Origin of the sequence: Leclercia sp. LSNIH1 (genome assembly GCF_002902985.1) — a bacterium.
In the GTDB taxonomy this organism is placed as follows: Bacteria; Pseudomonadota; Gammaproteobacteria; order Enterobacterales; family Enterobacteriaceae; genus Enterobacter.
The window spans coordinates 283,156-339,498 of record NZ_CP026167.1; the positions used below are offsets into that span (position 1 = coordinate 283,156).

Sequence of the window (56,343 nt, forward strand, 5' to 3'; positions counted from 1 at the left end):
CTGCTTGGTTGCTGCGTGACATTGTGTTGCTCAAGCCGACATCGGCTTCGTGCCATACACGTCCTGGTGCAGAAGGAAGTAAATTGGTCGAGTTCTCAAATACATCCCCTCCTATCTGTCCATTTGGAGTTGTATTATTTAATGCTTTCCCTGGTTTCCACCCATTAGCCATGGCCTCTGCTTTATTTACATAGTTCTGAGGCAACTGCCCTGTGTTACGTAAACTATCCACAAGTTCGTTTGCTGCTTCAGTTGTTTTCAGATCCATCTTCAACCCAGCATAGTTTGCCGCGTTGTGGGCTGCATTAGCCGCCACAGATTCAGCTTTCGCCGCAATGGCTTCTGCAGTCGTTTTCCCTATCCCTATCGCACCGGCAGCACCCACGCCACCCGGTACAATAGCTTCCGATAATTAGATACCGGCATTATTCAGACACAGCACCACATTTCCGGTATAGGCCTGGATAGCGGCCTGTGCTGCCGCGACTATCTCAGGTGTCGCAGCCGCCAGTACTCCACCACCCAGACCGGCTGGCAACGCCACCATCAGCGCATTCTGCATCGCCAGGCCCTTTTTGCAACTTTCGGAACCTGGATCCGTTGTGCAGGACATGACATTTTTAGCGCGTTCCTGCACGAATACAGTATGACCGTCTTCCGTTCCGCTCAGCAGGTTATTCTCAGCAGCATTCTTCCCTGCTCCCGCCCCCGCTGCCGCAGACGCCGTGCTGTCCCCGGCAAGCCCTCCGGCCATTCCCGCTGAAATCGTCGCCAGGGCGCTGACCGTCTGCTTCTGCTCCTCGCTCAGCTTCGACAGGTCGGTCACGTCAGGATAAAACCCTCCACCCCGCTACCGCTTTCGCCGCAAGCTCCCCGCAGCCGCGTCCGTGGTAGCGGGAGCCGCGTTTGCGCATCTTAGGAGATTATTAACTTATGACATCAGTCGTTGCAAAAATTGCTTCTTCATACTTCTCAAGGTTATTACTTAACCAAGTCTCACCTTGCCGTATTACATGAAATTTAACCACCGCACCAAATTCATCCATCGACACTATCATATTCAGTTTTTTATCGTTTCATTCAAGGGACCATTTATTCAAAATGGTATTACAAAACAAACAAGCATAGTCTAAGTATCGTTCAGAAACATAATCATCTATATGAAAAGAGTTAACAAAACACTCAACACCAGTCTTATCAAAAATAGTTATCATTTGGATAGACTGTAAAAAGAGCTGCAAGAAAAAAACAGTCTGCTTGCTTTACAAAACCTTTCTCAACCCATAAACAGAGTTCTTTTGGCAATACTAAGTCACTCCAACAAGCATTACGCAATGCCTCTAACATCAGCGAATTATATATCATTTTTTCTCTCCCAAATATTGAATCATTCCTTTATCTATAGCCTTTTCAAAAGATGTGTCTTTCAATAAATTATTCACTGATTTTGGCGCGTCCGGGAAAGAATAAGTTTTAGGATCATAGATATATTTATTACCCTTATTATCTTGATAGTGCAATTTTCCTGGCCTTTGGCCTGGATTAGGATTTTCGACATCGATACGTTCTTTGCCCGTTCCTTTCCATATAGTCTTGCTGGCCGTTTGAACACCATACTGACCCAGCATAGTGCTACTGTTGCTTTTTGCTACACCACCACCACCTTTCAGCGGATCGCCATCTGCACCTTCAATTCCAATTTTCAACATCGGATTTATATCGAAGATACCGGGCTTATCCTTACTCAGCTAGTTATTCTCAACCGCATTCTTCCCGGCCCCCGCCCCGGCTGCCGCTGAGGACGTGCTGTCCCCCGCCAGCCCGCCGGCCATTCCCGCCGAAATCGTCGCCAGGGCGCTGACCGTCTGCTTCTGCTCCTCACTCAGCTTCGACGGGTCTTTTACGTCAGGATAGAGCACACCCGCGATGGCTTTCGCCGCCAGCTCGCCCGTGGCCGCACCCGCGGCACCTGCCGCTGCACTGTTACCCTGGATTGCCGCCACGGCACCGCCCAGAATGGCATGGGCCACCACCTTCGCTTCATCGCTCAGGTCGGAACCGTGACCGATACGGTAAGATTAACGCATTCCCCCGTCGCGCCATTCATCAGACATGTGTATTATTCCCTGTTGTTTTCCTGACAACTATCCTTAACTCAAATACTTAAGCGCAAAAGCGAAAAGCATCATGAGCACACCGATCAAACGGCTGGAAATCATTAAAAATGCTATCGAACTGGAAGATGACGACATCATCGAGAGTCAGCTGGCACGGTTAAAAAGCGAAGCTTTTGACGAGGAGCTGCGGGCGATCGTCGTGGCGCTTGAGCAGAAAAACTACACCGGGGCGATGGCGGCCATTACCGCATGGCTCCAGAGCCAGCGTGCCGTTACCCCATGGCGGGATCCGCAGCTGGCCGCCAGCAAGCTGGAGCTGAAAGCGCTGGAAGAGCGCCTGCGCGATCTTATCGATCGCCGTAACGCCCGCGTCCAGCAGCTGGACGAATTTAACGACCTCTACCTCACCCGTCTCGGCCCACTGATGAGCCAGATCCTCGCCCTGCGCAAAACCCTGGCGGAGCTGAATCTGCGTCGCCAGCAGGCAGAGGCGCGCCGCCGGGAAGCGGATTACCGCCGCTGCCAGCAGTATGTCGCCCAGGCGGTGGAGGTGCTGACGACCCTGACCCGGCACTGGCGGGATCAGCCCGCCGACTCGGTGCAGGCCGCCGCGGCGCGCAAGCAACTGCATCAGCAAAGCAACCTGATCGCCAACCTGCTGGCCGAAGCCCAGGAGCTGGAAACCGGGTTGACCCGGGAAGAGGAGCCCGCTCGCCAGGCGCGGGACGAGGCCAACGATGAGTACGAAAAATACCGCGAGCAGCAGCATGAGGCGGAGATCCGGCTGCGCAAAGGCAAAGACCTCTCCGAAGAGGATCAGAACGAGTTAAAACGGCTCTGGCGCCAGGCGAGCAAGCTCTGTCACCCGGATCTGGTGGCGGACGAGCTGAAAGAAGAGGCGAACGCCATGATGGTGCAGCTGAACCAGGCGAAGCAGCGCGGCGACGTGAAGGCGATCCGCTCCCTGGTGGCCCGCCTGCATCAGGGGCTGGAGCCGCTGATGGCCAGCGACCGGCTGAACGATCTGACGCGTATCCGCAAAAAAATGGCCCAGGTTCGCGAACAGATCGACACCCTGGTGAGCGAGCTGGCGGAGCTGGAAAAAGAGGAGTCCTGGCTGCTGGTCTCCTCGCTGAGCAATATGGAAGCCTACTTCGCCCAGCAGGAGAAAGCCCTGCACGAGGTACGCGCCTCGCTGGAACATCAGGTCAGCGAAGCGCAGCTCGACGACGTGGCCTGACTATTTGGCGTGCCAGTACGCGCTGGCACGCACCAGCTTCTGATCGATGGCTTCGGTTTCAAACAGGCGGCTCAGGTTTTTCACCACCTTCCCTTCACCCGTCAGCCAGATGAAGTAATCGTCTGCCGGCACGCTGAGCGCCGCCAGACGCTCCGCCACCGCCTGCTCGTTATGCCCCACCACCCAGGTGATGTTGAACTCGCTTAAGTGCGCCAGATAGTCCTGACAGGCGGCATCGCTCACGGTCACCACGGCGTGCACTTCCGGGCGCACCGGCAGCGCGCGCAGGGTCTCCAGACGACGGCGCAGGGCGGGCATGCCCGACTCATCACAGACGTACAGCTGCCAGGCGTAATCTTCCGGCACCACCAGCGAACCGCGCGGGCCGCCGATAGAGAGGGTATCTCCCGGCGTTGCCTCTACCGCCCACTGGCTTGCCACGCCGCCGTCGTGGATAAAGAAATCGAGCACCAGCTCGTGACGGGCCGCATCATACAGCGGGGTGTAATCCCGCGCCTGCGGACGGACGCCCTCACCCCACTCCACGCCCTCGTCTGTCACGACCGGAGGAACAAAGGTCGTGCCCTGTTCCGGGAAAAAGAGTTTGCAGTGGTCGTCGAAGCCGCGGGAGCTGAAGCCCTCCAGCGCTTCGCCGCCCAGTACGATGCGCTGAAAACCGGTACTGACGCGCTTCACGCGGAGCACAGTCAGCTCGCGAAAGCGCAGGTCGTTGCGGACACGTTGAGGGTAGCGGGTAGTGGTCATAATGTGCCTTCGTGAAAGTGAAATCGATATATCGGAAATGAAAGTTAAATGATAATGATTGCTAATAAGCAGAATTGCAAGATTTTTTTGATATAGAAAGATTTCGCAATCCCAAAGCCAACCACACACATTAAAAAGCTTAAATATTAGTAACTTAAATGAATTACGTGCGACGACGTTGCTTGTTTTTAAGATTTAGATATAAATTAGATATATCAAAAATACGGAGAAAGACGATGCGACACTCTCACGACCATGACCACCGCGATCACCCTCACCGCGGACGCGGCGGCGATCATCATCACGGCGGCGGCCGCCGCCAGCGCTTCTTTGGTCACGGCGAATTACGGCTGGTGATCCTCGATATCCTGACCCGCAACGCCAGCCACGGTTACGAGCTGATTAAGGCGATCGAGACCCTGACCCAGGGCAACTACACCCCCAGCCCGGGCGTGATCTATCCAACGCTCGATTTCCTGCAGGATCAGCAGTTCATCACCCTCACCGAGGAGGAGAACGGGCGTAAAAAGATTGAGATCACCGTTGCCGGACAGCAGTGGCTGGAGGAAAACATAGACCATCTGGAGCACATTCAGGCGCGCGTCAAAGCGCGTTGCGTGGGCTTTGAGCTGCGCAAAAACCCGCAGATGAAGCGGGCGCTGGATAACTTTAAAGCGGTGCTGGATCTGAAGGTGAATCAGGGAGAGACCAGCGACGCGCAGATCAAACAGATTATCGGCGTGATCGACCGCGCGGCGCTGGAGATCTCCCAGCTCGATTAAGCGGCGGCGACGCGGAACACTTTCACCAGCGCTTTCAGGTTCATCGCCTGCTCGTTAAGGGATGATGCCGCCGCAACGGACTCCTCCACCAGGGCGGAGTTCTGTTGGGTGGTGGAGTCAATCAGGCCAATGGCGCTGTTGATCTGCGAGATGCCTTCCGTCTGCTCATGGCTTGCCTGGCGGATCTCACGCAGGATGACATCCATCTCCTCCACGTTACCCACCATGCCATTAATCAGCCCGCTGGCTTTTTCCACCAGCGCCATCCCGTCCTGGGTCTGGCTGGTTGAGCTTTCAATCAGCTGACGAATTTCGCTGGCCGAGGTGGCGCTTTTCTGCGCCAGCTGGCGAACTTCACCGGCCACCACCGCAAAGCCGCGGCCATGCTCGCCCGCGCGCGCCGCTTCTACCGCTGCGTTCAGCGCCAGGATATTGGTCTGGAAGGCGATGGAGTCGATCAGATTGATGATGTCGGACATCCGGTTGGAGGTCTCGTTAATCAGGCGCATTTTGCTGGTGACCTGCTGCATCATCTCGCCGTTGTGTTTCACCACCCGGGCAGCGTCCGCAGAGAGGTTCGTCGCCTCGCCGGTATGTGAGGCGGTATTTTTCACCGTCGCGGTGATCTGCTCCATCGACGCCGCCGTTTGTTCAACGGAGCTGGCCTGCTCTTCGGTACGCGCCGCCAGATCCTGGTTGCCCGCCACAATCTGCGCCGCGGCGCTGGAGATGCTCTCCGAACCGGTCTGCACCTGCTGCACAATCTCCAGCAGACGGGCTTTCATTTCCATCAGCGCCGTGAGCAACTGGCCGGTTTCATCTTTCCCGTGCGAGGCAATGTTGCGGGTGAGATCGCCCTCGGCAATGGACTGGGCAAAGCCCACCGCCTCGCCCAGCGGACGGGTAATGGAGCGCACGATAAACCAGCCCATCAGGCTGCCCGCCACCACGCTGAAGAGCGTGATGAGGATCAGCACCAGGCGGTTGCTTTTAAAATCGCCCTCCACCTCTTCACCTGCGCGCTGCATCTGGGTGTTCTGGATCGCAATCAGCGCCTGCACCTTCGCCTTATAAGCCTGCTGCAGGCTGAGGGTGTTGGTCATCATCTCCTGAATCGCCCCCGCCCGATCGTTGTTCTGCACCGCCTGCAAAATGCGATAGCGGGAGTCAAGATACTGCTGGCGAACGCCGCGGATATCGGCCAGCACCTGCTGGGATTGCTTATCCTGGAGGGCCTTGTCCAGCTCCCCGAGGATCAGGGTGATACGCTCGCTGATCGCCTTCAGATGCTGCTCTGACTGCGCCGTGTAAGTGCCCTGATCGTCCAGCAGCATCAGCTGTTGGGTGCTAATAAATTCCTGAAAATTTTCGATTAACTGGTTGGCTTTTACGGTCGTGGGATAATCGCTGGTGATGATGGATTGCATCCCGTTATTTGCCCGGTTCAGGCTCAACAGAGATAAACTCGCACTTATCCCCATCAGGACAATAAAGAATCCAAACGCCAGAAATAATTTCGTGCCGATTTTAACGTCGTGTAAGAACATATTTACTCCATCGATGTGATTATTTCTCAGACGATCAGCGTTATCGGTAACTCTACCGCTAACTTTATGACTTTGATCGCTTTTTTATTTCATAATCACCGCAATGGATAGGCGCAGACTATTAATTTTAACTCATCGATCGTTATACAACCACCGGAACCGTTTTTTTGACAACGCCTCAGGGAAAACAGACGCAGGCAGAGAGAATTAACCTTGGCGACTTTTTTAATTATTTAATATTTAAGTAACAATAAATGATAAAAATAATGACAATTCGCCATAAAAAAACCGCTTACGCTGTGAAGCGTAAACGGCTTTTTTAGAACATTACTGACTCAGTGAAGGACGGTGACCGCATCCTCAAGGCGTTTAGCCCGGTGTTTCACCATCGCCGACACCTGGGCGCTGGTTTCCACCAGCGCGGCGTTTTTCTGGGTAATCGAATCCAGTTCCGCTACCGCGCGGGTCAGCTCCGACAGCCCGGACGCCTGCTCGGAGGTCGAATGGCTGATCTCCGCGATAAGCCGGGTGACGTTCTGCACTTTCTCAACAATATCGTCCATCGTGCGCCCGGCGGCATTGACCTGCTCCGAGCCCGACAGCACTTTACTGGCGCTGGCGTCGATCAGCTTGCGGATGTCGTTGGCGGCGGTGGCGCTGCGGCTGGCAAGATGACGCACCTCTCCGGCTACCACCGCAAAGCCTTTGCCCTGCTCCCCTGCCCTGGCCGCTTCTACCGCCGCATTCAGCGCCAGAATATTGGTCTGGAAGGCAATGTCATTGATCAGCTTAGTGATAGAGCCGATACGCTGGGTGCTGTCGGCAATCTCGTCCATGGTTTTGACCACGGTTTGCATCGCGTGTCCGCCTTCGGTGGCGGCGTCGCTGGCGGCGATGGAGAGCTTATCGGCGTCAACGGCGGTTCTGGTGTTGTTCTGTACGGTCATTGCCAGCTGGTTCATGGTCTCCACGGTCTGCTTTACGTTCGAGACGGTCTGGTGGGTGCGATCGTTGAGGTCGTCGTTGCCCCTCGCCAGCTGCTCGCTGCCGTCACGCACGTTGACGACCTGGCTGGAGACATCATTGATCAGCCAGCGGCACATCAGCCCGAGCTGACCGACCGCACGCAGGGTCAGCCCCAGCTCGTCGCTGCGGTTGAGATGCTCAACGCTGTTGCGCTCGCCCGTCGCCACCTTCAGCGCCTGACGCGCCACGTTCTCGATCGGATGCACGATCTGCTGCTCAAACAGGAGCGTACCCAGCAGCATGACCAGCGCGCTGGCGCCCAGCGCTGCCCATCCCGCACCGGTGGCAAACAGGGTGGCCGCCAGCACGGCAAATAACGCGGTCATCACGCCGCGGACCCGCCAGCGCAGCGGCATCGACGGGAGTTTGCCGGTCCAGCCTCTGGCAACCACCAGCCCTTTATGCACGCGCTTTTTGCTGCGCCCTTCGTTCAGCGCCTTATAGAGCGGCTCGACAGCGGCGATCTCTTCCGGCGTGGCCTTCACGCGGATGGACATATACCCGGTGGTCTGGCCGTTGCGCACCATCGGCACCGCATTCGCGCGCACCCAGTAGTGATCGCCATTTTTGCGGCGGTTTTTCACAATTCCGCTCCAGGGTTCGCCCTGTTGCAGGGTGTACCACATATCGGCAAAGGCCGCTTTTGGCATATCCGGGTGGCGGACCTGGTTGTGCGGCTGTCCTGACAGTTCGGCAAGCGTATATCCGCTTACCTGCACAAACGTGTCGTTGGCCTGCGTAATGTAGCTGTGCAGATCGGTGGTGGACATCAGGGTGGTGTCATCTTGCAGCGGGTATTCACACTGCGTGACAAACGGTTGAGGCGACATAGGCATCCCTTGCAGGTTACTTGAATGTTATTTTTGTGGCGTAAATATTTTACGGCGGTAACGAACATATCTTTAGTTGTTAAACATGCCTGAGATCGCAAAACGCCACTAAACCGCATTTTTTGTACGCTTTCTTAATCTATTGATTTCTAATGATTTCGATACGAAACTACTCCTGAAGGAGGATCCGTATCTGCTCTCTCACCGCCCTAATACAGAGCAAATGCACTGCTAGCGGGCATCTCTGTTTCTGAAAATTCCCTGCCGCAGCGGCCAGGCTGCGCTTTTGCATGATTAAATATTGTGTAACATTATTTTAACCTGGTGTTTATCCCGATTTTTGTTAAGGCCCTGGATGTGGCGTAAAGCCTGCAATACTTAATCCAGTATCATGTGATACGCCATCCCCGGGAGCACATCTTGAACAGGTTACCTTCCAGCGCGTCGGCCCTTGCCTGTACCGCGCACGCCTTGAATCTCATTGAGAAGCGAACGCTTGATCATGAGGAGATGAAACAACTTAACCGCGAGGTGATTGATTACTTCAAAGAGCATGTCAATCCAGGTTTTCTCGAATACAGGAAATCGGTAACGGCAGGCGGGGATTACGGAGCCGTAGAGTGGCAGGCGGGAAGTTTGAATACGCTTGTCGACACTCAGGGACAGGAGTTTATAGATTGCCTGGGTGGATTTGGTATTTTCAACGTGGGGCACCGTAATCCAGTAGTGGTTTCCGCCGTATAAAATCAGCTTGCAAAACAACCCCTTCATAGCCAGGAACTGCTTGACCCCTTACGGGCGATGCTGGCAAAAACGCTGGCGGCACTGACGCCGGGGAAACTGAAATACAGCTTCTTCTGTAACAGCGGCACGGAATCGGTCGAAGCGGCGATCAAACTCGCCAAAGCGTACCAGTCGCCGCGCGGGAAATTCACGTTTATTGCCACCAGCGGCGCCTTCCACGGCAAGTCGCTCGGGGCACTCTCTGCCACCGCGAAATCCACCTTCCGTAAGCCGTTTATGCCGTTGCTGCCGGGCTTCCGCCATGTGCCGTTCGGCGATATCAACGCCATGCGCACCATGTTGTCGGAATGCCATAAAACCGGCGATGAGGTGGCGGCGGTGATCCTCGAGCCTATCCAGGGCGAAGGCGGCGTGATCCTGCCTCCGCAGGGCTACCTGCCCGCGGTGCGTAAGCTCTGCGATGAGTTTGGCGCGCTGCTGATCCTGGATGAAGTGCAGACCGGCATGGGGCGCACCGGCAAGATGTTCGCCTGCGAGCATGAAAACGTGCAGCCGGACATTCTGTGCCTGGCGAAAGCGCTGGGCGGCGGCGTGATGCCGATTGGCGCGACCGTCGCCACCGAAGAGGTCTTCTCGGTGCTGTTCGATAATCCTTTCCTGCACACCACCACCTTTGGCGGCAATCCGCTGGCCTGTGCCGCGGCGCTGGCGACCATCAACGTGCTGCTGGAGCAGAACCTGCCCGCCCAGGCGGAGCAGAAAGGCGACATGCTGCTGGATGGCTTCCGTCAGTTGGGGCGTGAATACCCGGGCCTGGTCCAGGAGGCGCGCGGCAAAGGGATGCTGATGGCGATTGAGTTTGTCGATAACGAAACCGGCTACAGCTTCGCCAGCGAGATGTTCCGCCAGCGGGTGCTGGTGGCAGGCACGCTCAACAACTCGAAGACCATTCGCATTGAACCGCCGCTGACGCTGACCATTGAGCAGTGTGAGCTGGTGCTGAAAGCGGCCCGCAAGGCGCTGGCGGCCATGCAGGTGAGTGTAACTGAAGCGTAAAAACCGCCGGGCCTACAACGGCTTTGGTTTTTGTAGGCCCGGTAAGCGCAGCGCCACCGGGCGTTTTTTTACCGATGAAACTCCGCCACCGTCATGGTGAACCGCAGCACGTTTGCCCCTTCGTTCCCATAGCTGTGCGCCGCTTCGGTTTTTGCCACCGCCGACGCGCCAGCGACCACCTGCATCACGCTCTCCTTCACCTTCAACGTGAGTACTCCCGCTTCCACGTGGATCAGTTCAAAGGTGCCCGCCGGATGCCCCGGTGAGGTAAAGCACTCCCCCGGCTGCATCTCCCAGCGCCAGAGTTCAATCATATCCGGGCCAGCCGTCCCCGCCAGCAGCCGGGCGCTACCGCCCTTCTCCCCCTGCCAGAGCACCGGGATCTCCGCTTCCTCGATAATATGCACCTGCGGCTCGCTGGCGACGTTAACGATCTCCGCCACCGAGACGCCCAGCGCCGCCGCCAGCTTGCAGAGGATCGCAATGCTGGGGTTGGCGGCCCCTTTTTCGATCTCCACCAGCATCCCTTTGCTGACGCTGGCGCGGCGCGACAGCTCGTCCAGCGACAGTTTTTTCTCTTTCCGCCAGTTGCGGATACGGTTCGCGACCGCCAGGCTTACCTGGGCCACGTCTGCACCGTGCTCGGTCATTATATTGACTTTATCAGTCACTGGTCATTACCATGGTATAAAACAGTCGATACAGGATTATTTATGTCCCTCCTTACGCCGTCAATAGATCCGCGTCTTGCCGGGATCGCGCCGGGGTTCCGCGCGCTGAGCATCGTGGTTGAAGCCGCGCCCATTACCGCCCCGGAAGTGGCCTCCGCCGCATTAGCTCAGGCCTGCCAGCAGGTGTTAAACGATGATTTTTCCTGGGCCGGAGCCCATCTCGCCGCCTGGGATGAGGTGTTTAAAGCCTTTGGCGCCAAACCGAAACGCACCCCCTGCTCCGCCAGCGCTCTGCGCAAACGGGTGCTGAAAGAGGGCACTCTGCCGCCGCTCGATCCGGTGGTGGATATCTACAATGCGGTCAGTATCCGCTACGCCATCCCGGTGGGCGGGGAAAATCTTGCCGCCTATACCGGGGCTCCGCGGCTGACGCTGGCCGACGGCAGCGAGCCGTTTGATACCGTTAAAGAGGGTCAGCCGGGCATGGAATATCCCGAGGTGGGCGAGGTTATCTGGCGCGACGACGTGGGAGTGACCTGCCGACGCTGGAACTGGCGACAGGGAGTGCGTACCCGGCTGGACAGCCAGGCGCAGACCATGTGGTTTATTCTCGAAAGCCTGCCCGCCATGCCGTTAGCGGCGCTGGAAGCGGCCGGGGATGAGCTGGTCAGCAACCTGCAACGGCTGATGCCGGGGGCAACAGCGCGGGTTCAGCTGCTGGAGCTGGTCTGAAAAACGCCGGGCGGCGCTACGCTTGCCCGGCCTACAAAACCCGCACCATTTGAACCATTGTAGGCCCGGTAAGCACAGCGCCACCGGGCAACAAACCGCACCATCCCCGTAGGCCCGGTAAGCAACGCGCCACCGGGCAACAGACCGCACAAGCCCATAGGCCCGGTAAGCAACGCGCCACCGGGCGATTTTTACGCCGGCATCAACCCGACAAAACAACGTTTTTTACGCGGCTCCGACATGAGATCCTCAAGCTTTTCCACACACGCCAGATAGTGCGGGGTCTGTTTATGCGCCGCTACTGCCTCCTCATCCTTGTAAGCTTCGTAGATAAAGAACCGGGTTTTCACCCGCGGATCCTGCAAAACGTCAAACCGCAGGTTGCCCGGCTCCTGGATCGCCCCTTCATGGTTGGCGCGAAATACCTCCAGGAACTCGTCCACCTTGTCCGGCTTAATGTTGATCTCCACTAAGGTCACGTTCATTGTGTTTCTCCTTGTTTTTCCTCCTGCCAGAACTGGTACGCCTCGCGGGCGCTCATCTTCTCGTGCACCACCTTCTTCACCGCCTTCAGCATCGCCAGCGGCGCGCTGGACTGGAAGATATTGCGTCCCATATCGACACCCGACGCCCCCTGATCGATGGCGCGGAAGCACATCTCCAGCGCCTCGTGCTCCGGCAGCTTTTTACCCCCGGCGATGACAATCGGCACCGGGCAACTGGCGGTCACTTTCTCGAATCCCTCTTCCACAAAATAGGTTTTAACGAACTGCGCCCCCATCTCGGCGGCAATACGGCTGGCCAGCGAGAAATAGCGCGCGTCGCGGGCCATCTCCTTACCCACACCGGTCACCGCCAGGGTCGGCATACCGTAGCGGTTGCCTGCATCCACCAGCTTGATAATGTTGTTGATCGACTGATGCTCATACTCACTGCCGATATAGACCTGCGCCGCCACCGCACAGACGTTGAGGCGCAGCGCATCCTCCATCGCCACCGCCACACACTCATTGGAGAGTTCACCCAGCATCGAGTTGCCCCCGGAGGCGCGCAGCACCACCGGCTTGTTGGTGGCGGGCGGCACGGTGCTTCTGAGAATGCCGCGGGTACACATCAGCACATCGGTTTCGCCGAACAGCGGCGCAATAGAGAGATCGATGCGCTCCAGCCCGGTGGTTGGCCCCTGGAAATAACCATGATCGAAGGCCAGCATCACCGTGCGGTTGCTGGTGGGGTTAAAAATGCGCGCCATGCGGGACTGCATCCCCCAGTCCAGCGCCCCACACCCCTTCAGGGTAAAAGGCACATTCTGCTGCGGCCGGTCGATGCCAAAGTTCTTGCCCTCTTTGATGTCGTCTAAATCAGCCATGTTCTCTCCCGTCAGAAGTCGTAGTTGTTGATGTTCTCTTTGGTAAACACCACCCGCTCCGGCAGCAGCACAATGCCGTTGCCTTTCGCTTCATACTGATAGCCCTGCACGCTGTTCGGCTCGACCTTCAGGGCGCCGATATCTTTGATCTCCACGCTGTCGCCGACGTTAAGATCGCCTTTTTTCAACAAACGATCGGCGACATTGACCGCAATTTTGCCCTGCTGCACCACATCCCACAGGCCGAAGGCTTTCACCGTGCCGCGCTCCACATACGGACGCATAACGTTCGGCGTGCTGAAGCCGACTATCGCCACCCCTTCCCGCTTCAGGTTTTCCGCCGCCTGGGCTGCCGCCGGCAGGGCGTTGGCATCCGGGGCGATGATCGCATCCAGATCCGGGTAGGCTTTTAAGATCCCCTCGGCGGTCTGCAAGGATTTGGTGGCGTCGTTATAGCCAAACTGGGTGGTGACGATCTGCCACTGAGGATGATCTTTGGCGATTTTGGCTTTCGCCGCGTTCACCCACTGGTTCTGGTCGGTGACGGTGGGACTGGAGTAGAAGAAGGCCACTTTGGCGTCCGGTTTGGTCACCTGCTTCGAGGCCATTTCCACCAGCAGGCCGCCGAGCTGTTCCGGGGTTCCCTGGTTGATGTAGATGCTGCGGCACTCCGGTTTGGTGTCGGAATCCCAGGTCAGGACTTTCACTCCGCGCTGCATGGCGCGCTTCAGCGCCGGGCAGAGGCCGTCCGGCGACACGGCGGAGACGATAATGGCGTTATAGCCCTGGTTGACGAAGTTATTGATCAGCTGCACCTGCCCCGAGACGCTCGGCTCGGTGGGGCCATCGTAGGTGACGTCCGTGCCCAGCGCTTTACCCGCCTCTTTCGCCCCGTTGCCGCCGCTGGTAAAGAAGCCGACCCCCACCAGTTTCGGGATAAACGCAATGCGGTCGGCGGCCTGCGCCGAGGCAACGCTTAATGCTACGGCCAGCACCATCAGTTTTATTTTCATCTTACGCTCCGGGTAGTTTTGTGAAGAGAGATCGCACCCACTCACGGTGCAGACTCAGTGAACGTCCCATCACCACCACAACCAACAGCGCCCCTGACAGCGCGCTCGACACCTGGTTGGGGATGCCGACCATCTGTAACCCCTGTTGCAGATACCCCACCAGCAATGCCGCCAGCGCAGTACCCAATACCGAACCTGAACCACCATAGATATTCGCCCCGCCCAGCACCGCCGCGGTGAGCGCGGGCATCAGCAGGTCGCGCCCTAAATCAGAGCGCGCCGAGCCGAAATAGGAGACCATCACCAGCGCGGCAATCGCCGAAGCCACCCCCACCAGGCCATAGAGCGCGTAGGACATGCCGTTAACCGACAGCGCCGCATAGCGCGCCGCGCGCGGATTCTGCCCAATCAGAAACAGATGGCGGCCAAAGCGCCCGCGATGGGTAATCAGCCAGAAGATAAAGGTGATGATCGCGAACAGCACCAGCGGGATCGGCAGCCCGATAACCGTGAGATTGGCAAAGGCCGTGAAGCTCTCCGGGAAACCACCAATGCCTTCGTAACCGGTCGCCCCGGCCATGCCCGAGAGCAGCAGCGCCCCGCCGCCGTAGAGGTAGAGTGTGCCAAGGGTGATCACCAGCGGGCTGATGCCGGTGTAGTGGATAAGCAAAGCGTTGAACAGACCACACAGCAGCCCGAGCAGCAGGGTGAGCGGGATCGCCGCCGCCATCGGCACGCCGGACTGCATCATCACCCCCAGCGCGATGGCGCACAGGCCAATGGTCGAGCCGAGGGAGATGTCGATCCCGCCGCTGATGATCACCAGCGTCAGCGGCAGCGCCACAATGCCGATGCAGATAAAATCGCTGGTACTGAACAGCAGCATGTTGATGTCGAGCATCCGCGGGTTAAGGGTGCCAAACAGCAGGATCTCCAGCACCAGTAACAGCAGCAGCGCCCACTCCCAGTTAAGCTTCATCTACGCCACCTCTTTTTTGCGTTTGGGAAATGGGGTGACGTGCTTCCCCCCTTTGTTGCCCGGCTGGAAACGGCTGTACTTCAGGGCCCGCTGATGACGCGCCAGCGCCTGGCGCAGCCGTCCGTCGAGTACCAGCACCCCCAGCAGCACCAGGCCAGCGATAAAGTCATTCCACCACGCCGGGAGGCGGAACAGCACCAGCACGGTGTCGATCTGGGTCAGGAAGAAGGCCCCCAGCAGGGCGCCGATTAAGGTACCGGTACCGCCGAGCAGGGAGATGCCCCCAAGCACGCAGGCAGCGATGGCTTTCATCTCCAGCCCGCTGCCGGTCTGGTTCGGCACAAAGCCGATCTGCGCGGCAAAGACGATCCCGGCGCAGGCGGCCAGCACACCGTTGAGGGTGAAGGCCACCATCCGGGTGCGGTTGACTGCCACCCCCAGCTGGCGAGCGGCGGCGAGGTTATCCCCCACGGCGTAGAAATCGCGGCCAAAGGCGGTGCGCGACAGCATCCAGGCCCCGAGAGCGGCGATGACCAGCACCACAAACCCCAGGGGCGATACCCCGAGCGCCACCGGCTCCGACAGCGCTTTCAGGCTCACCGGCAGCCCTTCAATCCACTTCCCGCCGGTCCAGAGCAGCATCGCCCCGCGCCACAGCCCCAGCGTGCCGAGGGTGGCGACAATCGCCGGAATGCGCAGCCCCACCACCAGCAGGCCGTTGAAGGCCCCCGCCAGCGCCCCGATCGCCAGCGCAAAGAGGATCGCCACCGGCAGGCCGTAGCCGTTGTTCAGCGCCACCCCCACGGCGATGGCGCACAGCCCGACAATCGAGCCGACCGACACGTCGATATTGCGGGTCAGCATCACCAGCCCGGCGCCGAGAGCCAGCAGGATCAGGATTTGCGAACTGGCGAAGATCATCCCCAGAGTCTGCAAACTGAGATAGGCCGGATTCAGGGCCACCAGCACCACAAACAGGGCGAGGATCGCCAGCAGGGCGCTGAGCTCGCGGTTTTTCAGGAGTGTTTTCATGCCTGCCCTCCGAAGGCCAGGGCCATCATGCGATCGAGGCTGACGGCGTGGCGCGGCAGTTCCCCGCTGAGCACCCCCTGGTGCATCACCAGTACCCGATCCGCCAGGCCGGGAAACTCATCCATGTCGCTGGAGATCATCAGCACCGCCACGTTTTGCGCCGCCACGCTTTTGAGAAGCCCATAGATATCGGCCCGGGCGGAGACGTCCACGCCGCGGGTCGGCTCATCAACAATCAGCAGCAGCGGATTGGCCTCCAGGCAGCGGGCCAGCAGCACCTTCTGCTGATTGCCGCCCGACAGAGTGCGCACGGTCTGATCCGGGCCGTTGAGTTTGATCCCCAGCGCCCGGTGATAGCGCTCCACCACCGCCGCCTCGCGTTTGCGCTGCTGCCAGAGCGAAGGTTCGTTCAGCGCCACGGTATTCCAGCGTACCGGCGCATCGAGAAACAGGCCGGAGACCTGCCGATCTTCCGGGAGATAGACCAGCCCTTTCTCCAGCCGGGCGCTGACCGGATCGCGGTCGATCTGCTGGTTTTCGAGCCAGATCCTCCCGCCCCGCGACGGGCGCAGGCCGTAGAGCGTTTCGGCAAACTCGGTGCGCCCGGAGCCTACTAATCCCGCCAGGCCGACGATCTCCCCGGCGTAGATCTCAAGGCTAAGATCGATAAAGCCCTCCCCGGTGAGCGTCTCCACCCGCAGCACCGGAAAATCCTGCGCCTGGGTGCGGCGATTGCCCGGCAGCGCCAGCCACAGCTTTTGCGTGTCGCTCAACTGCGGGTCGCGGCTGACCGGGGTCATGGCGGCAATGAGCGCGTTATCGTCAAACTGCGCGGTTTCGCCGCTCAACACGATCGCCCCGTCGCGCATCACCGAGACATGGCTGGCGAGCTGACGAATTTCGGGCAGCTTGTGAGAGATAAAGACAATCCCGACCCCCGTCCCCTGGAGCGCGCGGATCTGGCGGAACAGGCGCTCCGTTTCGCCCGGTGTCAGCGAGGCGGTGGGTTCATCAAGGATGAGGATCTTCGCCTCGCGCATCAGCCCGCGCAGGATCTCCACCATCTGCTGATCCGCCACCTCCAGGGTGCTGGCGGCAGCGTCTAAATTGAGCTGGCACTGGAGCTGCTCCAGCTTATCCCCAAGACGCTGGGCGGTGGCCTGCCCGCGCGGCAGGCGGAAGAGAATGTTTTCCCGCACGCTGAGGTTCGGAAACAGCATCGGCTCCTGGGGAACCAGGTAGATCCCAAGCTGGTGGGCCTGGCCCGGTTTGAGGCGAGCAAAAGGCTGGCCCTCAATAGAAAGTTCACCGCGGTCGGGCGTTTCGACCCCGGCGACAATCTTCATCAGGGTCGATTTCCCGGCGCCGTTGCCCCCCATCAGGGCATGCACCTGGCCGGCAAGCAGAGTGAAATCAATGTTTTTCAATACTGGAACGCCGGAGAACTGCTTCTGGATCCCGCGCGCCTCAATCAGTGCTCTCATTATCGCTCCGCTATTGAACAAATGATTTTTGAAATTAATAATGTTCAAAAGCGTAGACGGTGAACTATATTTACAACCGTGCAGGGATCACAGTTTTATGGATATGATCCCGATAATGCTGAAACATTCCGGAATATCCGTTTTGCCGTGTGGCTCACAGATTCAAGCTGCGGCAAAGCGAACATATGATCTAAATTTTGATAAGAGTTCAAATATGGCTGAGAAACGCGTTGCCGAAGAGGGACGATTTGCCGGACTGGCACTGACGGAAGAGGAACTGGTGGCGCGCGTGGCGTGGTGCTACTACCACGACGGCCTGACGCAGAACGATATCGGCGAACGGCTGGGTTTACCGCGGCTCAAGATTTCACGGCTGCTGGAAAAGGGCCGACAGTCCGGGGTGATCCGCGTGCAGATCAACTCCCGCTACGAAGGGTGTCTGGCGCTGGAGACCGCGCTTCAGCAGCGTTTCGGCCTGAAGCTGGTGCGCGTGCTGCCCGCCCTGAATACCCCGGCGATGAGCGTGCGCTTAGGGATTGGCGCCGCGCAGTCGTTAATGGGCGTGCTGGAGCCGGGGCAACTGCTGGCGGTGGGATTTGGTGAAACCACCATGAGCTGCATTCAGCACTTAAGCGGCTTTATCAGCTCCCAGCAGGTGCGGCTGGTGACCCTCTCCGGCGGCGTCGGGCCCTATATGACCGGCATTGGTCAGCTGGATGCCGCCTGCAGCGTCAGCATGATCCCCGCCCCGCTGCGGGTCTCCTCCGCAGAGGTGGCCGGGATCCTGAAGCGGGAAACCAGCGTGCGGGATGTGATCCTCGCCGCCACCGCCGCCGACGCCGCCGTGGTCGGCATTGGCGCCGTAAACCAGCGCCGGGATGCCACCATCTTGCGCTCCGGCTATATCAGCGAAGGGGAACAGCTGATGTTTGCCCGCAAAGGGGCGGTGGGGGACATCCTGGGCTATTTCCTCAATGCCGAGGGAGAGCGGGTATCGGATCTGGAGATCCACCGTGAGTTACTGGGCGTCACCCTCGATGAACTGGCGCAGTTGCCCACCATCGTTGGCGTCGCCGGAGGAGAAGAGAAAGCCGATGCGATTTATGCCGCACTGAAGGGTCGCCGTATCAATGGCCTGGTGACGGAAGAGACGACAGCCCGCGCGGTGCTGGCTCTGGCCGGATAAGAGTCGCCCTGCGCCTGACACGAGGCAAGCTCATGAGTTACCTTTTAGCGTTAGATGCAGGGACAGGCAGCGTTCGCGCCGTGGTGTTTGATCTCCAGGGCAACCAGATAGCCGTCGGCCAGGCCGAATGGAAACACCTGAGCGTGGAGAACGTCCCCGGCTCGATGGAGTTCGACCTCGACACCAACTGGCGGCTGGCCTGCCAGTGTATTCACCAGGCGCTTGAGCGGGCGCACCTGAGCGCGGCGGATATCCAGTCCGTCGCCTGCTGCTCAATGCGCGAGGGGATTGTCCTCTATGACCGCAACGGCTACGCCATCTGGGCCTGCGCCAACGTCGATGCCCGCGCCAGCCGCGAAGTGGCTGAACTCAAAGAGATCCACGATTACCGCTTTGAATCTGAAGTCTATGACGTTTCCGGCCAGACGCTGGCCCTGAGCGCCATGCCGCGCCTGCTCTGGCTGGCGCACCATCGCCCGGATATCTACCGCAACGCGGCGACCATCACCATGATCAGCGACTGGCTGGCGGCGAAACTCTCCGGCGAGCTGGCCGTTGACCCCTCTAACGCCGGCACCACCGGCATGTTAGATCTCTTTTCCCGCGACTGGCGGCCCGCGCTGCTGGACATGGCCGGGCTGCGGGCCGATATCCTCTCGCCGGTCAAAGAGACGGGGAGCGTGCTGGGTGCCGTCACCCGGGAGGCGGCGCAGCAGTCGGGCCTGCGGGAAGGCACGCCGGTGGTGATGGGCGGCGGCGATGTGCAGCTGGGCTGTCTGGGCCTGGGGGTGGTCCGCGCCGGGCAAACCGCGGTGCTGGGCGGCACCTTCTGGCAGCAGGTGGTCAACCTGCCGCAGGTGCGCACCGATCCGCAGATGAACATCCGCGTGAACCCGCACGTCATTCCGGGTATGGCCCAGGCGGAGTCGATCAGCTTCTTCACCGGGCTGACCATGCGCTGGTTCCGCGACGCCTTCTGCGCCGAAGAGAAGCTGATTGCCGAACGCATGGGGATGGACACCTACGCCCTGATGGAGGAGATGGCCAGCCGGGTGCCGGCGGGCTCTCACGGGGTGATGCCGATCTTCTCCGACGCCATGCACTTTAAGCAGTGGTATCACGCTGCGCCGTCGTTTATTAACCTCTCCATCGACCCGGAAAAATGCAATAAGGCTACCCTGTTCCGCGCCCTGGAGGAGAACGCGGCAATTGTCTCCGCCTGCAACCTGGCGCAGATTTCGAAGTTCTCCGGCGTCACCTTTGACAGCCTGGTGTTTGCCGGCGGCGGCGCGAAAGGGGCACTGTGGAGCCAGATCTTAAGCGACGTTACCGGCCTGCCGGTGCGGGTGCCGGAGGTGAAAGAAGCCACCGCGCTGGGCTGCGCCATCGCCGCCGGGAGCGGCGCCGGGCTGTATGATGATATGGCTGCCACGGGAGAGTCGCTGGTGAAATGGAGCCGGGAATTTACCCCCAATCCGGCACACCGGGCGTTGTACGACGGCATGATGCAGAAGTGGCAGGCGGTCTATGCCGACCAGCTCGGGCTGGTGGACAGCGGGCTGACAACGTCGATGTGGCAGGCACCGGGGCTGGTGCGCGCAACGGCGCCGTAAAAACGCCGGATGGCGCTGCGTTTATCCGGCCTACGGTTTTGTAGCCCCGGTAAGCGCAGCGCCACCGGGGAAGTTCTTTGAGATCTATCACAATCATTCGATCCCGCTTTTACCTTTCTTCTGCCGCTGGCTAAATTAGTAACTCATCCGACCACATAACAATAATTTTACACTGGAAGAGACTATGAGCCGCTACCCGTCGCTATTCGCCCCCCTCGATCTGGGATTCACCACCCTGAAAAACCGCGTGTTAATGGGCTCGATGCATACCGGGCTGGAGGAGCGGCCGGACGGTGCTGAGCGGCTGGCCGCGTTCTATGCCGAGCGCGCCCGTCACGGGGTGGCGCTCATCGTTACTGGCGGTGTGGCCCCTGCGCCATCCGGGGTGGCGATGGAGGGCGGCGCGGTGCTGAACGATGCGGCACAGCTGCCCCATCACCGGATCGTGACCGATGCCGTCCACCAGGAAGGCGGTAAAATCGCCCTGCAAATTCTGCATACCGGGCGCTACAGCTATCAGCCAAACCCGGTGGCCCCGTCGGCGATCCAGGCCCCCATCAATCGCTTTAAGCCGCAAGCGCTGACCCACGACGAGATCCTGACCCTGATCGATGACTTCGCCCGCTGTGCGGCGCTGGCGCGGGAGGCGGGCTACGACGGCGTGGAGGTGATGGGCTCCGAAGGCTATCTGATTAACGAATTCCTCGCTGCACGCACCAACCAGCGCGACGACGAATGGGGCGGCGACTATGCACGCCGGATGCGCTTTGCCGTCGAGGTGGTGCGCGCCGTGCGCGAGCGCGCCGGAAGCGACTTTATTATTATCTTCCGCCTGTCGATGCTGGATCTGGTGGAGGGCGGCGGCACCTTCGAGGAAACCGTCCAGCTGGCGCAGGCCATAGAGGCGGCGGGCGCGACCATCATCAACACCGGGATTGGCTGGCACGAAGCGCGCATTCCGACCATCGCCACCCCGGTGCCGCGCGCGGCGTTCAGCTGGGTAACCCGCAGGCTGAAAGGCAAAGTGTCGATCCCGCTGGTGACCACCAACCGCATTAACGATCCCCAGGTGGCAGACGATCTGCTGGCGAATGGCGATGCCGATATGGTGTCGATGGCGCGGCCCTTCCTCGCCGATGCGGAGATCCTCTCCAAAGCGCAAAGCGGCCGTGCGGATGAGATCAACACCTGTATCGGCTGCAACCAGGCCTGCCTGGATCAGATCTTCGTCGGCAAAGTCACCTCCTGCCTGGTGAATCCGCGCGCCTGTCATGAAACCCGCATGCCCATCGTTCCGGCCATCAGCAAAAAGCGGCTGGCGGTGGTGGGCGCAGGCCCCGCGGGGCTGGCGTTTGCGGTGAATGCCGCCGCACGCGGGCACAGCGTGACGCTGTTTGATGCCGCCGCTGAGATTGGCGGGCAGTTTAATATTGCCAAACAGATCCCCGGCAAAGAGGAGTTCTACGAGACGCTGCGCTACTACCGCCGGATGATCGAGGTTACCGGCGTGGATCTGCGGCTCAACCAATGGGTGACCGCGGACGATCTCGCCAACTTTGACGAAACGATCCTCGCCAGCGGGATCGCCCCGCGTCTGCCTGCGATCGAAGGCATCGATCATCCGAAAGTGCTGAGCTACCTCGACGTGCTGCGCGACAAAGCGCCGGTGGGCGATCGGGTGGCGATCATCGGCTGCGGCGGGATCGGCTTTGATACCGCCATGTACCTGAGCCAGACGGGCGAGGCCACCAGCCAGAATATCGCGGAATTCTGCGCAGAATGGGGCATCGACACCAGCCTGAATCAGGTGGGGGGCTTGCGTCCGGAAGGGCCCCAGCTGCCAAAAAGCCCGCGCCAGATCGTGATGCTGCAACGCAAGGCCAGCAAACCTGGCGAAGGGCTGGGGAAAACCACCGGCTGGATCCACCGCGCCACCCTCCTCGCCCGCGGCGTGAAGATGATCCCGGCGGTGAGTTATCAGAAGATCGACGACGAAGGGCTGCACCTATTGATCGGCGGTGAACCGCAGTTGCTGCCCGTCGATCATGTCATTTTGTGTGCCGGACAGGAGCCGAAGCGCGATCTGGCCGAGCCGCTGCGCGAGGCGGGCAGAACGGTGCATCTGATTGGCGGGTGTGATGTGGCGATGGAGCTGGATGCCCGGCGGGCGATTGCCCAGGGGACGGCGTTAGCATTAGCGATCTAAAGCATTGCCGGGCGGCGCTACGCTTGCACCGGCCTACGGTTTTGTAGGCCCGGTAAGCGTAGCGCCGCCGGGCAAAACAATCTTAACGGCGGCGACCCAACTTAACCGCTTTCAGCACCACGAACTTGTTGTTCGTCGCAATGGTGGTGCAGTTACCGAAGATCTTCTTCAGCTTGTGGAAGTAGTCCAGGTGGCGGTTGGCGACGATGTAGAGCTCCCCGTTGATTTTCAGGCAGCGGCGCGCGTGGTGGAACATCTCCCAGGCGACGTTATCGGTCAGGGCGTGCTTCTGATGGAACGGCGGGTTGCAGAACACGGCGTTGAAGCGGAACGGCTCCACGCCCGAGAGCGCGTTGTTGATCATAAACTCGCAGCGATCCAGCGCCTCCGGCATGTTGGTCTCCACGTTGAGACGGCTGGAGGCTACGGCCATCGGCGATTCGTCGCTGAAGACCACGCTCGCTTCCGGGTTCTTCGCCAGCAGGGTCAGGCCGATCACCCCGTTACCGCAGCCGAGATCGACGATCTCCCCTTCCAGATTTTCCGGCAGATGCTCGATAAAGAAACGCGCCCCGATATCCAGCCCGGTGCGGGAGAAGACGTTGGCGTGGTTGTGGATGGTCCAGTCGGTGCCTTCCAGCTTCCAGCTCAGGGTCTCTGGCGCGTCGGCCAGGTCTGGTGCCGTGAAAGTACAGTTGATGAGGCGCGCTTTCTTCCAGGCAAGCGTAGTGGTGGTTGGCCCCAGCACTTTCTCGAATAGTTCCAGCGTAGAGGTATGGATATCACGCGCTTTAGCACCGGCGATAATGCGCGTCTCTGGCGTCACCACCTTGCGCAGCGCACGGAGCTGCTGCTCCAGCAGCGCCATCGTTTTCGGCACTTTGATCAGCACCACGCCCGGCGCCTGCGGGTAATCCGCGGTGCTGTCGAGGAACTTTACGCTGCCTTCATCGATGTCGTTGTGACGCAGGTTTTCCCGCGTCGCCAGCTCGCTTATGTATGAATCACCGATGCTGTAAGGGGTGTGTTCGGCCAGGGCGCAAGCCAGGGCGCCGAAAGCATCATTCAGGATCAGAACCGGGCCGCTGATTTCGGTGTCATCCAACTGTTGCAGCAGATAGTCATCCGCCGCTTCCCACGCCTGCAGCGGGTTAACGTCGTCCGTTTCCGGAAAACGTTTTAAGTCGAGTGAACGGAAACCGTTGTCTAAGTGGCTCATCGGCCCTCCTGAGTGGTAAAATTTCGGCGTTATCCCTGAAAAGGGTGCGTGAGTATACCCGTTTTCACACTGATGTGGGCTTTTGATGAACCAACTTCCTTATCTCCAGGGCTACCCGGAGCATTTACTTTCTCAGGTTCGTAGCCTGATTGCCGAGCAAAAGCTGGGCGCGGTGCTGGAAAAACGCTATCCCGGCACCCACGATGTCGCTACCGATAAAGCCCTCTGGCAGTATACGCAGGATCTCAAAAGCCGTTACCTGAAGAGCGCCCCGCCGATCAATAAGGTGATGTACGACAACAAGATCCACGTGCTGAAGAACGCGCTGGGCCTGCACACCGCCATCTCCCGCGTGCAGGGCGGCAAGCTGAAGGCCAAAGCCGAGATCCGCGTGGCGACGGTGTTCCGCAACGCGCCGGAGGCGTTCCTGCGCATGATCGTGGTGCATGAGCTGGCGCACCTGAAAGAGAAGGAGCACGATAAAGCCTTCTATTCCCTCTGCTGCCACATGGAGCCGCAGTACCATCAGCTGGAGTTTGATACCCGGCTGTGGCTGACGCATCTATCGTTAAAGAGTAATGCGGATTAGCGCACGCGATTTGTCATGTTGACGTGCTACAGTGGCTAAAGGTTCCCTGCTACGGAGTACGTAAACGTTTATGATACGTTTCGCAGTCATTGGGACGAACTGGATCACCCGTCAGTTCGTCGATGCCGCCCATGAGACCGGCAAATATAAACTTACCGCAGTCTATTCCCGCAGCCTTGAACAGGCCCAGACCTTTGCGAACGACTACCTCGTCGAACATCTCTTTACCTCGCTGGAGGAGATGGCGCAAAGCGATGCGATTGACGCGGTTTATATTGCCAGCCCCAACTCTCTGCACTTCCCGCAGACGAAGCTGTTCCTCAGCCATAAAAAACATGTGATTTGCGAGAAGCCGCTGGCCTCTAATATCGATGAGGTTGAAGCCGCTATTGCCCTTGCGCGGGAAAACCAGGTGGTGCTGTTCGAGGCCTTCAAAACCGCCAGCCTGCCGAATTTCCTGCTGCTGCAGCAGTCGCTGTCGAAAGTGGGCCGCATCCGCAAAGCCTTTATCAACTATTGCCAGTATTCGTCGCGCTACCAGCGCTACCTGGACGGCGAGAATCCGAACACCTTTAATCCGCAGTTCTCCAACGGCTCGATTATGGATATCGGTTTCTACTGTCTCGCCTCGGCGGTGGCGCTGTGGGGCGAGCCGCACCGGGTGCAGGCGACCGCCAGCCTGCTGGAAAGCGGCGTGGATGCCCACGGCCTGGTAGTGCTGGATTATGGCGATTTCAGCGTGACGCTGCAGCACTCCAAGGTGAGTGACTCGGTGCTGCCAAGCGAGATCCAGGGCGAGAACGGCGCGCTGGTGATCGAGAAGATCTCTGAGTGCCAGAAGCTGAGCTACGTGCCGCGCGGCGGCAAGCCTCAGGAACTGACGCAGCCTCAGCATATCAACACTATGCTGTATGAGGCAGAGGTGTTTGCGCGTCTGGTCGAAACCCAGGAAGTTAACCATCCGGGCCTTGCGGTGAGCCGTACCACGGCGAAGCTGCAAACCGAAATCCGTCGCCAGACGGGGGTGGTTTTCCCGGCTGACGGCCTTAACGCAGAAGTTACCGCGTAAAGCTGTGTAATGAATTAGCGCAGGCCATTGACGAAACCAATGGCCTGACATATTTTGTTACCTGCAAAGGGGAGTAACTTCCTGGTCGGTGGATCGTCATTACGATGCGTGTAATACCGCATCCGGTCGCCGGGCAACGAAAAAGGAATACGTGAGCGTATTCCTTTCTTGTTGTAAGTGAGACCTTGCCGGAAGGCGAGGTCTATGCACAAAAAACGCAACGGCTATCGTCTTCTGACGTTAGCCGTTTTTTTTGTGGAAGGAAAATTGTATGAATACTGTAGGTACTCCGCTGATGTGGGGAGGATTCGCCATCGTTGTGGTCATCATGCTGGCGATCGATCTCTTTTTGCAGGGTCGGCGCGGCGCGCATGGCATGACCATGAAGCAGGCGGCCGCCTGGTCGCTGGTATGGGTCACCCTCTCCCTGCTCTTCTGTGCCGCCTTCTGGTGGTATCTCTCCGTGACGCAAGGCCGCGCGGTGGCCGATCCGCAGGCGCTGGCGTTCCTCACCGGCTATCTGATTGAAAAAGCCCTGGCGGTGGATAACGTCTTCGTCTGGCTGATGCTGTTCAGCTATTTTGCGGTGCCTGCAGCCTTGCAGCGTCGGGTGCTGGTGTATGGCGTGCTGGGCGCGATCGTGTTGCGTACCATCATGATCTTCGCCGGTAGCTGGCTGATTACCCAGTTCGAATGGCTGCTCTATGTTTTCGGCGCCTTCCTGCTCTTTACCGGCGTGAAGATGGCGCTGGCGAAGGAAGATGAAACCGGTATTGGCGAGAAGCCGCTGGTACGCTGGCTGCGTGGTCATATGCGTATGACCGACACCATCGAAAGCGAGCACTTCTTTGTGCGTAAAAACGGCCTGCTGTATGCCACGCCGCTGCTGCTGGTGCTGATCATGGTGGAGCTGAGCGATGTGATTTTCGCGGTCGACAGTATTCCGGCGATCTTCGCGGTGACCACTGACCCGTTCATCGTGCTGACCTCAAACCTCTTTGCGATCCTCGGCCTGCGTGCGATGTACTTCCTGCTGGCGGGCGTGGCGGAGCGCTTCTCAATGCTGAAGTATGGTCTGTCGGTGATCCTGGTCTTTATCGGCATTAAGATGTTGATTGTCGATTTCTATCACATCCCGATCGCCATCTCGCTGGGCGTGGTGTTTGGCATCCTGGTTGTGACCCTGCTTATCAACGCCTGGGTGAACCACCAGAACGATAAGAAGCGGCAGATCCAGTAAGGGGATTGTGCGGTCTGGTGCCCGGCGGCGCGACGCTTGCCGGGCCTACGGTTTTGTAGGCCGGGTAAGCGCAGCGCCACCCGGCATGACAACACGCAGCGGAGTAAAACGCGCTACCCGGCAAAAATGTAACCAGACAGTTAAAAAACATGACGCAGTACGTAAATTCCAGCATTTTGCTCTTCCCAGACTTCGCGCATTCAATATACTCATCCTGACAAACACACACCTCTAACCGGAATATAAGTGCCTGAGAGCATCTCCGGGACGGAACGCAATCTCACTGAAGGAATTTTTATGACCATGCAATCCCCGGGTTTGCTCGCGCGTCTGGCGCAGGGCAGCCTTGTTAAACAAATACTGGTAGGTCTGGTGCTGGGTATTTTACTGGCACTGGTTTCCAAACCGGCGGCAATTGCCACCGGCCTGCTCGGCACCCTGTTCGTTGGCGCGTTAAAAGCCGTCGCCCCAGTCCTGGTACTGATGCTGGTTATGGCCTCCATTGCCAACCACCAGAAAGGACAGAAAACCAACATTCGCCCGATTTTGTTCCTTTATCTGCTGGGCACCTTCTCTGCCGCGCTGACGGCGGTCATTTTTAGCTTCGTGTTCCCCTCCACGCTGCACCTCACCTCTGCGGTGGGCGATATCACCCCGCCATCGGGCATCGTGGAAGTGCTTCGCGGCCTGCTAATGAGCATGGTCTCTAACCCGATTGACGCGCTGCTGAATGCTAACTACATCGGCATTCTGGTATGGGCCGTCGGGCTGGGCTTCGCCCTGCGCCACGGCAACGACACCACCAAAAATCTGATCACCGATATCTCTAACGCGGTCACCTTTATAGTGAAAGTGGTGATCCGCTTTGCGCCGATCGGTATCTTTGGCCTGGTCTCTTCTACTCTGGCAACCACCGGTTTTGAAACCCTGTGGGGCTATGCGCAACTGCTGGTTGTACTGGTGGGCTGCATGCTGCTGGTGGCGCTGGTCATCAACCCGCTGCTGGTGTTCTGGCAGATCCGCCGTAACCCTTATCCGCTGGTGCTGACCTGCCTGCGTGAGAGCGGCGTCTACGCCTTCTTTACCCGCAGCTCCGCGGCAAACATTCCGGTTAACATGGCGCTGGCCGAGAAGCTGAACCTGGATCGTGACACCTACTCCGTCTCTATCCCACTGGGTGCGACGGTGAACATGGCAGGGGCGGCGATCACCGTCACCGTGCTGACCCTGGCTGCCGTGCATACCCTGGGCGTGCCGGTCGACCTGTTAACCGCGCTGCTGCTGAGCGTTGTGGCGTCGCTGTGCGCCTGTGGTGCATCGGGTGTGGCGGGTGGTTCTCTGCTGCTGATCCCGCTGGCCTGCAACATGTTCGGTATTCCGAATGAAGTGGCGATGCAGGTTGTGGCTGTGGGCTTTATCATTGGCGTGCTGCAGGACTCGTGCGAAACCGCGCTGAACTCCTCCACCGACGTGCTGTTTACCGCTGCGGCGTGTCAGGCTGAAGATGCGCGTCTGGCTAAGAACGCTTTACGTAATTAATAAAAAAGCCCGGTGGCGGCTACGCCTTACCGGGCCTGATTTTGGTTCGTAGGTCGGGTAAGCGTTAGCGCCACCCGACACCACACCTACAGCGTCACACCACTCTTGAAGATCGCCAGCTCGCGGAAGTCGTTTTTCTCGTTGCAGGCCTGTTTGCCATTGGCAATATCCACAATCACATCCACGAATTCCGTTAACAGCTGCGGCATCGCTTTGCCATGGATCAGCTGACCGGCATCGAAATCGATCCAGTGCTTTTTCTTCGCCGCCAGCTCGCTGTTGGTGGCAATTTTCACCGTTGGCACAAAACCGCCATATGGGGTGCCGCGACCGGTGCTGAACAGCACCATATGGCAACCCGCCCCCGCCAGGGCGCTGGTAGCAACGGCATCGTTACCCGGCGCACTAAGCAGGTTCAGACCCGGCGTGCTCAACCGCTCGCCGTAGCGCAGGACGTCCACCACCTGGCTGGCACCCGCTTTCTGGGTACAGCCGAGGGATTTCTCTTCCAGCGTGGTGATCCCGCCCGCCTTGTTGCCCGGGGATGGGTTCTCGTAAATCGGCTGGTTGTGGGCGATAAAGTACTGCTTGAAGTCGTTGACCATGGTGACGGTCTTTTCAAACGTCGCTTCGTCGCGGCAGTGGCTCATCAAAATGCGCTCCGCGCCGAACATCTCCGGCACTTCGGTCAGCACGGTGGTGCCGCCGTTGCTGATGACATAATCAGAGAACTTACCCAGCATCGGGTTAGCGGTAATGCCGGACAGCCCATCCGAGCCGCCGCATTCCAGACCAAACTTCAGCTCACTCAGCTTGCCTGGCTCACGCTTATCATGGCGCATCGCCTCATACAACTCATGCAGATGCTCCAGACCGGCTTCCACCTCATCTTCCTGATGCTGGCACACCATAAAGTGAACGCGGGCAGGGTCGAAATCCCCCAGCGTCTCACGGAAGGCATCCACCTGGTTGTTTTCACAACCGAGGCCAATCACCAGCACCGCCCCGGCGTTCGGATGGCGGACCATGTTTTGCAGCATGGTGCGGGTGTTGATGTGGTCGTCACCCAGCTGGGAACAGCCGTAGGTGTGGCTGAACAGGAAGACGCCGTCGGTGCCTTCCGCCTGGTTAGTCTCTTTCAGGAAGCGGCTCTGGATCTGACGGGCGATGCCGTTGACGCAGCCGACGGTGGGCAGGATCCACAGTTCATTGCGGATCCCCACCTCACCGCTGGCGCGGCGGTAGATCTGAACGTCACGATCTGCCGCCTGGCGGCTCTCAGCCAGCAACTCAGGTTGATAGCTGTACTCATCCAGATCGCTCAGATTGGTGCGCGTATTATGGGAGTGAATAAATTCACCCGCCGCGATATCCGCCAGGGCATGGCCGATAGGCAGACCGTATTTGATAACGTTCTCCCCTTTGGCAATCGGCTGCAGGGCAAACTTGTGCCCGCGTGCCAGATCCTGGCGCAGGGTGACGGTCTGGTTGTCAAACGTCACCTCCAGGCCTTCGCTCAGGTCGGCCAGCGCGACCGCAACGTTATCCAGCGAATGGATTTTGATGTATTGCATATCAACCTCAGACGGCCTTAGTTCAGTTCAATAGCGAAGTAGTCGCGCGCATTGTTAAAGCAGATGTTTCTCACCATTTCGCCCAGCAGCTGAATATCGGCCGGCGCTTCGCCTGCGATGACCCAGCGGCCAATCATCTGGCACAGAATGCGGCGGAAATATTCATGGCGAGTATAGGAAAGGAAGCTGCGGCTGTCGGTCAGCATGCCGACAAAGCGGCTCAGCAGACCAAGCTGCGCCAGCTGGGTCATCTGACGCTCCATGCCATCTTTCTGGTCGTTGAACCACCAGCCGGAACCGAACTGCATTTTGCCCGGCATCCCTTCGCCCTGGAAGTTACCGATCATGGTGCCCAGCACTTCGTTATCGCGTGGGTTCAGGCAGTACAGAATGGTTTTTGGCAGCAGGTTCTCTTCGTTCTGTTTGCTCAGCAGTCTGGAGAGCTCTTCCGCCAGCGGACGGTCGTTGATGGAGTCGAAACCGACGTCGGCGCCCAGCAGCTTGAACTGACGCAGGTTGTTGTTGCGCAGCGCGCCAATGTGGTACTGCTGCACCCAGCCGCGACGGGCATATTCTGCCGCCAGCCAGACCAGTACCGCGGTTTTGAACTGCGCCACTTCATGCTCGCTCAGGGTTTCACCCGCCAGGCGGCGCGCCAGGATACTGTCCAGCTCGGCTTCGTTCGCCTCAGCAAACAGCACCACGTCCAGCGCATGGTCAGACACTTTACAGCCGTGAGCCGCGAAGTGATCCAGACGCTTCGTCAGCGCGGTCTGCAGATCGCCGAAACGGCGGATCTCGGTATCAGAGACTTCACTCAGCTTCGCCATGTAGTCGGCAAAGGTCGCCTGCTCAATGTTGAACGCTTTATCCGGGCGCCAGCTTGGCAGCACTTTCACGTCAAACGAGCTGTCTTTCGCTACAACGGCGTGATGCTCCAGAGAGTCAATCGGATCGTCGGTGGTGCCGACCATCTTCACGTTCATCTGCTTCATGATGCCGCGGGCAGAGAATTTATCCTGGGCCAGCAGCTCATTGCATTCGTTCCAGATCTCATCCGCGGTAGTCGGAGAGAGTAGCTTGCCGGTGATCCCGAATGGACGGCGCAGCTCCAGATGGGTCCAGTGGTAGAGCGGGTTACCAATGGTGTGCGGCACGGTCGCTGCCCAGGCATCGAATTTTTCACGGTCAGACGCGTCGCCGGTACAGAGGCGTTCCGCCACCCCGTTGGTGCGCATGGCGCGCCACTTGTAATGGTCGCCTTTCAGCCAGATGTCATACAGGTTTTTAAAACGGTAATTTTCGGCGACCTGCTGCGGCGGAAGGTGGCAGTGGTAGTCGAAAATCGGCTGGTCTTTCGCGTAATCATGGTACAGGCGGCGGGCAAATTCGGTATCTAACAGAAAATCTTCAGTCATAAACGGCGTCATGTCGTCATCCTCTTAACGGGCACGTCAGAAAACAGCAATGTTCAGATGCTGCAAAGTTATCACACCAATTTCCAGAGGCCGATGATTTTTTCGTGAGTTAGATCAATAAACGTCGACAAATAATCTACATCTAAAGTGTTAAACAGCGCTTAACGCCGCGCCAGCTCTGGCCTGACACAGACTCGACATTACCCTTACAATTATTGACACATTTGTGATGTCACTCACCTTTTGAAGTTGTATGACAAGTTATCGTTCTGCCGTCGCAAATTATAAGCCGACGGAATGCATTACCGGTGCCACAGGCGTCGGACTCAGCGGTAAGGATACCGAATTATGCACGTTACTTATGGCAAGGTTCGGGCCGTACCGGGAGCATTCCCGGTTACGCCCTCCCGTTGAAAACATCTCACGCAATGCATAGAGATGCCCGTACTCCGGTGCGGCAATAACATAACGATGAGGTTTTACATGCGTAAAATTAAAGGGTTACGTTGGTACATGATCGCACTGGTGACGCTCGGCACCGTGCTGGGCTACCTGACGCGTAATACCATAGCGGCGGCTGCGCCAACGCTGATGGAAGAGTTGCACATCTCCACGCAACAATACTCCTATATTATCGCGGCCTATTCCGCGGCTTACACCATCATGCAGCCGGTAGCAGGCTACGTGCTGGATATTCTGGGTACGAAAGTTGGCTACGCCGTATTCGCCGTCACCTGGGCCATCTTCTGCGGCGCAACCGCGCTGGCAGGCAGCTGGGGTGGCCTGGCGCTGGCCCGTGGCGCGGTAGGTGCTGCGGAAGCGGCGATGATCCCTGCGGGCCTGAAAGCGGCGTCAGAGTGGTTCCCGGCGAAAGAGCGCTCCATCGCGGTGGGCTACTTCAACGTGGGTTCCTCTATCGGCGCGATGATTGCTCCGCCGCTGGTGGTATGGGCTATCGTGATGCACAGCTGGCAGCTGGCGTTTATTCTCTCCGGCGTACTGAGCTTCGCCTGGGCGATGTGCTGGCTGATCTTCTACAAACACCCGCGCGATCAGAAGAAACTCTCTGATGAAGAACGTGACTACATCATCGGCGGCCAGGAGTCCCAGCACCAGACCAATAACGGCAAGAAGATGTCTGTTCTGCAGATTCTGGGTACCCGTCAGTTCTGGGGTATCGCCCTGCCGCGTTTCCTGGCTGAGCCTGCATGGGGTACGTTCAACGCCTGGATCCCGCTGTTCATGTTTAAAGTTTACGGCTTTAACCTGAAAGAGATCGCCATGTTCGCCTGGATGCCAATGCTGTTCGCAGACCTGGGCTGTATCGTCGGGGGTTACCTGCCACCGCTGTTCCAGCGCTGGTTCGGCGTGAACCTGATCGTCTCCCGTAAAATGGTTGTCACCATGGGTGCCGTACTGATGATTGGCCCGGGGATGATTGGTCTGTTCACCAGCCCGTATGTCGCGATTGCGCTGCTGTGCGTCGGGGGCTTTGCTCACCAGTCTCTCTCCGGTGCGCTGATCACCCTCTCTTCTGATGTCTTCGGTCGTAATGAAGTGGCGACCGCTAACGGCCTGACCGGGATGGCAGCCTGGACCGCCAGCACCCTGTTCGCCCTGGTGGTCGGTGCGCTGGCTGACACCATCGGCTTTAGCCCGCTGTTCGCGGTACTGGCTATCTTCGACCTGCTGGGTGCAGTGCTTATCTGGACGGTGCTGAAAAGCAAGTCCGCAGAGGAGCTGTTGCAAGAGTCTGTTGGAAGACCCGCGACTCAGAGCTAGATTTATTGCCGGGTGGCGCTTCGCTTACCCGGCCTACTAAACCGCCAGGGCGCGCAAGCGAAGCGCAGTCTGGTATATAAAAGCCGCTCCCGAGCGGCTTTTTTGCGGGTCAAATCTGGAGACAAAGGGGTAAAAGTGGTATAACAAATCATTAGCCATACCTTGCCTGGAGCGCATATGGAAATCAACGAACCCCGTCGTCTTTATCAGCAACTTGCTGCCGAGCTGAAATCGCGCATCGAGCAAGGCGTTTATCTGGTAGGCGACAAGTTACCTGCCGAGCGTTTTATCGCTGATGAGAAGAGCGTAAGCCGCACCGTGGTTCGTGAAGCCATCATCATGCTGGAAGTGGAAGGCTATGTTGAAGTGCGTAAAGGTTCCGGCATTCATGTTATCTCCAGCCAGCCAAAACACTCCCCGGCCCCGGACGAAAATCTGGAATTTGCCAATTACGGCCCCTTTGAGCTGCTCCAGGCTCGTCAGCTTATTGAGAGTAATATCGCCGAGTTCGCGGCGACGCAGGTGACCAAGCAGGACATCATGAAGTTGATGGAGATCCAGGACAACGCGCGTAAAGAGAAATGCTTCCGCGACTCCGAATGGGACCTGCAGTTTCATGTCCAGGTGGCGCTGGCGACGCAAAACAGTGCGCTTGCGGCAATCGTCGAAAAAATGTGGACTCAGCGCGTTCATAACCCGTACTGGAAAAAACTGCACGATCATATCGATTCCCGCACCGTGGATAACTGGTGTGACGATCACGATCAAATCCTTAAGGCACTGATTCGTAAAGACCCGCATGCGGCAAAAGTGGCGATGTGGCAGCATCTCGAAAACACCAAACAGATGCTGTTCAATGAAACCAGCGACGACTTCGAATTTAACGCCGACCGCTATCTTTTTGCTGAGAATCCGGTGGTTCACCTCGATAGCGCCGTCAGTCACGCAAAATAGTTTTCTTCACGCATCGGCAGGCGCTTCGCTGCGCCTTCCGGCCACGGTGGGTAAGTAAACATATATAGTGTCAGCCTTTGTAAATAGCCTCGCGTCTCCTCCCTGGGTTAAGACAAAATCTATCTGCGGTACATGCAAATACTGTGACGGATCCCATTGGCGTTTGTTACAATTAGATGCAATTTGCCGTTTAGCTTGTTAGTTAGTGCTTGCTTACTTAGCCATTTAACAGGGAACAGTTTGGCCACACACTGTGTCCGCGAGCGACCATAATGAAATTATAAAAAATGTCGCCGTGCTGTTTGACCCGGTTGACAGGTGCGTCGTTAACCGCTTTCCAGGAACACTGAATGGAACTTTTGACCCAACTACTTAATGCCTTATGGGCCCAGGATTTCGAAACGCTGGCCAATCCGTCCATGATTGGCATGCTCTATTTTGTCCTGTTTATGATTCTGTTTCTTGAAAACGGTCTGCTTCCTGCCGCTTTCCTGCCTGGCGATAGCCTGCTGGTGCTGGTTGGCGTGCTGTGCGCAAAAGGGGCAATGCAATTTCCGCAAACCGTCCTGCTGCTGACCATTGCCGCCAGCCTCGGCTGCTGGTTGAGCTATATCCAGGGGCGATGGCTTGGCAATACGCGTATCGTGCAGAACTGGCTATCGCACCTGCCGGCACACTATCATCAACGGGCGCATCACCTGTTCCACAAGCACGGGCTTTCCGCGCTGCTGGTGGGCCGCTTTATCGCCTTTGTCCGTACACTGCTGCCAACCATTGCCGGTCTTTCCGGCCTTAGCAGCACGCGTTTTCAGTTCTTTAGCTGGATGAGCGGCCTGCTGTGGGTGCTGATCCTTACCACACTGGGCTATCTGCTTGGCAAAACGCCGGTATTCCTGAAATATGAAGATCAGCTGATGTCCTGCCTGATGCTGCTGCCGGTCGTGCTGCTGGTGTTCGGGCTGATTGGTTCGCTGGTGGTTCTCTGGAAGAAAAAACATGGAAGTCAGGGCTAACGACATGGCCAATCCTAACGCGTCAATGCGCCGTCTCTCTTACGCCATGGTCGCGCTGGTGATGTTCAGCGCCCTGCTGCTGGCCTGGGCGGCGCTGCAAAAACAGGAATCGACGCTGGCGATCCGCGCGGTCAATCAGGGCGTCAGCATGCCGGATGGTTTCTCCATCTGGCATCACCTGGATGCCAACGGTATTCAGTTCAAAAGTATTACCCCGCAGAAAGATGTGCTGCTGATCACCTTCGACTCCAGCGTACAAAGCGCTGCCGCGAAAAAGGTGCTCGATCGCAGCCTGCCGCATGGCTATATCATTGCTCAACAGGATAATGACAATCAGGCGGTGGTCTGGCTGACCCGTCTGCGTGATACATCGCGTCTGTTAGGCTAAATTTCCACTATTCTGAATCTTTTCACTTACTTTGGTGATATCCCCGTTTACTTACTATGCTTAAGTACGCGGAGCACCTCTCACACGTACTCCGCACGACTCTGGAATTCGACATTTCCGCAGGTTACGTCGAAAACAATGGAAGGTTTCAACAATGAATTACCGCATCGCCCTGGGCCTCGCCCTTTTTTCTTTGAGCACAGCTTCGTTCGCTTCGTCTCTTTGTCAGGAGAAGGAACAGGATATTCAACGCGAGATCAGTTACGCTGAAAAGCATAACAATCAGAGCAGAATCAATGGATTGAATAAAGCGCTGAGCGAAGTTAAAGCTAACTGTTCTGATAGCAAACTGCGTGCCGATCATCAGCACAAAATTGCCGAACAGAAAGAAGAAATTGCTGAACGCCGCCGGGATCTGGCGGAGGCAAAGGAGAAAGGCGATGCAGACAAAGTTGCCAAACGTGAGCAGAAACTGCAAGAAGCGCAGAACGAACTGAAAGCGCTGGAGTCTCGCGATTACTGATTTAACGGACATCGTAACAGGAGAGAATCATGTCAAAAGATACCACGTCAGACCATTTACGCGCTGAACTGAAGTCCCTGGCGGATACCCTGGAAGAGGTACTGAGCTCCTCTGGCAATAAGTCGAAAGAAGAGCTGAGCAAACTGCGTAATAAAGCGGAGCAGGCCCTGCACGAAAGCCGCTATCGTCTGGGCGAAACCAGCGATGCGCTGGCTAAACAGACCCGTGAGGCTGCCGCGCGCGCTGATGAGTATGTGCGTGAGAATCCGTGGGCCGGCGTAGGTATCGGTGCTGCGGTTGGCGTTGTCATCGGCATGCTGCTTACGCGACGTTAATTATGGAAGATTCACGTCAACCACAAGGGCCCGCAAAAAACGTTCTCGGTATCGGACAGCGGATCTTGACTACTCTCGTCGGCATCGCAGAGACGCGTATCCGGCTGGCAGTAGTTGAACTGGAAGAAGAGAAAGCGAACCTCTTCCAGCTGCTACTGATGCTGGGGTTGACTATGCTCTTCGCCGCCTTTGGCCTGATGAGCCTGATGGTATTGATTATCTGGGCAGTCGATCCGCAGTATCGTCTTAATGTGATGATTGGCACCACCGTGGTGCTGCTGCTTGCTGCTCTGATAGGGGGAATATGGACGATGCGCAAAGTGCGCCAGTCGACCCTGCTACATCATACCCGTAAGGAGCTCGCCAACGACCGGTCACTGCTGGAGGATGACAAAAAGTGAGCAGAAGCCGAGCGGAACGTGAGCGAGAAAAGGCATTTTTGCTGAGCCAGATCCAGCAGCAACGGCTGGATCTGTCGGCTGGCAGCCGTGACTGGCTGGAAGCCACGCACAGCTATGACCGCGGGTGGAATATGTTTCTGAACCTACGGGCATGGGCGCTAATAGGGAGCAGCATTCTGGCGGTGAGGGCCGTGCGCCATCCGAATATGCTGATCCGCTGGGCGCGCCGCGGTCTGGGCATCTGGAGCGCGTGGAAGATGATTAAAACCACCCTTACCCAGCAGCAGCTCCGCAAACAAGAAACCCGCTGACGTTTACCCTGCCTCACCCTGTAAAGCGCCTCCTGGCGCTTTACTTTTATCCTTCCCTTCTTATTACTCAATATCTTTGATAAAGATTGACAGTTTTCCTTGCTAACAATCCCCATTCGCCCCGTTTATGATTCTCTCCATCGACAGCGAGACCGCGGCATACGCCCGATTTTGCACAATAAATAGTATTTACAGCCCAAGTGGTTCCCTGGAGAGTAAGATGAAAAAATTAGAAGATGTTGGTGTACTGGTAGCGCGCGTTCTGATGCCAATCCTGTTTATTACCGCTGGCTGGAGCAAAATCGGGGGTTACGCCGGTACGCAACAGTATATGGAAGCGATGGGCGTTCCGGGGTTCCTGCTGCCGCTGACCATTCTGCTTGAACTGGGGGGTGGCCTGGCCATTCTGTTCGGTTTCCTGACCCGGACTACCGCACTGTTCACCGCAGGCTTCACACTGCTGACCGCGTTCCTGTTCCACAGCAACTTTGCGGAAGGGGTGAACTCTCTGATGTTCATGAAAAACCTGACTATCGCAGGCGGTTATCTGCTGCTGGCTATCACCGGTCCTGGCGCGTTCAGTATTGACCGCGTCCTGAATAAGAAGTGGTAAGCACGCTATACTGAATCAAAAAGCGAGGGGATCTCTCCTCGCTTTTGCTATCTAAGGAGGAATAGATGGGACAACTCGTAGACGGCGTCTGGCAGGATACCTGGTATGACACCAAATCAACCGGGGGGCGTTTCAAACGTTCTGTTTCGGCCTTCCGTAACTGGCTCACTGCCGACGGTGCGCCTGGCCCGAGCGGCGAAGGCGGCTTTGCGGCTGAGAAAGATCGTTACCACCTCTATGTTTCTCTGGCCTGTCCGTGGGCGCATCGCACCCTGATCGTCCGTGCCCTGAAGGGGCTGGAAGCGCTGATCCCCGTCTCGGTGGTGCATCCGCTGATGCTGGAGAACGGCTGGACTTTCGGCGATGATTTCCCGGCGGCGACCGGCGACTCGCTCTATCACCATGATTTTCTCTACCAGCTCTACCTGCACGCCGATCCCCACTACACCGGCCGCGTTACCGTTCCGGTACTGTGGGATAAGAAAAATCAGACCATCGTCAGCAATGAGTCGGCCGAGATCATCCGCATGTTTAACACCGCGTTTGATGCTCACGGCGCCCGGGCAGGCGATTTTTATCCGCCCGCGCTGCGCGATAAGATCGATGACCTGAATAGCTGGATCTACGACAACGTGAACAACGGCGTCTATAAGGCCGGGTTTGCCACCAGCCAGGAAGCTTACGACGAAGCGGTGACCAATGTCTTTGCCTCGCTGGAGCGGCTGGAGCAGATCCTCGGCCAGCACCGCTATCTCACCGGTGACCAGCTGACCGAAGCCGATATCCGCCTCTGGACCACGCTGGTGCGCTTTGACCCGGTTTACGTGACCCACTTCAAGTGCGACAAACACCGGATCAGCGATTACCTCAACCTGCACGGATTCCTGCGCGACATCTATCAGATGCCGGGGATTGCGGAGACGGTCGATTTTGGCCATATCCGTAACCACTACTATCGCAGCCATAAAACCATTAATCCGACGGGCATTATCTCCATTGGCCCGTGGCAGGATCTGAACGAACCGCACGGGCGCGACGTCCGCTTTGGCTAAGCCTCAGGGGCGCTTTTCTGGCGCCCTTTACCCCCCTTTTATTCCCGTCTATGCTTTAGTGGATCGCTTAAAAAACAAATAATTAATTGCTGCGGAGGCCACAAGAAATGGACTGGTATCTGAAAGTACTTCGAAATTATATTGGGTTTAAAGGGCGCGCCCGCCGCAAAGAGTTCTGGATGTTCACCCTGGTGAACTTCATTCTGATCTGCGTGCTGGGGCTGATCGACAAGATGCTGGGCTGGGAGCGGGCTGGCGGCGAAGGCATTCTCACCACCGTGTATGGCTTGCTGGTACTTCTGCCATCTTGGGCCGTGCTGTTTCGCCGGCTGCATGATACTGACCGTTCAGCGTGGTGGCTGCTGCTGGTGCTTATCCCGGTGCTGGGCTGGATCATTATTCTGATCTTCAACTGCCAGCGCGGTACGCCAGGTGAAAACCGTTTTGGGCCGGATCCGTTGCTAAACAACTGATAGTTTGCCCGGCGGCGCTGCGCCTGCCGGGCCTGCAATTTACTTCTGGGTGAACAACTTCTGGATCTCACGCAGACACCAGGATTTGGCCTCGCCCATGCTGTCACGACGCCACGCCATAATAATATCCACTTCACTGGTATATTCCGGGCTCACCACCCGCAGCCGCCCTTCGGCAATATCTTTCTCAACGAACGGATACGGCATGGTCGCCACGCCCAGCCCAGCCAGCAGCGCCTGACGCTTATCTTCAAGGGTGCTGACGGTGAGGCGCGGCTGTTTATCAAGCAGCTGAACGGTTAGTACCGGGCGCTCGCGGGCGGTATCGGCCACCGCCACGCCGCGGTATTTTACGCGGGTCACTTCCGACAGCGGCTCGGGTTCCTGATGAATCGGATGATCCGGTGCGGCGACATAGACATTCATCACGGTATAGAGCTTGCGGGAGTTGATTTCGGACGAGGAGCGGAAGTGCATATCCGGCGCGATCACAATATCCGCCCGGCCCTGCTCCAGGCGCTCCCACGCCCCGGCGAGCACTTCGGTAATAATTGAAAGCTGGGTATTGGCTTTTTCCGCCAGGCGATCCACCAGCGGGTAGAGCGCAGTGGTGGGTACCAACGCTTCGGTGACCAGCGTCAGATGCGTTTCCCAGCCGCGGGCCAGCGCTTCGGCGTCGGTGGTCAGTTTATCCGCCGCCTCCAGCAACACGCGCCCGCGCTCCAGCAGCATGCGGCCAACATTGGTGAATTTTGTTCGGTGACCAGAGCGGTCAAACAGCACCACATCCAGCTCTTCTTCCAGTTTCTGCATGGTGTAACTCAGGGCAGAGGGTACGCGCCCCAGTTCATCCGCTGCCGCCGCAAAGCTGCCGCGACGATCGATGGCGTCCATCACGCGCAGCGCTTCAAGGGTCAATGCTCTCTCTTTAGCCATGGCGTTCTCATTCAGGAAATTTGAACATACCGGGCAGAATATCTGGCTAACAATGCAGCGTCCATACCTTTACCATTGTTTTAGTGTAAAGAGAGGTCAAGTTTTATGATTACGACAAGAACAGCTAAACAGTGCGGACAAGCCGATTTCGGTTGGCTGCAGGCCCGCTACACCTTTTCCTTTGGACACTACTTTGACCCGAAACTGCTGGGCTATGCCTCTTTGCGCGTGCTGAACCAGGAGGTGCTCGCACCCGGCGCCTCATTCCAGCCGCGTACTTATCCAAAAGTGGATATCCTGAATCTGATTCTTGAAGGCGAAGCAGAGTATCGCGACAGCGAGGGCAACCATGTCCAGGCGAAAGCCGGTGAAGCATTGCTGATAGCCACTCAGCCCGGTATCAGCTACAGCGAGCATAACCTCAGCAAAGATAAGACGCTGACGCGCCTGCAGCTGTGGTTAGATGCCTGCCCGGAGCGGGAAAATCCGCTGCTCCAGAAGATCGATCTGCTGGATGCCAAACAGCAGCTGCTGGCCTCGCCAGATGGCAGCGCAGGCAGCCTGCAGCTCCGCCAGCAGGTATGGCTGCATCATATCGAGCTGGATAAAGGGGAGCGTCTGAGTTTTCAGCTGCACGGCCCGCGCGCCTACCTGCAATCTATCCACGGCACGGTACATGCGCAGACGCCCGCTGAGGAGCGTGAAGCGTTAACCTGCGGAGATGGTGCGTTTATTCGCGACGAGGCGAATATCACCCTGGTGGCCGATACGCCGCTGCGTGCGCTGTTGATTGATTTGCCGGTCTGAACCGCCGGCCTCTCCCCGTACAAGGAGAGGCCGTTATTTCAGGCGACTTTCTCCGCCATGATCTCAATGATCTGTTTATCCGTTGCCTGCATTGAACGGCATGCAAGTGAGCACAGATTGGCGATGGACTGTTCCACATCGTGCGCCACAATCCCTTCGTTGCCGGTCACGGCGCAATCATCAAGCGCCATCATTACCGATTTCCAGGCACTGCTGACGCTGGTTGAGACTTTCATCGCGCAGCTGTTCGATGCTCCATCGCAGATCATTCCGCTGACGTCGCCAATCATACTGCTGATCGCCATCTCAATCGCCTTATAGCCCCCGTCCAGCAGCCATGCCATACCTGCTGCCGCGCCCATGGCCGCGGTCGTCGCCGCGCACAATGCCGACAGGCGAGGAAGCTGGTAATGGATATAAATGGCCGAGAGGTGCGAAAGCATCAGGGCCCGCGCCAGTTTTTCCTCATCAGCCTGGAGATATTCCGCCACGACCAGAACCGGCATCGTTGCCGTAATCCCCTGATTACCCGAACCGGAATTGCTCATCGCAGGCAGTTTCGCTCCGCCCATTCGGGCATCTGACGCGGCGCTGGTGCGGATGATTATCTCCGATCCTAACCCCTGGTCGATAAAGCCGCGCGCCTGCTGTCTATGCAACGTCGCGCCAATATGGAGTCCCCATTTGCCGGTTAATCCCTCCCTGGAGAGGGCGTCGTTTAGATGCCCGGCTTCCAGGATAAAACGAATGGCGGAAAACGGAACATGCTCGATAAACTCCAGGATCTGCGACAGCGACGTGCTCGACAGCACTCTCAGGGGATCGCCGCCAGAGCTCTGCGGCTGCTCATCCAGCATAAAGCGTGTTTCGCCCTGATAGCTGATCTGCACGACCCGCGTGTGTCCTCCCGCGATGGTGACGCTTGCCGACTCCGCCCCGGCATAGACAATGGCGCGGGAATAGAGGATTTCGTCGCAGGGTTGCTGCAGTTTTACCTGCACTTTTCCTGCCGCCAGCAGCGCTTTAGCGCGGGCAATCGCCTCGGGCGAAGCATCTTTTAAAACCTCCAGCCCGCCCCGGGGATTGCCACCAATCGCCCCCAGCGCAGCCGCAACAGGCAGGCCAACCATGCCAGTACCTGGTACTGTTACACCCAGTCCATTCTTCATTAAATTCGGTGAAACCCACGCCTCAATTTGCGTGATTTCTCCGCTTAGCTGTTCAGCCGCGATGGCACAAGCCAGCGACAGCGAGACAGGTTCTGTACATCCCAGGGCAGGTTTAACCTCTTCCTGCACCGCGTGAATAAACAGGTTCCATAAAGGGTTTATTTGTTCAGACATCGTTACGACCTTTATTGCACATCAGGAAAAAGCGAGGAAAGGAGAAACACAAAGCAGTAGCCCGGTGATAATAATAATCACCAGCGACACGCCTTTGTATTTATGCAGCGCAGGGACCTTGTAGACCAGCCACGCCGGAATTAAACAGCCCACCATGCCAAAAATAGGGCTGCAGATAGAGGTGAAACTCAGCACAGGAGCATTTAATACAATGGCGCTCCAGGCAAGCAGTATGGCAAACACCATAATGCCGCGCTGTACTGTGGATTCACTGATTTTATCCGCCGGCAATTTGCGGCGCAGGATATTCAACACAATGCCTTGCGTCGCTTCATGAAAGCCGAGATAGACGCCAAAGAAAGCGGTCATTACAGCGAAGATATTCAGAATAACGCTGACGATTTTTACCCAACCCGCACCATCACCACTAATAAACTGCGCGGCAATTGCCAGGGCGGAAATATTCTGTTCATAGGCTTTGACCGCTTCCTCATGCCCCATCGCGAGGGTAAAAGAGACCGCGTAGAAAAAGACCGTCACAAACAGAATGCCAAACGCGATATTCATCGCCCGCAGGGCTTTGTACCGTGCCACTTCGATCGATTTTGCGCGGGAGCGGTAGGAGATCACCATTGGGCTGAGCGTCTGGATAAACAGAATGGAGGTGAGGGTAAACGGCAGCGTAATGATGGCATTCTTGATCAGCAGCCCCATCGGCGGCAGCGCGCCAACGTTATAGAGGTGCCACATACCAATCATTGAGATGCCCAGAGCCGCTACCACCAGCAGTTTGGTGAGCACCATCAGGCTGGAGACTTTAAACAGCAGTTTTTCACCCCGGGAAGAGATCGCCACCAGGATACAGATCAGTAATAAGCCATAGAAAGGGTTTTCTGACAGCAAACCGTCCGTCACGCCGAAGGTATGCAGATAAGAGGCGCTGTCGTTGGTAATCGCCGTGGAATATACAAACATCCAGATAACCAGCATGACAAAATAGAGCGCCCCTAACAGAATGCCCCAGTTTTTACCCAGATAACCGCTGATCACGCTCGGGTAATCTTTGCACTCCGGCGATTCCGCCAGCGTATTAATAAACAGGCGCTGAAAGAGATACATCGCCGGATAACCAATGATGGAAGAGAGCAGAAAAACCCACAGGCCCATTAATCCCACCTGAACCGGGAGAAAAACAATACCGGCACCGATTGCCATGCCGATACTCATAATTATCCAACCGGTATCATTACTGTCGAATTTAATCGCTTCTTGCCATTCACTCTCACTCATTCCAGCCCGTCTTGCTGCCGGTGAGTCGCTCACAATTACGCTATTATTTGTCGCCGTATCCATTAGGCTCTCGCTTATTTTGTAGGGTAAACAGTTATTTTTATGGATATCTGCTCATCAGCGATAATGACCAGAGAGGTGCAGGCGTTTGTTATTCGTGTGGAAATATCATATCCGGAGAGGAAGAGAAAAAAATCACAACGTTAGTGGGGTTTTTGGCTAAAAAAAGAAAAAGTTACTCTTTTTAAAAAAGAAGTGGGGCTACTTTTCTCATTGTGACGCACTTCAAGGAATAAAAACCCGCGACACGCGCGGGTTGTTGAGCACTGGTACGTTAATGACAACTTATTCGCTCAGAGTCTGGGCGATTTGCGATCTGACTTCTGCCCGCTGCTCTGCCGTCAGGACCTGGCTCACATCGAAGTAATATTTCACGCGATAGTAACGCGCCTGCTCCTCAATGCGGCTGAACGCAGCCAGCTGATCTTTCACTGCCTTCTCATCCCATTTGCCGGACTGGATCACGTCAATCAACGTGCCATTTTTCACATCGCTGGTCGGGATTTTCTGCACGTTCTCTTCCAGCTGCTGGTGCAGAGCCTTAATTTTCGCGGTCTGTTCGCTGCTGAGTTTTAATTGCTGAACGATAGGATCCTGGGCAGGCTGCGGTGCGGTTGTCACTTCTGCCGCCTGCGCCACACCCGCAAAGCCTGTCATCGTTGCCGTCAGCAGCGCGATCCGGAAAATCTTTTTCATCTCACAATCCTCAATTATCTGTCAGGGAAGAACCGGAGTATTTTTCAATTACGGATGTTGATCTGTGAGGAAGTATATAAACAATTTTAAATGTAAATGCCGGGATGAGGGCAGAAAGCAAAAACCCCGCCGAAGCGGGGTTTCTAAAGAGTTGAAGCTGACCGATAAGCCGCATTCTTTTGGGTATAGCGTCGTTGGACAGTCATTCATCTTACCGCCAAGAAGCAAAAACCCCGCCGAAGCGGGGTTTTCTGAAGAGTTGAAGCTGACCGATAAGCCGCGTTCTTTTGGGTATAGCGTCGTTGGACAGTCATTCATCTTACCGCCAAGAAGCAAAAACCCCGCCGAAGCGGGTTTTTCTGAAGAGTTGAAGCTGACCGATAAGCCGCGTTCTTTTGGGTATAGCGTCGTTGGACAGTCATTCATCTTACCGCCAAGAAGCAAAAACCCCGCCGAAGCGGGGTTTTCTGAAGAGTTGAAGCTGACCGATAAGCCGGGTTCTGTCGTTGGACAGTCATTCATCTAGGCCAGCAATCGCTCACTGGCTCAAGCAGCCTACCCGGGTTCAGTACGGGCCGTACCATGTGAACCCCTATTTGGCCTTGCTCCGGGTGGAGTTTACCGTGCCACGGACTGTTACCAGCCGCGCGGTGCGCTCTTACCGCACCCTTTCACCCTTACCTGATCCCACTTGCGTGGGCCATCGGCGGTTTGCTCTCTGTTGCACTGGTCGTGGGTTTCCCCCCCAGGCGTTACCTGGCACCCTGCCCTATGGAGCCCGGACTTTCCTCCCCTCCGCCCGTCTCCCCCGAAAGGGACGACGACGAAGCGGCGACTGTCTGGTCAGCTTCGGCGCGCAGTATAGAGGGTTTGCGCCCCGCTGTCACCCTTCGGTGAGCATCCCTACCCGCAGGGTGGCGGCAATATTGCGCGAGGCGCGATAAATATTGTCAAACGCGCCGCGGAACGCCTCTTCCAGGGTGCTGATGCTGGTCAGGACGCTGAACACCGCATCGATGCCATATTGATGAACCACCGCGACATCGCTGGTCAGGCTGCCGGCGATGCCGATGACCGGCTTGCGATATTTACTGGCGACGCGCGCCACGCCCACCGGCACTTTGCCGTGAATACTTTGACTGTCCAGGCGCCCTTCGCCGGTCACCACCCAGGTGCAGTCGTGAATATGCTCTTCGAGATTCAGCGCCTGGGTGACGATTTCAATGCCGCTCTTCAGCTCCGCGCCGAGGAACGCCATCAGCGCGGCGCCCATGCCGCCTGCCGCACCCGCACCGGGGACATTTTTAACCTCAATACGCAGCGCGGTATTAATCACATCAGCGTAGTGAGAAAGATTGTTGTCGAGCTCGGTGATATTGGCTTCTGTTGCCCCTTTCTGCGGGCCGAAGATGCGGGAGGCACCCTGCTCGCCGATCAGCGGATTGCTCACGTCGCAGGCCACCCGGATCGCGCAGGTTTTGAGACGCGGATCGAGCAACGAAATATCAATATTGTTTAACGCCATCAGGCTGCCACCGCCGTAGCCAATCTCGGTGCCGTTGGCATCCGTCAGTTTTGCCCCCAGCGCCTGAACCATCCCTGCGCCGCCGTCGTTGGTGGCGCTGCCGCCAATCCCGATAATGATATTGCGCGCACCTTTATCGAGTGCGGCAAGGATCAGCTCGCCCGTCCCGCGGGAGGTGGTAATCAGCGGGTTGCGCTGTGCCGGAGGAACCAGTGCCAGTCCGCTCGCCGCCGCCATCTCAATAAACGCCGTCACGCCATCGCCGGAGATCCCCCAGCTGGCATTGACACTTTCGCCCAGTGGCCCCGTCACTACTGCATGCTGCATCGTGCCATTGGTGGCGGCAACCATCGCTTCAACCGTGCCTTCCCCGCCATCCGCAACGGGAACCGAAACATACTCTGCATCGGGAAAGATCTCCCGAAAGCCTTTTTCTATCGCCTGCGCTACCTCGGTGGCAGACAGGCTTTCTTTGTAAGAGTCAGGGGCGATTACGATTTTCATAGTTATAGCCTGTTACCGCTTAAGGCAAAAATAGCGGGCGCGTTCCCGCGCCCGTCTTTGTTAGCGAGAAACTTCCACTTTCGCCAGTTTTTCGTAATAGCACGCGAGGGCGCTGTGGTCTGCCGTTCCCAGCCCATCTGCGCGCAGGGCCTGCATCATCTCCATTACCGCCGCGGTCAGGGGTAGCTGTGCCCCCACGCCGTGAGAGGTATCCAGCGCGTTCGCCAGATCCTTGATGTGCAGATCGATACGGAAACCCGGCTTGAAGTTACGATCCATGACCATTGGCGCTTTGGCATCCAGTACGGTGCTGCCCGCCAGGCCGCCACGGATGGCCTGATACACCAGATCCGGGTTAACGCCCGCTTTGGTCGCCAGGGTCAGGGCTTCAGACATCGCGGCGATGTTCAGGGCCACGATGACCTGGTTTGCCAGCTTGGTGACGTTACCGGCACCAATCTCACCGGTATGCACCACGGAGCCGGCCATCGCTTTCAGCAGGTCGTAGTATTTGTCGAAGATGGCTTTGTCGCCGCCCACCATCACAGAGAGGGTGCCGTCGATAGCTTTCGGCTCGCCGCCGCTCACCGGCGCATCCAGCATGTCGATGCCTTTTGCTTTTAACGCCTCGCTGATTTCACGGCTGGCCAGCGGTGCGATGGAGCTCATGTCGATCAGCACGGTGCCAGGTTTTGCCCCTTCGATGATGCCGCCTTCGCCCAGCGCCACCTCTTTAACGTGCGGGGAGTTTGGCAGCATGGTGATGATCACATCGCACTGCTCAGCAATGGCTTTTGCCGTGGTGGCCGTTTCTGCGCCTGCGGCGATCACTTCGGCAATGGCTTCCGGGTTACGGTCTGCAACCACCAGTGAGTAACCTGCTTTGATGAGGTTTTTACTCATTGGTTTACCCATGATACCCAGGCCAATAAAACCAACTTTCAGTGTCATAATTGCGTCTCTCTTTATTCAGTGGTGGTGGTTATTTCTTGAAGGAATCCGCTAACTTCTGGGTGGCGGAGCGGAACACGCCGAGATCGCTGCCGACGGCGACAAAGGTTGCGCCCCATTCCAGATAGCGGCGGGCATCAGCCTCGACCGGTGCCAGAATGCCGCACGGCTTACCGTGCGCTTTGGCACGGGCAAAGATGTGCTGGATGGCGCGCTGCACTTCCGGGTGATTTGCGTTCCCCAGGTGGCCAAAGGCGGCCGCCAGATCGCTTGGGCCGACAAAGATGCCGTCTACGCCGTCAGTGGCGGCGATGGCATCGACGTTGTCCACGCCCTGCTGGCTCTCAATCTGCACCAGGATGGTGATGTTTTTGTTCGACTGGGCGAGGTAGTCCGGCACGGTGCCAAACATATTGGCACGATGGGAGACCGACACGCCGCGAATGCCTTCTGGCGGATAACGGGTGGAGGCCACCGCCTGCACCGCCTCTTCGACGTTTTCCACAAACGGGATCAGGAAGTTATAGAAACCAATATCTAGCAGGCGCTTGATGATCACCGGCTCATTGGTCGGCACGCGCACCACCGGCGCGCTGTGGCTACCTTTCAGCGCCATCAGCTGCGGGATAAAGGTGGTGACGTCGTTCGGCGCATGTTCACCGTCCAGCACCAGCCAGTCAAAACCTGCCAGTCCCAGCACTTCGGTGCTGATTGGGCTTGCCAGCGCGGACCAGCAGCCAATCTGAATCTGATGTGCCGCGAGGGCCGCTTTAAATTTGTTTGGGAAAATATCGTTACTCATCGCTTATACCTTTGCTTATTTCTGCAATTCCATACGTTTGATGTCGCCCACTACGAACAGGTAGCAGAACATCGCCATCAGCGCCGAACACCCTACGAACAGCAGTGCCGCGTTGAACGAATGCAGCTCACTGACCAGATAGCCAATCACCAGCGGAGTGACGATTGACGCTACGTTGCCAAAGACGTTAAACACACCCCCGCACAGGCCAACAATCTCTTTCGGTGCGGTATCGGATATGACCGGCCAGCCCAGGGCACCAAACCCTTTACCGAAGAAGGCCAGCGCCATCAGCGCGACCACCAGCGTGGTGTTGTTGGTGTAGTTGCACAGAATGATTGAGGAGGCCAGCAGCATACCCAGCACGATCGGCAGCTTACGCGCCAGGGTAATCGACTTGCCTTGCTTAATCAGGTGATCCGAGAATACGCCGCCCAGTACGCCGCCGGCAAAGCCGCACAGCGCCGGAATGGATGCCACCAGGCCCACTTTCAGAATCGACATCCCCTTCTCCTGCACCAGATAAATCGGGAACCAGGTGAGGAAGAACCAGGTGATGGTGTTGATAAAGTATTGCCCGAAAAAGACGCCCAGCATCATGCGGTTAGACAATAACTGTTTGATGTAATGCAGCTTCGGACCGCTGGCCGCTTTGTCGCCTGGCTTTTTGTGGTCCATATCGACCACCGCGCCGCCCTCCTTAATGAACTTCAGTTCATCGGCGCTTATGCCTGGATGGTCGGTCGGGTTATGAATAAACTTCGCCCACATACCGGTCAGCACAAAGCCAATCACACCCATTACGGTAAAGACATGTTCCCAGCCCCAGGCGAAGGTCAGCCAGCCGAGCAGCGGGGAGAAGAGCGCCAGCGAGAAATATTGCGCGGCGTTAAAAATAGCTGATGCCGTACCGCGCTCTTTGGTCGGGAACCAGGCCGCCACGATACGGGCGTTAGCCGGGAAGGATGGCGCCTCGGAGAAGCCGAGCATAAAGCGCATAAAGAACATTGAAATGCCCGCCCACGCCAGCGGGAAAAGATCGACAAACCCCTGCAGGAAGGTGAACAGCGACCAGAAGAAGAGGCTGTAGGTATAGACCTTTTTCGAGCCGAATTTGTCCAGCAGCCAGCCGCCGGGGATCTGCATCAGCAGATAGGCCCAGCCGAAGGCGGAGAAGATGTAGCCCATCGACACGGCACTTAATTGCAGCTCTTTGGCGACTTCCGTTCCGGCAATAGAGAGCGTGGCGCGGTCAGCGTAATTGACAGCGGTAACAATAAAAATGATGAGTAATATTAAATAACGGGTGGGGAAACCCTTTTTAGTTTCAACGGTAGTATCCAGCAACATATTTATTTCCTCTGGTACATCAATGAAATTATTTTTATTGTTTTAAGAAAGAGGCAGTCCTGATTATTTTGCTCATTAGAGGTAATTACGGTTAATTAACCAAATCCATGAAAGCGTTAATGAGTATAATCAAGCGCCCACCACCACGCATTGTCGCATTGCTCAATTATCAACTTTATTGTGAATATTATTTTGAGCATATGCACAAACCCCTGGGCGCTGATGCACAGATTTCGCCATTGCTCCCCTTATGGGCAGGCCACCGTCATAAATGAGTGATCGCGATCACATTATTAATTCCCCATGCCTGACATTCTTTATTCCACTGAGCAGAGTCTTTATTTTTTATAACGAGAAAATATAGTTACTCTTTGATCAATTAATTATCCCCCACGCGCTGGAGAATACTGGACAATGGCCGACATCGAAATTCGTCAAACGTCGCCGACCGCGTTTTATATTAAGGTACATGAGACCGATAACGTGGCGATTATTGTTAACGATCAGGGGTTAAAAGCCGGAACGCGTTTCCCGGACGGACTTGAACTCATCGAGCATATTCCACAGGGCCATAAAGTGGCGCTGGTGGATATCCCGGCGCAGGGCGAAATCGTGCGTTATGGCGAAGTCATCGGCTACGCCGTGCGCGCCATCCCCCAGGGCAGTTGGATTGATGAGTCGCTGGTTGCCCTGCCGGAAGCCCCGCCGCTGCACACCCTGCCGCTGGCAACCCGCGTACCGGAGCCGCTACCTGCGCTTGAAGGCTATACCTTTGAAGGTTATCGCAATGCGGACGGCAGCGTAGGCACCAAAAACCTGCTCGGCATCAGCACCAGCGTGCACTGCGTGGCGGGCGTGGTCGATTATGTAGTGAAGATCATCGAACGCGATCTGCTGCCAAAATACCCCAACGTCGACGGCGTGGTGGGTCTGAACCACCTTTACGGCTGCGGCGTGGCGATCAACGCTCCGGCGGCAATTGTCCCTATCCGCACCATCCACAATATCGCCCTGAACCCGAACTTCGGCGGCGAAGTGATGGTTATCGGCCTCGGCTGCGAGAAGCTGCAACCCGAAAAACTGCTCCAGGGCACCGAAGACGTGCAGGCGATCCCGGTGGATGACGCCAGCATCGTGCGTCTGCAGGATGAGCAGCATGTCGGCTTCCGGTCGATGGTGGATGACATTCTGCAGGTCGCTGAGCACCATCTGGCAAAACTGAATCAGCGCCAGCGTGAAACCTGCCCGGCCTCTGAGCTGGTGGTGGGAATGCAGTGCGGCGGCAGCGATGCCTTCTCGGGCGTGACCGCCAACCCGGCAGTGGGCTATGCCTCGGATCTGCTGGTGCGCTGTGGCGCCACGGTAATGTTCTCCGAAGTGACCGAAGTGCGCGACGCGATCCATCTCCTGACGCCGCGCGCCATCAACGAAGAGGTGGGCAAACGCCTGCTGGAGGAGATGGCCTGGTACGATAACTATCTCGACATGGGCAAGACCGACCGCAGCGCCAACCCGTCACCGGGCAACAAGAAAGGCGGCCTGGCGAACGTGGTGGAAAAAGCGCTGGGCTCCATCGCTAAGTCGGGCAAGAGCGCCATCGTTGAAGTGCTTTCTCCGGGTCAGCGCCCGACTAAACGTGGCCTGATCTACGCCGCCACGCCAGCCAGTGATTTCGTCTGCGGTACCCAGCAGGTGGCCTCCGGGATCACCGTTCAGGTCTTCACCACCGGTCGCGGCACCCCGTACGGCCTGATGGCGGTGCCGGTCATTAAAATGGCGACCCGTACCGAGCTGGCGAACCGCTGGTTTGACCTGATGGATATCAACGCGGGCACTATCGCTACCGGCGAAGAGAGCATTGAGGATGTGGGCTGGAAGCTGTTCCACTTCATCCTCGACGTGGCGAGTGGACGTAAGAAGACTTTCTCCGATCAATGGGGATTACATAACCAGCTGGCGGTATTTAACCCGGCCCCGGTGACCTGAGTTTGCAGTAAACCTCCTTTAGCATGGCTTCGGCCATGCTTTTTTTTGCCTTTCGTTCTGGCTGATGCTCGCCATTCCGAATTTTTGCCGATCTGAAGTAATTATCGTCTGACGGGACAAGCGCTGCCTATCTTAAGACCTGCCAGTACCCACCTTTTCTGGCACCGACCCGTTGTACCTTACCCTTGCTTTGTAATGCGCTAAGGTAGCGTTCTACCGTACGGGAGGTTACACCGAGCATTGAGGCCAGGGTAGAAGCTGTCATTTTTGGCTGGGTAATCAGAAGTTGCAGGATGGCATCCTCTTTTTCCGACATTTGTTCCGACATTTGTTCCGACAATGCATGCGGGGTTGCGATACTTTCACGCAGCGCATCGGCAAGATTGTGTAGCATAAATTCTACAAAAGCCGTGCAATCGCTGGCTTTATCACACTGCCCAAGGATGGCGTAGTACCGCTCTTGCTGAAAGTGGATCAGCGTTTCCACCGGCAACCAGGCCAGCTCGGCACGCCAGTGGCTGAGGATAAGAGTCTGCCAGAGACGCCCCATACGGCCATTACCGTCGGCAAAGGGATGGATAAATTCAAATTCATAGTGGAATACAGAGCTGGCAATTAGCGGGTGCAAGTCTGTGGCATTAAGCCAGCCAAGCAGCTCATCCACCAGACGAGGTACCTGAGATGCAGGAGGTGCCATATGCACCAGTTGGTTACCACGATAGATCCCGACATCCCCCTGGCGCAGTTGCCCGGGATTATCTACGAGCCCCTTCATCAGGAGCCGATGGGCACTCAGCAAATCTTTCAGACGACTGGCTTGCCAGATATTCAGGTGCTCATAGGCCTGGATGGCGTTTCTGACTTCCTGAATATCTTTTGCCGGGGCCAGCACCCGCTTTCCATCCATAATTGCGGTCACCTGCCCGGTGGTCAGCGAATTATGTTCAATGGCTAACGACGCCTGGATAGTACGAATACGATTCTCTTTACGCAGCAGAGGTGAAGCTCGCCCCGTATAAGCAGCCCAGTGTCCCAGCAGTTCTCCCGTTTCAACCACCAGATTAAGGATTGCAGACGTAATCGTAAAAGGCGGTTGATAACGGCTCACGAGCTTACTCCCCCTGCTGCTCCAGCGCATATTTATACAGCGCGTTCTTTTTCACGCCGTGGATCTCTGCTGCCAGCGCGGCCGCTTTCTTCAGCGGCAGTTCAGCCTGCAGCAGCGCGAGGGTGCGCAGGGCATCCGCAGGCAGGGCGTCCTCTTCGGCCTTGTGCCCTTCGACAATCAGCACCATCTCGCCCTTGCGGCGGTTTTCATCCTCTTTCACCCATGCCAGCAGCTCGCCAACCGGCAGGCCGTGGATGGTCTCCCAGGTTTTGGTCAGTTCGCGGGCCAGCACCACGTAACGCGCCTCTCCCCAGACGGCGACCATATCTTCCAGGCTCTCCAGCAGACGGTGGGTCGATTCGTAGAAGATCAGCGTGCGCGGTTCGGCTTCCAGCGCCTTCAGCACGTCGCGACGACCTTTGGATTTGGCGGGCAGGAAGCCTTCGTAGCAGAAGCGGTCAGACGGCAGACCCGCCGCGCTCAGGGCGGCAATGGCGGCACACGGCCCCGGTAACGGGACAACCCGAATGCCCGCCTCGCGGCAGGTGCGGACCAGATGGTAGCCTGGATCGTTAATCAGCGGCGTGCCGGCATCGGAGACCAGGGCGATGTTCTGCCCCTCTTTCAGCTTTGCCACCAGCGTCTCGGCCTTTTGCTGCTCGTTATGATCGTGCAGGGCAAACAGGCGGGCGTTAATGGCGAAGTGTTGCAGCAGCAGGCCAGTGTGGCGGGTATCTTCAGCCGCAATAAGATCAACGCTTTGCAATACGGTGAGCGCACGTTGGGTAATATCAGATAAATTCCCGATAGGAGTAGGTACAATATATAGCTGACCCTGAGAATTATCTGCCGTTTCGTGTTGTTTCATTGTTTCATCCGTATTGCCGATTTAATATTGAGCATTGCGTAAAAAATATCACTGGATACAGTATGGTACCCTTAACGTTTTTTCATAATAAAGCCACGCGCAGCCTTCCGCTGGTGCTGGCAGCCCTGTTCTTTGCAGGCTGTGGCACACAGGCGCCCGATCAAAGTGCTGCCCACATGGAGGGTACAGCCCAGGCTGACTCCGGCTTCTATCTGCACCAGATGGAGCAGAGCTCGAATGATACCAGGATCAACTGGCAATTACTCGCCATTCGTGCACTGCTGAAAGAGGGTAAAACCCAGCATGCCACCGATCTGTTTAACCAGTTGCCGCAGGATCTGACCGATACCCAGCGTCGCGAACAGTCCCTGCTGGCCGCCGAGCTGAAAATTGCGCAGAACGATGCTGCCGGCGCTAAGAAGCTCCTCGGCAATATCGACATCAGCGCGCTGGATAAAAATCAGCAGGCGCGTTTCTGGCAGGCCGGTATCGCCGCTGAGCAGGGGCGTCCTTCCCTGACGCTGCTGCGGGCGTTGATCGCCCAGGAGCCGCTGCTCTCCGCTGCCGAAAAACAGAAAAATATCGATGCCACCTGGCAGACGCTCTCCGCCATGAACCCCGATCAGGCCAATGCGCTGGTGATTAACGCCGACGAGAATATCCTGCAGGGCTGGCTGGATCTGCAGCGCGTCTGGTTCGATAACCGCAACGATCCGGATATGCTGAAGGCCGGAATTAAAGACTGGCAAACCCGCTATCCGAATAACCCGGGCGCAACCATGCTGCCAACGCAACTGGTTAATGTACAGAACTTCAAGCCAGCCTCCACCAGCAAAATCGCCCTGCTGCTGCCATTAGGTGGCCAGGCCGCCGTCTTTGGCCGCACGATCCAGCAGGGTTTTGAAGCGGCGAGAAACGGTACTGCCGCCGTCGCGGGCAGCGCAGTTCCCGCCCAGGTCGCCCAGGCCGCTAATGCCGGTGATGTGGTGAGCCCATCCAGTGCCGAAACCAACGATCTGACCGCGACCCAACCTGTCGCTGCCCAGCCAGGCACGCTCCAGAATCCGGTGCAGGCCCCTGCCACCCCTCAGCCTGTCGCCGCGCCGGAAGGCAACGTACAGGAAGGTAACGTGCAGGAGCCGGTGCAGACTCCGGTCACGACACAAGAGACGCAGACCGTTGCCCAACCACAGGTCATGGGTAACCCATCTGCGGAGATAAAAGTGTATGACACCAGCAACCAGCCGCTCGATCAGGTGCTGAGTCAGGTGCAGCAGGATGGCGCCAGCATCGTGGTCGGCCCGCTGCTGAAAAACAACGTGGACGAGCTGGTGAGAAGCAACACCCCGCTGAACGTGCTGGCGCTGAACCAGCCGGAGCAGGTGCAGAATCGCCCGAACGTCTGCTACTTTGCCCTGTCGCCAGAAGACGAAGCCCGCGATGCGGCCCGCCATATCCATGAGCAAGGTAAGCAGGCTCCTCTGCTGCTCATCCCGCGCAGCCAACTGGGCGATCGCGTCGCGACTGCCTTTGCCCAGGAGTGGCAACAGCTGGGTGGCGGCATCGTCCTGCAGCAGAAATTTGGCTCAGCCTCAGAACTGCGCGCAGGCGTGAACGGCGGAGCGGGTATTGCCCTCAGCGGTAGCCCGGTGACTGCCAGCCTGCCGCAGCAGCAGAGCGTGACGATTGGTGGTCTGACTATCCCGGCTCCGCCAACGGATGCGCAGATCAGCGGCGGCGGTAACGTGGATGCGGCCTACATTGTCGCCACCCCGGAAGAGATCGCCTTTATCAAACCGATGATCGCCATGCGTAACGGCAGCCAGGCGGGCGTGTCGCTGTACGCCAGCTCACGCAGCGCACAGGGCACCGCAGGCCCGGACTTCCGTCTTGAGATGGAAGGGCTGCAGTACAGCGAAATCCCGATGCTCGCAGGGGCAAACCCAGAGCTGATGCAGCAGGCGCTCAGCAGCGTGCGTAACGACTACTCGCTGGCGCGCCTGTATGCCATGGGCGTGGATGCCTGGGCGCTGGCGAACCACTTCACCCAGATGCGCCAGGTGCCGGGCTTTACCCTTAACGGCAATACCGGCGATCTCACCGCCACTCAGGACTGCGTGATTAACAGGAAGTTATCATGGCTCAAATACCAGCAGGGACAGATCGTTCCGGCCAGTTAACCCGCAAACAGACCGGCGACGCGCGCGAATTACAGGCGCGTCGCTGGCTTGAGCGCAAAGGACTGCGCTTTATCGCCGCCAACGTTCGCGGACGCGGCGGTGAAATTGACCTTATCATGCAGGACGGCCCGTCCATCGTGTTCATTGAGGTGCGCTACCGCCAGTCATCCCGTTACGGCGGGGCCGCCGCCAGCGTGACCCGGGCCAAGCAACAAAAATTGTTACACACCGCCCAGTTGTGGCTTGCCCGGCATAATGGCAGCTTTGACACTGTGGATTGCCGGTTCGATGTGGTAGCCTTCACCGGAAACGCCATCGAATGGTTCAAAAACGCCTTCGGCGAAGACGCGTAAATCAGATCGTTAAGGGATACCGTGCTCGAAAGAATTAAGGTTTGCTTCACGGAAAGCATTCAGACTCAGATTGCAGCAGCAGAAGCGCTGCCGGACGCCATCTCCCGCGCGGCGATGACGCTGGTTCAGTCCCTGCTTAACGGCAACAAAATTCTCTGTTGTGGTAATGGCACCTCGGCCGCCAACGCACAGCATTTTGCTGCCAGTATGATCAATCGTTTTGAGACAGAGCGCCCCAGTTTACCTGCCATTGCACTTAATACCGATAACGTGGTCTTAACGGCGATTGCCAACGATCGTCTTCATGATGAGATCTACGCCAAGCAGGTGCGCGCGTTAGGGCATGCCGGTGATGTCCTGCTGGCCATCTCCACGCGCGGCAACAGCCGCGACATCGTGAAAGCCGTGGAAGCGGCCGTCACGCGCGATATGACCATCGTTGCGCTGACCGGTTACGACGGCGGTGAGCTGGCAGGGCTGTTAGGTCCGCATGATGTTGAGATCCGTATTCCTTCCCACCGCAGCGCGCGCATTCAGGAGATGCATATGCTGACGGTGAACTGTTTATGCGATCTGATCGATAACACGCTTTTCCCTCACCAGGATGATTAAGGAGTAAACATGAAGGCACTTTCGCCCCTCGCAGTCCTTATTTCTGCGCTGCTGCTTCAGGGATGTGTGGCTGCAGCGGTAGTGGGT

Annotated in this window: 52 protein-coding genes, 1 other RNA gene and 3 pseudogenes (2 of these 56 cut by a window edge); 28 read left to right on the plus strand and 28 right to left on the minus strand. The window is 57.4% G+C overall.

The window, feature by feature from the left end; genetic code table 11:
* The 4 genes and pseudogenes from C2U54_RS01530 to C2U54_RS01545 form a co-directional block, all read right to left on the minus strand.
* A protein-coding gene (locus C2U54_RS01530; protein ID WP_197431825.1) for a ribonuclease domain-containing protein crosses the window boundary here: on the minus strand, positions 1-385 show its 5' portion. Its footprint begins 89 nt before the window's first position; only the first 385 of its 474 coding nucleotides appear in the window; it begins with the start codon at positions 383-385; its stop codon lies off the left edge, out of view.
* Between the two features lie 279 nt (positions 386-664).
* Positions 665-887 (minus strand): annotated as a pseudogene (locus tag C2U54_RS28045) (VENN motif pre-toxin domain-containing protein); the annotation flags it as partial.
* Positions 888-1,361: 474 nt separating this feature from the next.
* Positions 1,362-1,709 carry a hypothetical protein gene (locus C2U54_RS01540; protein ID WP_103177100.1) on the minus strand — a complete coding sequence of 116 codons (348 nt, stop codon included), beginning with the start codon at positions 1,707-1,709 and terminating at the stop codon, positions 1,362-1,364.
* 42 nt (positions 1,710-1,751) lie between these two features.
* Positions 1,752-2,030, minus strand: a pseudogene (locus C2U54_RS01545) (VENN motif pre-toxin domain-containing protein); the annotation flags it as partial.
* Between the two features lie 157 nt (positions 2,031-2,187).
* Between C2U54_RS01545 and C2U54_RS01550 the strand changes: the two are divergent.
* Positions 2,188-3,357: a DNA repair protein gene (locus C2U54_RS01550; protein ID WP_103177101.1), complete on the plus strand. Its 1,170-nt coding sequence runs from the start codon at positions 2,188-2,190 to the stop codon at positions 3,355-3,357.
* Here the strand turns inward: C2U54_RS01550 and C2U54_RS01555 are convergent, their stop codons facing one another.
* Positions 3,358-4,122, minus strand: coding sequence for a siderophore-interacting protein (locus tag C2U54_RS01555; protein ID WP_103177102.1), 765 nt, complete (start codon positions 4,120-4,122; stop codon positions 3,358-3,360).
* A 236-nt stretch (positions 4,123-4,358) separates the two neighbouring features.
* On the opposite strand from C2U54_RS01555, the gene C2U54_RS01560 reads away from it, so the two are divergent.
* On the plus strand, positions 4,359-4,904 hold the full coding sequence (locus tag C2U54_RS01560) for a PadR family transcriptional regulator (protein WP_233210481.1): 546 nt from the start codon (positions 4,359-4,361) through the stop codon (positions 4,902-4,904).
* Here C2U54_RS01560 and C2U54_RS01565 read toward each other — a convergent pair.
* Positions 4,901-6,451 (minus strand): methyl-accepting chemotaxis protein, encoded by a 1,551-nt coding sequence (locus tag C2U54_RS01565; RefSeq protein ID WP_103177104.1) that lies wholly within the window; start codon positions 6,449-6,451, stop codon positions 4,901-4,903. The genes C2U54_RS01560 and C2U54_RS01565 overlap by 4 nt on opposite strands.
* Positions 6,452-6,786: 335 nt before the next feature.
* Positions 6,787-8,307 (minus strand): methyl-accepting chemotaxis protein, encoded by a 1,521-nt coding sequence (locus C2U54_RS01570; RefSeq protein WP_103177105.1) that lies wholly within the window; start codon positions 8,305-8,307, stop codon positions 6,787-6,789.
* Positions 8,308-8,727: 420 nt separating this feature from the next.
* On the opposite strand from C2U54_RS01570, the pseudogene ygjG reads away from it, so the two are divergent.
* A pseudogene (ygjG, locus tag C2U54_RS01575) lies at positions 8,728-10,107 on the plus strand (putrescine aminotransferase).
* Between the two features lie 68 nt (positions 10,108-10,175).
* On the opposite strand, the gene C2U54_RS01580 reads toward ygjG, so the two are convergent.
* Positions 10,176-10,757 carry a helix-turn-helix domain-containing protein gene (locus C2U54_RS01580; RefSeq protein WP_442786163.1) on the minus strand — a complete coding sequence of 194 codons (582 nt, stop codon included), beginning with the start codon at positions 10,755-10,757 and terminating at the stop codon, positions 10,176-10,178.
* 63 nt (positions 10,758-10,820) lie between these two features.
* Here C2U54_RS01580 and C2U54_RS01585 point away from each other — a divergent pair, with 63 nt between their 5' ends.
* Positions 10,821-11,510, plus strand: coding sequence for a B3/B4 domain-containing protein (locus C2U54_RS01585; protein WP_103177107.1), 690 nt, complete (start codon positions 10,821-10,823; stop codon positions 11,508-11,510).
* Positions 11,511-11,701: 191 nt separating this feature from the next.
* Here the strand turns inward: C2U54_RS01585 and lsrG are convergent, their stop codons facing one another.
* From lsrG to lsrA, 6 genes are read right to left on the minus strand one after another with little or no spacing between them, the layout of a single operon-like run.
* Entirely contained in the window at positions 11,702-11,995 is a 294-nt protein-coding gene (gene lsrG, locus C2U54_RS01590) for a (4S)-4-hydroxy-5-phosphonooxypentane-2,3-dione isomerase (RefSeq protein ID WP_103177108.1), read from the minus strand.
* Complete coding sequence (lsrF, locus tag C2U54_RS01595) at positions 11,992-12,879, minus strand: 3-hydroxy-5-phosphonooxypentane-2,4-dione thiolase (protein ID WP_103177109.1); 888 nt, start codon at positions 12,877-12,879, stop codon at positions 11,992-11,994. Before lsrF ends, lsrG begins: the two co-directional genes overlap by 4 nt.
* Positions 12,880-12,890: 11 nt before the next feature.
* Positions 12,891-13,892 carry an autoinducer 2 ABC transporter substrate-binding protein LsrB gene (gene lsrB / locus C2U54_RS01600; protein ID WP_103177110.1) on the minus strand — a complete coding sequence of 334 codons (1,002 nt, stop codon included), beginning with the start codon at positions 13,890-13,892 and terminating at the stop codon, positions 12,891-12,893.
* A 1-nt stretch (position 13,893) separates the two neighbouring features.
* Positions 13,894-14,871, minus strand: a complete 978-nt coding sequence (lsrD, locus tag C2U54_RS01605) for an autoinducer 2 ABC transporter permease LsrD (protein WP_103177111.1) — start codon at positions 14,869-14,871, stop codon at positions 13,894-13,896.
* On the minus strand, positions 14,872-15,903 hold the full coding sequence (lsrC, locus tag C2U54_RS01610) for an autoinducer 2 ABC transporter permease LsrC (RefSeq protein WP_103177112.1): 1,032 nt from the start codon (positions 15,901-15,903) through the stop codon (positions 14,872-14,874). It lies immediately after the preceding gene.
* Entirely contained in the window at positions 15,900-17,387 is a 1,488-nt protein-coding gene (gene lsrA / locus C2U54_RS01615) for an autoinducer 2 ABC transporter ATP-binding protein LsrA (RefSeq protein WP_103177113.1), read from the minus strand. Before lsrA ends, lsrC begins: the two co-directional genes overlap by 4 nt.
* 214 nt (positions 17,388-17,601) lie before the next feature.
* On the opposite strand from lsrA, the gene lsrR reads away from it, so the two are divergent.
* The 3 genes from lsrR to C2U54_RS01630 all read left to right on the plus strand — a co-directional run bounded on the left by lsrR (position 17,602) and on the right by C2U54_RS01630 (position 22,392).
* On the plus strand, positions 17,602-18,573 hold the full coding sequence (gene lsrR, locus C2U54_RS01620; RefSeq protein WP_103177114.1) for a transcriptional regulator LsrR: 972 nt from the start codon (positions 17,602-17,604) through the stop codon (positions 18,571-18,573).
* A gap of 32 nt (positions 18,574-18,605) precedes the next feature.
* Entirely contained in the window at positions 18,606-20,186 is a 1,581-nt protein-coding gene (lsrK, locus tag C2U54_RS01625) for an autoinducer-2 kinase (RefSeq protein ID WP_103177115.1), read from the plus strand.
* 184 nt (positions 20,187-20,370) lie between these two features.
* Complete coding sequence (locus tag C2U54_RS01630; protein WP_103177116.1) at positions 20,371-22,392, plus strand: NADPH-dependent 2,4-dienoyl-CoA reductase; 2,022 nt, start codon at positions 20,371-20,373, stop codon at positions 22,390-22,392.
* Positions 22,393-22,474: 82 nt separating this feature from the next.
* On the opposite strand, the gene rlmG is transcribed toward C2U54_RS01630, so the two are convergent.
* Entirely contained in the window at positions 22,475-23,611 is a 1,137-nt protein-coding gene (gene rlmG / locus C2U54_RS01635) for a 23S rRNA (guanine(1835)-N(2))-methyltransferase RlmG (RefSeq protein ID WP_103177117.1), read from the minus strand.
* Positions 23,612-23,696: 85 nt separating this feature from the next.
* Here rlmG and C2U54_RS01640 point away from each other — a divergent pair, with 85 nt between their 5' ends.
* The 4 genes from C2U54_RS01640 (at position 23,697) to sstT (ending at position 28,048) form a co-directional block, all read left to right on the plus strand.
* The gene (locus C2U54_RS01640) at positions 23,697-24,200 is read left to right on the plus strand and encodes a YgjP-like metallopeptidase domain-containing protein (RefSeq protein WP_103177118.1); all 504 of its coding nucleotides are present in this window, start codon (positions 23,697-23,699) and stop codon (positions 24,198-24,200) included.
* Between the two features lie 70 nt (positions 24,201-24,270).
* Positions 24,271-25,269 (plus strand): Gfo/Idh/MocA family protein, encoded by a 999-nt coding sequence (locus tag C2U54_RS01645; RefSeq protein ID WP_103177119.1) that lies wholly within the window; start codon positions 24,271-24,273, stop codon positions 25,267-25,269.
* A gap of 271 nt (positions 25,270-25,540) precedes the next feature.
* A complete protein-coding gene (locus tag C2U54_RS01650; protein ID WP_103177120.1) occupies positions 25,541-26,509 on the plus strand; it encodes a TerC family protein in 969 nt (322 codons plus the stop codon).
* 297 nt (positions 26,510-26,806) lie between these two features.
* Entirely contained in the window at positions 26,807-28,048 is a 1,242-nt protein-coding gene (gene sstT / locus C2U54_RS01660) for a serine/threonine transporter SstT (protein ID WP_103177122.1), read from the plus strand.
* An 86-nt stretch (positions 28,049-28,134) separates the two neighbouring features.
* Here sstT and C2U54_RS01665 read toward each other — a convergent pair whose 3' ends face one another.
* Positions 28,135-29,622: a UxaA family hydrolase gene (locus tag C2U54_RS01665; RefSeq protein ID WP_103177123.1), complete on the minus strand. Its 1,488-nt coding sequence runs from the start codon at positions 29,620-29,622 to the stop codon at positions 28,135-28,137.
* 17 nt (positions 29,623-29,639) lie between these two features.
* A complete protein-coding gene (uxaC, locus tag C2U54_RS01670; RefSeq protein ID WP_103177124.1) occupies positions 29,640-31,052 on the minus strand; it encodes a glucuronate isomerase in 1,413 nt (470 codons plus the stop codon).
* 471 nt (positions 31,053-31,523) lie between these two features.
* Here uxaC and C2U54_RS01675 point away from each other — a divergent pair, with 471 nt between their 5' ends.
* The 11 genes from C2U54_RS01675 to C2U54_RS01725 all read left to right on the plus strand — a co-directional run bounded on the left by C2U54_RS01675 (position 31,524) and on the right by C2U54_RS01725 (position 38,885).
* Complete coding sequence (locus C2U54_RS01675) at positions 31,524-32,822, plus strand: MFS transporter (protein ID WP_103177125.1); 1,299 nt, start codon at positions 31,524-31,526, stop codon at positions 32,820-32,822.
* 177 nt (positions 32,823-32,999) lie between these two features.
* On the plus strand, positions 33,000-33,776 hold the full coding sequence (exuR, locus tag C2U54_RS01680) for a transcriptional regulator ExuR (protein WP_103177126.1): 777 nt from the start codon (positions 33,000-33,002) through the stop codon (positions 33,774-33,776).
* Positions 33,777-34,126: 350 nt separating this feature from the next.
* Entirely contained in the window at positions 34,127-34,789 is a 663-nt protein-coding gene (gene yqjA / locus C2U54_RS01685; protein ID WP_103177127.1) for a DedA family general envelope maintenance protein YqjA, read from the plus strand.
* A gap of 25 nt (positions 34,790-34,814) precedes the next feature.
* On the plus strand, positions 34,815-35,177 hold the full coding sequence (gene mzrA, locus C2U54_RS01690; protein WP_371413859.1) for an EnvZ/OmpR regulon moderator MzrA: 363 nt from the start codon (positions 34,815-34,817) through the stop codon (positions 35,175-35,177).
* A gap of 154 nt (positions 35,178-35,331) precedes the next feature.
* Positions 35,332-35,700 carry a DUF1090 domain-containing protein gene (locus C2U54_RS01695; protein ID WP_103177128.1) on the plus strand — a complete coding sequence of 123 codons (369 nt, stop codon included), beginning with the start codon at positions 35,332-35,334 and terminating at the stop codon, positions 35,698-35,700.
* 29 nt (positions 35,701-35,729) lie between these two features.
* On the plus strand, positions 35,730-36,035 hold the full coding sequence (locus C2U54_RS01700; protein WP_103177129.1) for a DUF883 family protein: 306 nt from the start codon (positions 35,730-35,732) through the stop codon (positions 36,033-36,035).
* 2 nt (positions 36,036-36,037) lie between these two features.
* On the plus strand, positions 36,038-36,436 hold the full coding sequence (locus C2U54_RS01705; RefSeq protein WP_103177130.1) for a phage holin family protein: 399 nt from the start codon (positions 36,038-36,040) through the stop codon (positions 36,434-36,436).
* Positions 36,433-36,747, plus strand: a complete 315-nt coding sequence (locus tag C2U54_RS01710) for a YqjK-like family protein (protein WP_103177131.1) — start codon at positions 36,433-36,435, stop codon at positions 36,745-36,747. The genes C2U54_RS01705 and C2U54_RS01710 overlap by 4 nt, the downstream gene beginning before the upstream one ends.
* A gap of 220 nt (positions 36,748-36,967) precedes the next feature.
* Positions 36,968-37,360 carry a DoxX family protein gene (locus tag C2U54_RS01715; protein ID WP_168191992.1) on the plus strand — a complete coding sequence of 131 codons (393 nt, stop codon included), beginning with the start codon at positions 36,968-36,970 and terminating at the stop codon, positions 37,358-37,360.
* Between the two features lie 65 nt (positions 37,361-37,425).
* Positions 37,426-38,412: a glutathione S-transferase family protein gene (locus C2U54_RS01720; protein WP_103177133.1), complete on the plus strand. Its 987-nt coding sequence runs from the start codon at positions 37,426-37,428 to the stop codon at positions 38,410-38,412.
* A gap of 107 nt (positions 38,413-38,519) precedes the next feature.
* On the plus strand, positions 38,520-38,885 hold the full coding sequence (locus tag C2U54_RS01725) for a DUF805 domain-containing protein (protein WP_103177134.1): 366 nt from the start codon (positions 38,520-38,522) through the stop codon (positions 38,883-38,885).
* A 39-nt stretch (positions 38,886-38,924) separates the two neighbouring features.
* Here C2U54_RS01725 and yhaJ read toward each other — a convergent pair whose 3' ends face one another.
* Positions 38,925-39,821 carry a DNA-binding transcriptional regulator YhaJ gene (gene yhaJ, locus C2U54_RS01730; protein ID WP_103177135.1) on the minus strand — a complete coding sequence of 299 codons (897 nt, stop codon included), beginning with the start codon at positions 39,819-39,821 and terminating at the stop codon, positions 38,925-38,927.
* A 105-nt stretch (positions 39,822-39,926) separates the two neighbouring features.
* Between yhaJ and C2U54_RS01735 the strand changes: the two genes are divergently transcribed.
* Entirely contained in the window at positions 39,927-40,628 is a 702-nt protein-coding gene (locus C2U54_RS01735; protein WP_103177136.1) for a pirin family protein, read from the plus strand.
* Between the two features lie 38 nt (positions 40,629-40,666).
* On the opposite strand, the gene C2U54_RS01740 is transcribed toward C2U54_RS01735, so the two are convergent.
* The 8 genes from C2U54_RS01740 to C2U54_RS01775 all read right to left on the minus strand — a co-directional run bounded on the left by C2U54_RS01740 (position 40,667) and on the right by C2U54_RS01775 (position 49,149).
* A complete protein-coding gene (locus C2U54_RS01740) occupies positions 40,667-41,971 on the minus strand; it encodes an L-cysteine desulfidase family protein (RefSeq protein ID WP_103177137.1) in 1,305 nt (434 codons plus the stop codon).
* A 21-nt stretch (positions 41,972-41,992) separates the two neighbouring features.
* Positions 41,993-43,324, minus strand: a complete 1,332-nt coding sequence (locus C2U54_RS01745; protein WP_103177138.1) for an amino acid permease — start codon at positions 43,322-43,324, stop codon at positions 41,993-41,995.
* Between the two features lie 282 nt (positions 43,325-43,606).
* Positions 43,607-44,017 (minus strand): Spy/CpxP family protein refolding chaperone, encoded by a 411-nt coding sequence (locus C2U54_RS01750; RefSeq protein ID WP_103177139.1) that lies wholly within the window; start codon positions 44,015-44,017, stop codon positions 43,607-43,609.
* Between the two features lie 473 nt (positions 44,018-44,490).
* An RNA gene (gene rnpB, locus C2U54_RS01755) (RNase P RNA component class A) lies at positions 44,491-44,868 on the minus strand.
* Between the two features lie 32 nt (positions 44,869-44,900).
* Complete coding sequence (gene garK / locus C2U54_RS01760) at positions 44,901-46,046, minus strand: glycerate 2-kinase (protein WP_103177140.1); 1,146 nt, start codon at positions 46,044-46,046, stop codon at positions 44,901-44,903.
* 60 nt (positions 46,047-46,106) lie between these two features.
* On the minus strand, positions 46,107-46,997 hold the full coding sequence (garR, locus tag C2U54_RS01765) for a 2-hydroxy-3-oxopropionate reductase (protein ID WP_103177141.1): 891 nt from the start codon (positions 46,995-46,997) through the stop codon (positions 46,107-46,109).
* 31 nt (positions 46,998-47,028) lie between these two features.
* Complete coding sequence (gene garL / locus C2U54_RS01770; protein ID WP_103177142.1) at positions 47,029-47,799, minus strand: 2-dehydro-3-deoxyglucarate aldolase; 771 nt, start codon at positions 47,797-47,799, stop codon at positions 47,029-47,031.
* Between the two features lie 15 nt (positions 47,800-47,814).
* Complete coding sequence (locus C2U54_RS01775) at positions 47,815-49,149, minus strand: MFS transporter (protein ID WP_103177143.1); 1,335 nt, start codon at positions 49,147-49,149, stop codon at positions 47,815-47,817.
* A 414-nt stretch (positions 49,150-49,563) separates the two neighbouring features.
* Here C2U54_RS01775 and garD point away from each other — a divergent pair, with 414 nt between their 5' ends.
* Positions 49,564-51,135 carry a galactarate dehydratase gene (gene garD / locus C2U54_RS01780; RefSeq protein ID WP_103177144.1) on the plus strand — a complete coding sequence of 524 codons (1,572 nt, stop codon included), beginning with the start codon at positions 49,564-49,566 and terminating at the stop codon, positions 51,133-51,135.
* Positions 51,136-51,262: 127 nt separating this feature from the next.
* Here the strand turns inward: garD and C2U54_RS01785 are convergent, their stop codons facing one another.
* Positions 51,263-52,243 carry a Fic family protein gene (locus C2U54_RS01785; RefSeq protein ID WP_103177145.1) on the minus strand — a complete coding sequence of 327 codons (981 nt, stop codon included), beginning with the start codon at positions 52,241-52,243 and terminating at the stop codon, positions 51,263-51,265.
* 4 nt (positions 52,244-52,247) lie between these two features.
* Positions 52,248-53,111: a 16S rRNA (cytidine(1402)-2'-O)-methyltransferase gene (gene rsmI, locus C2U54_RS01790; protein WP_103177146.1), complete on the minus strand. Its 864-nt coding sequence runs from the start codon at positions 53,109-53,111 to the stop codon at positions 52,248-52,250.
* A 62-nt stretch (positions 53,112-53,173) separates the two neighbouring features.
* Between rsmI and C2U54_RS01795 the strand changes: the two genes are divergently transcribed.
* The 4 genes in view from C2U54_RS01795 to dolP are tightly spaced (at most 21 nt apart) and all read left to right on the plus strand, a layout consistent with a single transcriptional unit that may run on beyond the window.
* On the plus strand, positions 53,174-55,291 hold the full coding sequence (locus C2U54_RS01795) for a penicillin-binding protein activator (RefSeq protein WP_103177147.1): 2,118 nt from the start codon (positions 53,174-53,176) through the stop codon (positions 55,289-55,291).
* On the plus strand, positions 55,249-55,644 hold the full coding sequence (locus C2U54_RS01800; protein ID WP_103177148.1) for a YraN family protein: 396 nt from the start codon (positions 55,249-55,251) through the stop codon (positions 55,642-55,644). The genes C2U54_RS01795 and C2U54_RS01800 overlap by 43 nt, the downstream gene beginning before the upstream one ends.
* Before the next feature lie 21 nt (positions 55,645-55,665).
* On the plus strand, positions 55,666-56,256 hold the full coding sequence (gene diaA / locus C2U54_RS01805) for a DnaA initiator-associating protein DiaA (RefSeq protein ID WP_032614385.1): 591 nt from the start codon (positions 55,666-55,668) through the stop codon (positions 56,254-56,256).
* Between the two features lie 9 nt (positions 56,257-56,265).
* On the plus strand, positions 56,266-56,343 hold the 5' end (the start) of the coding sequence (dolP, locus tag C2U54_RS01810; protein WP_103177149.1) for a division/outer membrane stress-associated lipid-binding lipoprotein. It continues 498 nt past the right edge of the window; 78 of the gene's 576 nt are visible here — the first part of the coding sequence; its start codon is at positions 56,266-56,268; its stop codon lies off the right edge, out of view.

Bases quoted from the DNA above. Each gene is read 5' to 3' on its own strand.
- C2U54_RS01640 (WP_103177118.1), top strand. From the start codon at position 23,697: ATGAACCAACTTCCTTATCTCCAGGGCTACCCGGAGCATTTACTTTCT.
- sstT (WP_103177122.1), top strand. From the start codon at position 26,807: ATGACCATGCAATCCCCGGGTTTGCTCGCGCGTCTGGCGCAGGGCAGC.
- C2U54_RS01585 (WP_103177107.1), top strand. From the start codon at position 10,821: ATGTCCCTCCTTACGCCGTCAATAGATCCGCGTCTTGCCGGGATCGCG.
- lsrK (WP_103177115.1), top strand. From the start codon at position 18,606: ATGAGTTACCTTTTAGCGTTAGATGCAGGGACAGGCAGCGTTCGCGCC.
- C2U54_RS01740 (WP_103177137.1), bottom strand. From the start codon at position 41,971: ATGTCTGAACAAATAAACCCTTTATGGAACCTGTTTATTCACGCGGTG.
- garD (WP_103177144.1), top strand. From the start codon at position 49,564: ATGGCCGACATCGAAATTCGTCAAACGTCGCCGACCGCGTTTTATATT.
- C2U54_RS01715 (WP_168191992.1), top strand. From the start codon at position 36,968: ATGAAAAAATTAGAAGATGTTGGTGTACTGGTAGCGCGCGTTCTGATG.
- C2U54_RS01630 (WP_103177116.1), top strand. From the start codon at position 20,371: ATGAGCCGCTACCCGTCGCTATTCGCCCCCCTCGATCTGGGATTCACC.
- lsrG (WP_103177108.1), bottom strand. From the start codon at position 11,995: ATGAACGTGACCTTAGTGGAGATCAACATTAAGCCGGACAAGGTGGAC.
- C2U54_RS01555 (WP_103177102.1), bottom strand. From the start codon at position 4,122: ATGACCACTACCCGCTACCCTCAACGTGTCCGCAACGACCTGCGCTTT.
- C2U54_RS01750 (WP_103177139.1), bottom strand. From the start codon at position 44,017: ATGAAAAAGATTTTCCGGATCGCGCTGCTGACGGCAACGATGACAGGC.
- lsrD (WP_103177111.1), bottom strand. From the start codon at position 14,871: ATGAAGCTTAACTGGGAGTGGGCGCTGCTGCTGTTACTGGTGCTGGAG.
- lsrB (WP_103177110.1), bottom strand. From the start codon at position 13,892: ATGAAAATAAAACTGATGGTGCTGGCCGTAGCATTAAGCGTTGCCTCG.
- C2U54_RS01795 (WP_103177147.1), top strand. From the start codon at position 53,174: ATGGTACCCTTAACGTTTTTTCATAATAAAGCCACGCGCAGCCTTCCG.
- C2U54_RS01735 (WP_103177136.1), top strand. From the start codon at position 39,927: ATGATTACGACAAGAACAGCTAAACAGTGCGGACAAGCCGATTTCGGT.
- lsrC (WP_103177112.1), bottom strand. From the start codon at position 15,903: ATGAAAACACTCCTGAAAAACCGCGAGCTCAGCGCCCTGCTGGCGATC.
- C2U54_RS01645 (WP_103177119.1), top strand. From the start codon at position 24,271: ATGATACGTTTCGCAGTCATTGGGACGAACTGGATCACCCGTCAGTTC.
- uxaC (WP_103177124.1), bottom strand. From the start codon at position 31,052: ATGACGCCGTTTATGACTGAAGATTTTCTGTTAGATACCGAATTTGCC.
- C2U54_RS01720 (WP_103177133.1), top strand. From the start codon at position 37,426: ATGGGACAACTCGTAGACGGCGTCTGGCAGGATACCTGGTATGACACC.
- C2U54_RS01705 (WP_103177130.1), top strand. From the start codon at position 36,038: ATGGAAGATTCACGTCAACCACAAGGGCCCGCAAAAAACGTTCTCGGT.
- rsmI (WP_103177146.1), bottom strand. From the start codon at position 53,111: ATGAAACAACACGAAACGGCAGATAATTCTCAGGGTCAGCTATATATT.
- exuR (WP_103177126.1), top strand. From the start codon at position 33,000: ATGGAAATCAACGAACCCCGTCGTCTTTATCAGCAACTTGCTGCCGAG.
- C2U54_RS01745 (WP_103177138.1), bottom strand. From the start codon at position 43,324: ATGGATACGGCGACAAATAATAGCGTAATTGTGAGCGACTCACCGGCA.
- C2U54_RS01700 (WP_103177129.1), top strand. From the start codon at position 35,730: ATGTCAAAAGATACCACGTCAGACCATTTACGCGCTGAACTGAAGTCC.
- C2U54_RS01775 (WP_103177143.1), bottom strand. From the start codon at position 49,149: ATGTTGCTGGATACTACCGTTGAAACTAAAAAGGGTTTCCCCACCCGT.
- C2U54_RS01725 (WP_103177134.1), top strand. From the start codon at position 38,520: ATGGACTGGTATCTGAAAGTACTTCGAAATTATATTGGGTTTAAAGGG.
- C2U54_RS01550 (WP_103177101.1), top strand. From the start codon at position 2,188: ATGAGCACACCGATCAAACGGCTGGAAATCATTAAAAATGCTATCGAA.
- lsrA (WP_103177113.1), bottom strand. From the start codon at position 17,387: ATGAGAGCACTGATTGAGGCGCGCGGGATCCAGAAGCAGTTCTCCGGC.
- C2U54_RS01650 (WP_103177120.1), top strand. From the start codon at position 25,541: ATGAATACTGTAGGTACTCCGCTGATGTGGGGAGGATTCGCCATCGTT.
- lsrR (WP_103177114.1), top strand. From the start codon at position 17,602: ATGGCTGAGAAACGCGTTGCCGAAGAGGGACGATTTGCCGGACTGGCA.
- C2U54_RS01560 (WP_233210481.1), top strand. From the start codon at position 4,359: ATGCGACACTCTCACGACCATGACCACCGCGATCACCCTCACCGCGGA.
- C2U54_RS01570 (WP_103177105.1), bottom strand. From the start codon at position 8,307: ATGTCGCCTCAACCGTTTGTCACGCAGTGTGAATACCCGCTGCAAGAT.
- C2U54_RS01565 (WP_103177104.1), bottom strand. From the start codon at position 6,451: ATGTTCTTACACGACGTTAAAATCGGCACGAAATTATTTCTGGCGTTT.
- C2U54_RS01695 (WP_103177128.1), top strand. From the start codon at position 35,332: ATGAATTACCGCATCGCCCTGGGCCTCGCCCTTTTTTCTTTGAGCACA.
- rlmG (WP_103177117.1), bottom strand. From the start codon at position 23,611: ATGAGCCACTTAGACAACGGTTTCCGTTCACTCGACTTAAAACGTTTT.
- garK (WP_103177140.1), bottom strand. From the start codon at position 46,046: ATGAAAATCGTAATCGCCCCTGACTCTTACAAAGAAAGCCTGTCTGCC.
- C2U54_RS01665 (WP_103177123.1), bottom strand. From the start codon at position 29,622: ATGCAATACATCAAAATCCATTCGCTGGATAACGTTGCGGTCGCGCTG.
- C2U54_RS01540 (WP_103177100.1), bottom strand. From the start codon at position 1,709: ATGTTGAAAATTGGAATTGAAGGTGCAGATGGCGATCCGCTGAAAGGT.
- mzrA (WP_371413859.1), top strand. From the start codon at position 34,815: ATGCGCCGTCTCTCTTACGCCATGGTCGCGCTGGTGATGTTCAGCGCC.
- C2U54_RS01675 (WP_103177125.1), top strand. From the start codon at position 31,524: ATGCGTAAAATTAAAGGGTTACGTTGGTACATGATCGCACTGGTGACG.
- yqjA (WP_103177127.1), top strand. From the start codon at position 34,127: ATGGAACTTTTGACCCAACTACTTAATGCCTTATGGGCCCAGGATTTC.
- C2U54_RS01580 (WP_442786163.1), bottom strand. From the start codon at position 10,757: ATGACCGAGCACGGTGCAGACGTGGCCCAGGTAAGCCTGGCGGTCGCG.
- lsrF (WP_103177109.1), bottom strand. From the start codon at position 12,879: ATGGCTGATTTAGACGACATCAAAGAGGGCAAGAACTTTGGCATCGAC.
- garL (WP_103177142.1), bottom strand. From the start codon at position 47,799: ATGAGTAACGATATTTTCCCAAACAAATTTAAAGCGGCCCTCGCGGCA.
- garR (WP_103177141.1), bottom strand. From the start codon at position 46,997: ATGACACTGAAAGTTGGTTTTATTGGCCTGGGTATCATGGGTAAACCA.
- C2U54_RS01800 (WP_103177148.1), top strand. From the start codon at position 55,249: ATGGCTCAAATACCAGCAGGGACAGATCGTTCCGGCCAGTTAACCCGC.
- yhaJ (WP_103177135.1), bottom strand. From the start codon at position 39,821: ATGGCTAAAGAGAGAGCATTGACCCTTGAAGCGCTGCGCGTGATGGAC.